This is a genomic window from Streptomyces sp. NPDC051576 (assembly GCF_040681835.1).
Lineage (GTDB): Bacteria > Actinomycetota > Actinomycetes > Streptomycetales > Streptomycetaceae > Streptomyces.
Map to the genome: position 1 here is coordinate 55739 of NZ_JBFAZO010000004.1, position 55983 is coordinate 111721.

Genomic DNA, 55983 nt, shown 5'->3' on the forward strand with positions numbered 1-55983 from the left:
GGGGGCTTCCTGGTGGGCGGGGCGTTCGGGGTACGGGGCGGGGCAGCGCTCGCGCGCCGGTCGCACCGACCGCCCCGCCCCGGATCCACCGTCCCGTCAGCCGTCCAGCGACTCGATCGTCGCGTTCGACGGCCCCCGCGTCACCCGAAGCTCCCGCGCCACGTCCTCCGCCGCGCCCAGCACCCGCACCGCGTTCCCCCAAGTCACCTTGGACAGATCGGACTTGGACCAGCCGCGGTCCAGCAGTTCGGCGATCAGGTTCGGGTAGCCGGAGACGTCGTTCAGGCCGTCGGGGGTGAAGGCCGTGCCGTCGTAGTCGCCGCCGATGCCGAGGTGGTCGACGCCCGCGGCCTCGCGCATGTGGTCGAGGTGGTCGGCGACCGTGGCGACGGTGGCGACCGGGCGCGGGTTGAGTTCCTCGAAGGCGCGGTGCACCTTCATCGCCTCGGTGGTGGTGTCGAGGTGGTGCAGACCGTGCGCGCGCATGTTCTCGTCGGCCGCGGCCGTCCAGTCCACGGCCGCCTGGAGCACGAACTTCGGCACGAACGTCACCATCGCCATGCCGCCGTTGGCGGGGAGGCGTTCCAGCACGTCGTCGGGGATGTTGCGGGGGTGGTCGCACACTGCCCGGGACGAGGAGTGCGAGAAGATCACCGGGGCCGTCGACGTGTCGAGCGCGTCGCGCATCGTCGTCGCCGCCACGTGCGAGAGGTCGACGAGCATGCCCTCGCGGTTCATCTCCCGCACGACCTCACGGCCGAACGCCGACAGTCCGCCGACCCCCGGTTCGTCCGTCGCCGAGTCCGCCCACGCCACGTTGTCGTTGTGGGTGAGCGTCATGTAGCGGACGCCGAGGGCGTACAACTGCCGCAGCGTGCCGAGGGAGCCCGCGATCGAGTGCCCGCCCTCCGCGCCCATGAGGGAGGCGATACGGCCCTCCGCGCGCGCCGACTCCATGTCCGCCGCCGTCCGCGCGGGCGCCAGGTCCTGCGGGTAGCGGGCCAGCAACTGCCGTACGCAGTCGATCTGTTCGAGCGTCGTCGGCACCGGGTCGGGCAGGTCCGAGCGGACGTACACCGACCAGTACTGCGCGCCGACGCCGCCCTCGCGCAGGCGCGGGATGTCGGTGTGCAGATGGGCGTTCTGGTGGACGGCGATGTCGCGGGCGTCGAGGTCGTAGCGGACCTGCTCGCGCAGCGCCCACGGCAGGTCGTTGTGACCGTCGACGACCGGGAACTCGCGGAGCAGGTCCCGGGCTTGCTCCAGAGAGGTCATCGGGGTCACTTCCCGAAGCCGAAGCCGGTGGCGCCTTCGGTCTTGGCGCGCAGCCGCCTGCCCTTCTCCGTGGCCTGGTCGTTCAGCTCGCGCTGGAACTCCCGCATACGGGCCCGGAGTTCCTCGTCGTGCGTGGCCAGGACGCGGGCCGCGAGCAGCCCCGCGTTGCGCGCGCCGGCGACCGAGACGGTGGCGACGGGGACACCGGCCGGCATCTGCACGATGGAGAGGAGGGAGTCCATGCCGTCCAGGTACTTCAGGGGCACGGGAACGCCGATGACGGGGAGGGGCGTGACCGAGGCGAGCATGCCGGGGAGGTGAGCGGCGCCCCCGGCCCCCGCGATGATCACCTTGAGCCCGCGGCCGTCGGCCTGCTCGCCGTAGGTGATCATCTCGCGCGGCATCCGGTGCGCGGAGACGACATCGACCTCGTACCGGATCTCGAACTCGTCGAGCGCCTGCGCGGCGGCCTCCATGACGGGCCAGTCGGAGTCCGACCCCATGACGATTCCTACGACCGGTCCGGCGACGGGTCCTGTGGCGGAGCTCATTCGGTGATCGTGCCTCTCAGATAGCCGGCCGCGTGGCGAGCCCGGTCCAGGACGTCGGCCAGGTCGGTGCCGTAGGTGTTGACGTGGCCCACCTTGCGGCCGGGTTTCACGTCCTTGCCATACATGTGGATCTTCAGTTGGGGGTCGCGGGCCATGCAGTGCAGGTACGCGGAGTACATGTCCGGGTAGTCGCCGCCCAGGACGTTGCACATGACGGTCCAGGGGGCGCGGGCCCGGGGGTCGCCCAGCGGGAGGTCGAGGACCGCGCGGAGGTGGTTGGCGAACTGGCTGGTGATCGCGCCGTCCTGGGTCCAGTGGCCGGAGTTGTGGGGGCGCATGGCGAGTTCGTTGACGAGGATGCGGCCGTCGCGGGTCTGGAACAGCTCGACAGCGAGGTGGCCGACGACGCCGAGTTCCTTGGCGATACGCAGTGCCATCTCCTCGGCCTGGAGGGCGAGGGCCTCGTCCAGGTCGGGGGCGGGGGCGATCACCGTGTCGCAGACGCCGTTCACCTGCTGGGACTCGACGACCGGGTAGGCGACGGCCTGGCCGTGCGGGGAGCGGACGACGTTCGCCGCCAGCTCCCGGACGAAGTCGACCTTCTCCTCCGCGAGCACCGGGACACCGGCCCGGAAGGGGTCTGCTGCCTCCTCCGCCGACTCGACTACCCACACGCCCTTGCCGTCGTAGCCGCCGCGGACCGTCTTGAGGACGACCGGGAAGCCGTCGCCCTCCGCCGCGAACGCGACCACGTCCGCCGGGTCGGTCACGATGCGGTGCCTCGGGCACGGCACGCCGATCCCGTCGAGCTTCGCGCGCATCACGCCCTTGTCCTGGGCGTGCACCAGCGCGTCCGGGCCGGGGCGCACGGGGATGCCGTCCGCCTCCAGGGCCCGTAGATGCTCGGTGGGTACGTGTTCGTGATCGAAGGTGATCACATCGCAGCCCCGCGCGAAGTCACGCAGCGTGTCGAGGTCGCGGTAGTCGCCGATGACGACATCGCCGACGACCTGCGCCGCGGAATCCTGAGGGGTGTCACTGAGGAGCTTGAATCTGATGCCGAGCGGGATGCCCGCCTCGTGTGTCATACGAGCGAGCTGCCCCCCGCCGACCATGCCGACTACCGGGAACGTCACTCCCCCAGGGTATCGGTCACGCCGAGGCGCCTGATTTCCGTACCTCTTACCGTTCTATTCCGGGTCTCTTCCCAACCTGTGAGCGGCTTCATGGGCGGCGGGGGAAAGCGGTGGTTAGCATGGCTGGGTCGACTTATCCGTGATGACGTCCTAGATGACAGGGGCCTGCACACCCATGGAACGTGGTTCCGAAGGGCCTTTCAAACGGCTCGCGGGCGAGATCGCCAAGTTCGGCGCGGTGGGCGTGGTCGGCACCGTGGTGAACTTCGCGGTCTCCAACCTGCTGTGGCATCTGACCAGCCTGCAGGCCGTGCGCGCCAACGTGATCGCCACCATCGTCGCCATCGCGTGCAACTACGTCGGCTTCCGGTACTTCGCCTACCGTGACCGCGACAAGAGCGCCCGCACCAAGGAACTCACCCTGTTCCTGGTGTTCAGCCTGGTCGGCCTGGTGATCGAGAACGGCGTCCTGTTCGCCGCGATCTACGGCCTCGGCTGGGACAGCTCGCTGCAGCGCAACGTCTTCAAGGTGCTCGGCATGGGCATCGCGACGCTGTTCCGCTTCTGGTCGTACCGCACCTGGGTCTTCAAGGCCCTGCCGGTCGAGGAGGCCGTAGAACTGGCCGTTGCCCCGGAGGCCGTCCTGGCCCCGCAGCCGAAGCCGCAGCCGCGCCCCAAGCAGCACGTGAGCTGACCGGCACCTTTTTCACCGGGCTCAGCGGACCGTGGGCTCGTCCTCGTCCACCGGCGGCCGCTTCGCAGGCGGCGTACGGGACAGGAACAGGCCGAACACCGGCGGCTGTGCCTGCAGCATCTCCAGCCGGCCGCCGTCGGCCTCCGCGAGGTCACGCGCGACCGCCAGGCCGATCCCCGTGGAGTTGCGCCCGCTGATGGTGCGCTCGAAGATCCGGGCGCCGAGGTCGGTGGGCACACCCGGCCCTTCGTCCGTGACCTCTACGACGGACTGGTTGCCGGTGACACGGGTGCGCAGGGCGACGGTGCCGCCGCCGTGCATCAGGGAGTTCTCGATCAGCGCGGCCAGCACCTGGGCGACCGCGCCCGGGGTGCCGACGGCCTGGAGATGCCGCTTGCCCGAGCTGACGATGGCGCGGCCGGCGCTGCGGTAGGCGGGCCGCCACTCGGCGAGCTGCTGCTGGATGACCTCGTCGAGGTCGAAGGAGACGGCGGAGCCGGTACGGGGGTCACGCGCGTTCGTCAGCAGCCGCTCCACGACGTCGGTGAGCCGCTCGACCTGCGTCAGCGCGATCGTCGCCTCCTCCTTCACCGTGTCCGGGTCATCCGTGAGGGTGATTTCCTCAAGGCGCATGGACAGCGCGGTCAGGGGTGTCCGCAGTTGGTGCGAGGCGTCGGCGGCGAGCCTGCGCTCGGCGGTGAGCATGCGGGCGATGCGCTCGGCGGAGGAGTCCAGGACGTCGGCGACCCGGTCCAGCTCCGGGACGCTGTACCGCTTGTGGCGGGGGCGCGGGTCGCCGGAGCCGAGCCGCTCGGCGGTCTCCGCGAGGTCGGTCAGCGGCGAGGCGAGCCGGTTGGCCTGCCGTACCGCGAGCAGTACGGCGGCCACCACGGCGAGCAGCGCCACGGCGCCGATGATCAGCAGGGTCCGCCCGACCTCGCGGGTGACGGTCGAGCGCGGCTCCTCCACGGTGACGATCTCGCCCTGCTCGCCCTTGGCGGTGGAGCGGATGACGTCGCCCGTCGACTTGGTGCCGACCTCGATCACCGGGTCGCCGGGGATGCGGATGATGGCGTAGCGGTCCTCGGTGACCTGGGTGTGCAGCACCTCCGCGTCGACGATCTCCGCGCCGCTGATGCGGCTGTCCACGATGCTGGCCAGCCGCAGCGCCTCGGAGTCCACGCGTTCCTGGGCGCTGTTGCTGATCGTGCGCGTCTCGACGATGACGAGGGACACACCGAACACGGCGATGACCACGAGCACCACGGCGAGCGTGGACTGGATGAGCCGACGACGCACGGGGTGTTAGCTCTTCTCGAAGCGGAAGCCCACACCGCGCACGGTAGCGATGTACCGAGGGTTGGCCGCGTCGTCGCCGAGCTTCTTGCGCAGCCAGGAGATGTGCATGTCGAGGGTCTTGGTCGACGACCACCAGGTGGTGTCCCAGACCTCGCGCATCAACTGGTCGCGGGTGACGACCCGTCCGGCGTCCCGCACCAGCACCCGCAGCAGGTCGAACTCCTTGGCGGTGAGCTGGAGTTCCTCGTCGCCCATCCACGCGCGGTGCGACTCGACGTCGATCCGGACGCCGTGTGTGGCGGGCGGCTGCGCGGGCTCGGCGGCGCCGCGCCGCAGCAGGGCCCGGACGCGGGCGAGCAGTTCGGCGAGCCGGAAGGGCTTGGTGACGTAGTCGTCGGCGCCCGCGTCGAGGCCGACGACGGTGTCCACCTCGTCGGCGCGCGCGGTCAGGATGAGGATCGGGACGGTGTGGCCCTCGGCACGCAGTCGGCGGGCCACTTCCAGGCCGTCCATGCCGGGCAGGCCCAGGTCCAGGACACACAGGTCGATGCCGCCCTGGATGCCGGCGTCGAGCGCTGTCGGTCCGTCCTCGCGCACCTCGACCTCGTAACCTTCCCGTCGCAAAGCGCGGGCCAGCGGCTCCGAGATGGACGCGTCGTCCTCGGCGAGCAGTACACGGGTCATGAGGTGATGGTAGTCCGCCTCGGACAGCGTCAGAGGTGTGATCGTCACCGATGATTTCTTACCCTGGGGCAAGCCGGGTGCACCGAGGTGGAGATCTTGGCGCGAACCTGTGACTTTGGGGTGCGATCCTGATATTCGCCTTAGAAAAGGCGACTACGGTTCCATCATTCCCTGTGATCCATATCTCAATCTCTTCCATATCCGGTGGTGTCCTGCCGTATGGTGACGTGAACGTCTGTAGCAACACCGGGGACCTTTAGTGGGCATTTGACACTGAGGGTCTCTTTTGTGTGCGGGCTGGCCGCTGCCAGCCCCTGAAGGAATGGCCCGGCGTGAACCCCGGCGGTCGCCGTCCACCGCCCCGTGACCCGGGGCGGACTCCCCGAAGGCGTGGGGAAGGACGTACCGATCCCGCCGGTGCCGGCCGCCCCCACCGGGCGCGCATCCGCTCACGCAGCGCGTCCCGACCAGCAAGGAACAACCATGGCGTCCAGCCTGACGAAGGACTCGGTGACTCCGGGCACCCCCGGTTCCGAGAAGACCTTCTTCGGCCACCCCCGCGGACTGGCCACACTCTTCATGACCGAGATGTGGGAGCGTTTCTCCTACTACGGCATGAGGGCTCTGCTCCCGCTGTACCTGGTCGCCCCGGGCGGCCTCCACCTGAGTGCGGCCACCGCGACCGCGATCTACTCGGTGTACCTGTCGCTCGTGTACCTGCTCGCGCTGCCCGGCGGCTGGTTCGCGGACCGTGTCCTCGGCCCCCGTAAGACGGTCGCGGTCGCGGGCGTGATCATCATGCTCGGCCACCTGACGCTGGCGCTGCCCACCGCGGGCACGTTCTTCGCGGGCCTGGGCCTGGTGGCGATCGGCTCGGGTCTCCTCAAGGCCAACATCTCGACGATGGTCGGGCACCTCTACGAGGGCCCGGACGACCCGCGCCGCGACGGTGGCTTCACCCTCTTCTACATCGGCATCAACGTCGGCGCGTTCGCCGCGCCGCTGGTCATCGGCACGGTCGGCGAGAACGTCGACTGGCACCTCGGCTTCGCGCTCGCCGCGGTCGGCATGGCCATCGGTCTCGCCCAGTACCTGCTCGGCACGCGTCACCTCAGCTCCCGCTCGGACGTCGTCCCCACGCCGCTGTCCGCCGAGGAGAAGGCGGCCACGCTGCGCAAGTCCGCGCTGTGGGCGGCCGTCGCCGTCGTGTTCTACGCGATCGTCGGCTTCTCCGGCCACTACACCCTCAACTGGCTGCTGGTCCCGATCACCGTCGCCGGTCTGCTGATCCCGGTGCTGGTCATCGCCCGCATCAAGCGCGACAAGACCCTCGACCGCGCCGAACAGTCGAAGATGAGCGCGTACATATGGTTCTTCGTCGCAGCGGCCGTGTTCTGGATGATCTACGACCAGGGTGGCTCGACGGTGTCCCTGTTCGCCGACTCCTCGGCGAAGAACAGCGTCTTCGGCTGGGACTTCCCGGTCTCCTGGTACCAGTCGGTCAACCCGGTCCTCATCATGGCCCTCGCCCCGGTCTTCGCCTGGGCCTGGCTGGCCATGGCCCGCCGCGGCAAGGAGCCGAGCACCGCGACGAAGTTCGCGATGGGCCTGATCCTGATCGGCGCGTCCTTCTTCCTCTTCCTGGCTCCGCTCGCCATCGCCGACGGCGGTCACAAGGCGGCGGCGATGTGGCTGGTGGCGATCTACTTCGTCCAGACGGTGGGCGAGTTGACCCTCTCCCCGGTCGGGCTGTCCGTCACCACGAAGATGGCCCCGGCCAAGTACGCCTCCCAGATGATGGGCGTCTGGTTCCTCGCGGTGACCGCGGGCGACGCCACGACGGGCCTCCTCTCCATCGCCGGAGTCGACCTCAACAAGACGGGCATCGTCGCGTTGCAGGCGGTGCTCGCGGTGCTGGCGGGGGCGGCGGTCTGGATGTACCGGAAGCGGGTGCGGGAGCTCATGGGGGACGTGCACTGAGCCCTGGCCGGCCTGGCTGAAGCGTCGAAGGGCCGCCGTACCCATGAGGGTGCGGCGGCCTTTCGGGTTTTCCCGCACCCTTCGGTATTCAGCGGCATGAGCACGCGCGCCTACGTCGAACGTGTCGTCGCCGCGACCCCGACCGAGGAGGAGCGCGCGCAGGATGGCGTGCTCTCGCTCTGTGCCGGGGCCACCGGCTCTTGTCCGGCCTTGCCGTCGTCGAGGTCGCCGAGCCCGACCGGCGTGCACACATTCCGGCGCTGTGCCTGGTGGCCGCGAGCCTCCGATTCCCGGGTGCGACAGCGCATGTCGGCGCGTCACCGGGTCTGGAGTCCCTGCCACTCGACTTCGCGGCCGGCGCCACGGTCGAGCAGACGGTGGCAGCCGGACTGGAGTGGGCCCAGTGTCCACGACGGTACGGGGGTGTGGGCTGTGGACATCGGCAAGCCGCGCCGACCCGGCCCAACCCGGTCTACCTCAGGCGCCTCCGTCCCGGCATGAACGTGAACACCGCCACGCCCAGCAGGATCGCCGTGCCGGAGACCAGGCCCAGGGCCTTCAGGCCGCCGTGGCTGTCGGAGCCTGTTTCCGCAAGGCCGCCGGACGTGGACGACGACGTGTCGCCGCCGGATGTGGACGACGAGCCGCCGGACGCGCCGCTCGCCTGTTCCGTGGTGTCCAGGGTCAGGGAGACCAGGGACTTGGTCGGGGTGCACGTCGTCGTCGTGCCGAGGGCCTTGACCGTCAGGACGCCCGGAGCCAGCGTCGATGTGCCGCTCGCGCCCGGCTTGTACGTGCCCGTCAGGTCCGGGATCTCTATCGGGTCACCGGACTTGATCGCGGACGAGTTCGTCGGGCCCTCCACGTGGACCGTGCCCTTGTCGGCGCCGCCGAGGACCACCTCCATCGACGGGCTGACGGAGTTCGCCGGGATGTCGGCGGGGCTGTCCATCACCGAGCCGTTGAACTGCACGGTGAGGTCGTAACTCCCGCCGTCCTTCTTGGCGTTGATCTGCACGGGCGAGGTCGCGCTCTTGTCACCGATCGGCGTCTTGCACGCGTAGGGGACCGAGACCTCCTTGCCGGTGAAGTCCGTCTGGCCGGTTCCGGTGCCGTCGCTCGCGGACGCGGACGCGGATGCGGACGGCGAGTCGCTCGGGGTGCTGGACTCCGACGCCGATGCGGACGCCGAGTCCGACGTGGTGGGTGACGCGCTGGGCGACGTACTCGACGAACCGCCGTCCCCCGCCGTCACCTCGATCGTCGCCGACGGCTGCACTGTCTGCGTCGGAGTGCACACGGTGTCGGTCGAGAACGCGTTGACCTTGTAGCCGTCCGGAGTCAGCGTCACCGACCCCGGCGTCGTCAGCTTCAGCGTGCCCTTCATGTCGGACAGCGTCATCGCGCCGCCCTTGGGGATCGCCGGGTTCTCGCGCGGGCCGACCATCGCGATGTCGGCGGTCTGCGCACCGCCCGCCTTCAACGTCCCTGACGGCTGAACCGAGTTGGCGGGCAGATCGATGATGTCCGGGTTCTTGGACGCGGCCTGGGTGAACTTCCAGACCACGTCGACCGTGTCGCCGACCTTCGCCGTGGCGGGCGCGGTGATCTCGACCTTCGTGGTGCCGTCGACCGGGTCGATGCCCGCGGGTGGCACGCAGTGGGTGGCGTAGGACACCTCGGCGGCCTGCGCGGTCCCGGCGGTCAGGCCGAGCGCGAGGCCGGCGCCGCCGAGGACCAGCGCGAACGTCGCCGCGCCCGCTCTCCGTACACCGCCTCCACCGGCCGGTATGACTCTCCTTCGCTTGCTCACGTAAGTCCCTTTCTGGTGGGAGCCGTTGGGCTCGACGGACTCGTGGGAGTCGTCGAACTCGCCTGGCTCGTCGGGCTGTCGTCGTGCGGTGCGGAGAGCCGACCGGCCGTGCCCGGATCGGAGTCCGGGGTGAACCACGGCAGGGTCGAAGTCGCGGGGGCCGCTTCCCGGTCGGCCGTCGAGCCGAACTTCGGCATGCGCAGGGTGAGTTGTTCGGGCATGCGGATGCTCCGGTGCCGGGCCGGGCCCGTGCTGCGGCCCGCCCTGCGCGGCCGTATCCGGTCCACCACGGCCATCCCGACGCGGAACACCGCCGCCGGTACGACCACGCAGACCAGGATCCAGAACAGGGTCACGCCCCAGGGGCGGCCGACGCCCCACGGCTGTTCGGCGAGCACCCGGCCGCCGTACTTCATCGAGACGGTGTAGTCGCCGTGCGCCCCGGCGGACAGTTCGACCGGGAGTTTGATCTCCGCCTTTCCGCCGGGCGCGATCGTGCCGCTGAACTGCTGGTCGTCCCACTGCGGTGCGAACACCCCGTGAGAGGTGCCGACTTGGAACACGGGGTTCTTGACGGGGGACGAACCGGCGTTGCCGACGGTGAAGACGAGCGTGCGGGACGGTGGCGCCCCGAACCAGGTCAGCAGCCCGCTCGAACCGTCCAGCCGGGTGTCGGACAGGACCGACAGGCGTCCGGCGGACGACTCCGCGGGCAGCGGTTCGACCGCGTGTCCGGCCACCTGGAACACCGCGTCCGCGTCCGCGCTCGCCCCCGTCACGGTCGCCACATGCACCACGCACGGGCACGGCACCGGCGGCTCGGCCACCGGCAGCTTCTTGCTGAAGACGCCCTTGGCGTCGGTCGTGACGGCCCGACCGTCCGCGTTGGCACAGGAGTTGGTCCCGCCGATCACCCCGCGCGCGGGCGTGGCCCGTCCGCAGATCAGCATCATCAGCAGGGCGCGCGGCCGCCAGCCGCTGCCGGACACCGTGGTCGAACCCCCGGTCCCGGCCTGGGACTTGGAGAGCTTCACCGTCGGCCCGCCCGCCGCCACGGCGGGCACCGCCCCCGCCAACGGCAACAGCAACAACGCGAGCACCGCCACCAGCGCCGAAATCCGCACCTTGCCGCTCCCGACACCGCTCACGACACCGCTCCCGTCAACTCGGCTTCCGTACACGGGTGTTCGGCCATCGCGCTGCCCTCGTCACCCGCTCGACGCCGACGACCTCGCAGTCGTACGAGAAGCAGTGCGCCCCCGGCCGCCAGCGCACCGCCCGCTCCCGCCACCGCACCCCACGGCACGAACCGTGCCGACGTGCTCGCCGTGTCGTGTGCGCCGCCCGTCGCCGTGACCGTCAGACGGACCTCGACCGCGTCGAAGGCGGGCCGGCCGGGCCAGGGCTCGGTGAGCTTCAGGCGCCGGCCGGGCGGGAGTCGGACGGGGAGGGTGCGCGCGGTGCGGTCGAGGAGGGTGCCGCCGAGGACGCCGGTGGCGTGGACGGCGAGGCTCGGCGTGAGGGGTGTGGTGCCGCGGTTGACCAGTTCGTAGGTGATGCGGTCGCCGTGGACGGCGATGTGCTCGACGGTCAACGCCTCCAACTTCGGTCCGCCGACGCGGAGTCGGAGCCGTACGGTCGCCTCCCGGCCCTCGGTGTCGCGGGCCACGAGTGTGCCGGTGCGGTCGCCGGGGGGCGCGGTCGCCGGGACGGTCGCCGTGAACGGGACGTCGGCGCGGGTGCGGGCCGGGACCCGAACTCCCGTGTCGGCGAAGGTGATCGGGATGCCGGTACCGCGCAGCCGTACGGTGACCGGGTGTCCGGTGGGGTTGGTCACGGACACCGTGTCCTGGAGGGTCGTGCCGGGCTCGCCCTCGGCGTAGAACGTCGGGCGTCCGCCGCCCGCGGGCGTGAGGGACCATCCCTCGGCGGCCGTCGCGGTCGGCGTGGCCGCCAGGAGGGCGAGGAGGGACAGACACAGGACGCGGGCGGTCGACGGCATGGGCGGCTCCACGGCGGTGCTACGGGGCTGTCAACGGCGGGCGCGGGCCGTCTGGTTGCGGCGGGTCAGCCACAGGGTGCCCGCGGCGCCCGCGAGCAGCACCGTGCCGCCGAGGGTGCCGAGGGCGATGACCGAGTCGTCGGGGCCGGTCTTCGGGAGCGTGCCGCTGGAGTCCGTACCCGTGCCGGTGCCGGTGTCACCACTGGAACCGGTGGAGCCGCCGGACGATCCGCTCGCCGCCGTGACGTCCAACGTGAGGGACGGGCCCGGGCTGTTGGTCGGCGTGCACGTCGTCGTCGTACCGAGGGCCTTGATGGTGAGGATGGCCGCCGTGAAGGTGACCTTGCCGCTGGCCTTGGGGGTGTAGGTGCCCGTCAAGTCGTTGATCTTGATGGGGGTGTTGGCGGGGATCGCGGCCTGGTTCGCGGGGCCCGACACCGAGACCGTGCCGCTGTCGGCGCCGCCCACCTTGATGGTGGCGCTCGGGCTCATCGCGCCCTTGCCGAGTTCGACGGGGCTGGAAGAAACGCCCTTCTGCCAGGACATGGTGAGCTTGTAGCCGCTGCCGCTCTTGACGCCCTTGATGTCGATCGGCGAGACGGCGGTCTTGACGCCGATCGGCGTCTGGCACTTGTAGTTGACGTCGACCACGTCGGCCCGGGCTGCGGGGGCGGCCATGAATACCGCCGAGCCGGCCAGGGCCGCGACGGACGCGAGCGCTGCGGTTCGTTTCTGGTACGACACGGTCCCCTCATTCCCGACCGCCATTCCTGACGGCACATCAGATCGGCCGTCAAGGTACGCCCGGGGTCGTGAGGAGGGAAGACAAGGCGCACGCCGGAGTTGTGACGATCCGGCGTGCGCGAGGAGAGGGTCGGGTGGACGGGGTGACCGGAGGTAACCCGAGGTGGGCGTCAGCCGAGCAGGTCGGGGACACCCCAGCGGCGCAGCGCCTCGGGCACCATGACCGTGCCGTCCGGGCGTTGGTGCTGTTCGAGGATCGCGGGCAGGAGGCGGCTGGTGGCGAGGCCCGAGGCGTTGAGCGTGTGGACGTAGGCCGCCTTGCCGCCGCCCTCCGGGCGGTAGCGGATGCCGCCGCGCCGGGCCTGGTACTCGCGGGCGTTCGACACCGAGCTGACCTCCGTGTACGCGCCGAGGCTGGGCAGCCAGACCTCCACGTCGTACGTCTTGGCCTGGGCGGGGCTGATGTCACCGGCGGCCAGCTTGGTGACCCGGTAGTGCAGCCCCAGCCCCGCGACCAACTCCTCGGCACGGGCGAGGAGTTCGAACTGGGCGGCGTCCGAGTCCTCGGGCCGGGCGAACTGGAACAGCTCGACCTTGTTGAACTGGTGGCCGCGCAGGGTGCCACGGTCGGCGGTGCGGTGGCTGCCGCTCTCCTTGCGGTAACAGGGCGTGTACGCCACGTACTTGAGCGGCAGCTCGCGCTCGTCGAGGGTCTCGCCCCTGTGCAGGTTGACCAGCGCGGTCTCGGCGGTGGGCAGCAGGAACCGCTCCGGGCGCCCGTCCTCACCCGCCTCCACCACGAACACCTCGTCGGCGAACTTCGGGAACTGGCCCGCCGTGTACCCGGCTTCATAGGTGAGCAGATGCGGCGGCAGCACGAACTCGTAGCCCGCCCGGCGGTGGCTGTCCAGGAAGTGGTTGAGCAGGGCCCATTCCAGCGCGGCCCCGTCGCCCCGGTAGATCCAGTGCCCGTTGCCGGCGAGGGCGGTGCCGCGCCGGTGGTCCACGAGCCCGAGATCCTGGGCGAGTTGGACATGATCCCGGCCCGTGAAGCCGGGCTGCGGGGTACCGACGACCCGTACGACCTCGTTGTGCTCCTTGCCGCCCGCGACCACGTCGTCGTCGGGGAGGTTGGGGAGGGCGTCGAGGAACCGCTGGTGTTCGCCGGCCAGTTGGGCGAGTTCGGCCTCGGCCTCCGTGACCTGGTCGGCGAGGGCGGTGGCGGTGGCCCGGAGGTCGTCGTCGGCAGCGGTACCCGCCCGCCGCCGTAGGGCGATCTCGGCCGAGATCCGCCTGCGCTCGCCGCGCAGCCGCTCCACGACGGTACGGGCCTCGCGGAATCGGGTGTCCAGCGCCAGGAACGCCGGCAGGTCGGCGTCCACGGCGCGCTTGCGCAGCGCCTCGCGGACCCGCTCGGGCTGCTGTCGGATGAGGGTGACGTCGAGCATGGCGTGTGCTCCGTCCGGTCGGCCGGGGCACCTGATCGCCCCGGGGGTGATCCCTCGGGGCGTGGGCGAGAGGGTGCTCGCGGTGCCACCACGCCTTCACCGCCCCACGTCAGCGGAACGGTCTCGTTCGAGCCCGATGACGGGGGCCGGCCGGCGGGGCATGGGACCCGTCCGTACGACAGGCCGTTCCTCCCCGCACTCGGGAGTGGATTCCCCCGGAGCGCGAGGCCGCCTTCACAGCAACGACGACTCTCTCGGCTCGCGGGACCCGGGGTACTTGTCTCCGTCAGCGCGTTGGGGATGAGCGTAGGGGTGGGTGGGGGCGCGGGGAAACGAATTTCGAGGGCGGGGTTGGTGGGGTTTGCCTGCGGGGGCCGGTCCGGTTTGGCTGCGGGGCCGGTTCGCTTTCCCGGACGGGGCCGGTCCGGCGGTGGCGCAGGTCGCAGGGAATCGGCGGTGGCTGACCGGCCCCGGCGAGGGGGCCTGGCACGTGCGGCCACAAGGCGGACGAGGGTTGATCAGCGGCTGCTGCGGCGGGGGAGGGAAGGCGCCCCGGGGTCCCCTACGCCCGTGAGGCAATCGAGCTGCTCCGAAACTCCGCCACACGTGGCGGAGCGTCCCCCACACCCGTGGGCAGTCGGGAGCGCGGTCAGGCCCTGGGTCTGCGGCCCGGCCCGCCGGACAGGCCCAAGCGGGTACGCCCAGTTCCGCGCGAAACGGCGCCGAGGTCCCCCACGCCCGTAGGCGTTCGGGAGCGCGGTCAGGCCCGGGTCTACGGCCCGCCCCGCCGGACAGGCCCAAGCGGGCACGCCCCGCTCCGCACGAAAAAACGCGGGGGTGCCACACCCGTAGACACTCGAAAGCACGGTCAGACCCGGGTCCGCAGCCCCGCCCCGCCAGACAGACTCAAGCGAGCGCGCCCAGCTCCGCACGGGAGAGCACCGGCGCCCCCACACCCGTAGGCACTCGGGAGCGCAGTCAGCCCCCGCGTCTGCGGCCCGCCCCCTCCGAATACGCCTAGGCCGGCGCGCCCAGCTCCGCCCATACCGTCTTGCCCGTGACGCCCGGTGTGCGTACCACGCCCCAGTCCAGGCACAGGCGCTGCACGATGAACATGCCGTGGCCGCCGGGGCGGCCCGCGCGGTGTGGGGTTCTGGGGGCCGGCTGGCCCGTGCCGCGGTCGGCGACCTCGACGCGGATCACCTTCTTGTCGCAGCTGATCCACATCTCGTCCGGCCCTTCGGCGTGCAGACAGGCGTTGGTGACCAGTTCGGAGACGACGAGGAGCACGTCCTCGGCGGCGGCGCGCCGGTCGGCGCCGTCGGCGGGCAGCCAGCCCCAGGCGTAGAGGGCCTGGCGGGCGAAGTCGCGGGCGAGCGGGACGACCCCGCTCTCGCCCGCGAACCCGAGCCTGCGGGCATCCCGGCCCGTGGAGGGTTCGGCGTCGTCCCCGGCGGGCGGCGCGGAATCGCCACCGGGCTCCGGGCGGTCGCCCGGCGGGTAGGGCCGGGTGGTGCTCATCAGCGCTTCACCTCACCGATTCACCGGTTCACGATTCAAGAGTCGGTACGTGTTCAAGGGTCAGTTCAGTACAGGTTCAAGAGGCGGTACGGGGGTCATACGTGTTCAACAGTCATTACGCGGATCACGAGCATTTTCGTCGCTCTGGTTCCCGACAGGTTCAGATGTTCTCCTGCCCGAGCGAACCGGCAAAACACCCCTTACTCGGCACGGAAGCCGAGGCGCGGTGAAACCGCCGGTCACGCAGGGGCGAGCGGGGCTCAGTCGGACTCGTCGGCGAGGGCGGCCCCGAGGGTGTCATGGACGGTGAAGACCGCATCCGCCCCGGTGATCTCGAACACGCGCGCCACCGCGGGTGTCATCCCCGCGAGATGCACCCCGCCGCCCGCGGCATCCGCCTTCAGTCGCGCGCCGAGCAGTACGTTCAGGCCCGTGGAGTCGCAGAACTCCAGCCGTGAGCAGTCCACGACGAGCCGTGCGTATCCATGGGCGAGCAGATCCTCCAGCGGTTCGCGCAACAGATCGGCGGTGTGGTGATCCAACTCACCCGCCGGTGTCACAACGGCGCTGGGGCCCTCTTTCCGCACCTCGACCAGAAGCCGGCCAGACTGTGCGCTGCCGACCGTCCCGCGGTCCATGCCGTCTCTCTCTCCCGAGGTCGTGGCTGTTGACGTTCGCCCTGGAACACTACGCCTTCCTCACACTCTCCAACACCCGAACAAGCGCCCATAAAGGGACATATGCCCGCACAGCGCACTTGCGGCGGGCTCCGGAAACCGGGTAGGGCTAGTAGAGACAAATATTTGGACATTCGATACGACCGATTAGACCGGCTATCGATACGACCGATACGACAGCCCGACCGACCGACACGACCGGCTTTGGAGGCGCCGCACTCCGCAGTGCACGCACCGGCTTCGGCAGCCATATGCCGAGAACGATGGAGGACGCCATGTCACCCCGGCTCGACGCATCGCCTACCCCGACAGCGACGTCGACACCCCCACCGGCACAACTGGATCCCAATGCCATCGAGGGGCTCCCCGAGATCCCCCCGTACGACGAGGTCGGAGCCGTCGACGCACGCGCTCTGTCCAAGACGCTCTTCGCGCGGCTGGAGTCGCTCGAAGAAGGGACGCACGAATATTCGTACGTCCGCAACACGCTCGTCGAACTCAACCTCGCGCTGGTCAAGTTCGCCGCCTCCCGCTTCCGCTCGCGCAGCGAGCCGATGGAGGACATCATCCAGGTCGGCACCATCGGCCTGATCAAGGCGATCGACCGCTTCGAACTCAGCCGCGGTGTCGAGTTCCCCACCTTCGCGATGCCAACCATCGTCGGTGAGATCAAGCGCTTCTTCCGCGACACCTCGTGGTCCGTGCGCGTCCCGCGCCGACTGCAGGAACTCCGGCTCGACCTGGCCAAGGCCGGCGACGAACTGGCCCAGCAACTCGACCGCGCCCCCACCGTGGCCGAACTGGCGGAACGCCTGAAGCTCTCCCGCGACGAGGTCGTGGAAGGCATGGCGGCGTCGAACGCCTACACGGCCAGCTCACTCGACGCACAGCCCGAGGAGGACGACTCCGAGGGCGCGCTCGCGGACCGTATCGGCTACGAGGACCACGGACTCGAAGGCATCGAGTACGTCGAGTCGTTGAAGCCGCTGATCGCCGAACTCCCGTCCCGGGACCGGCAGATCCTCTCCCTGCGCTTCGTCGCCAACATGACGCAGTCGGAGATCGGCGACGAACTGGGCATCTCGCAGATGCATGTGTCGCGACTGCTGTCGCGGACACTGGTACGCCTGCGAAAGGGACTCACGGTCGAGGAGTGACCCCTCCCTCTTCCCCCCGGTCCCCTGCCTGTGCTGAGCGCGGCGCGCGTGTGTGCGCCGCGCTCAGGCGTTCCCGGACTCCCACCCGCCGCGCCCTCGCGGATTCCGGTTCCGTCAGCCCCGCCGCCGACTGGCGCTCGGTGTCTCGCCGAACCGCTTCCGGTACGCCTTGACGAAGTGGCTGCCGTCGGCGAAGTGCCAGCGGGCGGCCAGTTCGGACATGGTCAGACGGGTGGCGAGCAGCTCCGTCCGGGCCCGTTCGAGGCGTCGTGCGCGGACGTACGCCATGACCGACGACGTGGCCTCCTGGTCGAACACACGGTAGAGCGTGCGGACCGACACATGGAGCGCGTCCGCGATGTCCCGGGGGTTCAGGTCGGCGTCGTGGAGCAGCCGGCCCTCGATGTACTCCTTCGCCGCCGCGAGCAGCGTCGAGGTGACGCACGCGTCGTCGATGACCTGGTCGTTCAGCAGCCCCTGGAACAGCTCGACGGTCGCGTTGCGTGCCGTCACGGCGGCCGCGGGGCCGAGCCGGTCCGCCGTCTCCCCGAAGAGACGGAGATGGGCGAGCAGCAACCGGGCGGCGGGGGACGTCTGTTGGGCGGTGACGGAGAGGGTGTTCGCCGGGAAGCGGAGCGCACTCGCGGGCAGGTGCACGGCGAGCGCCCGCGTACCCCGGGCGACCTCGAAGTCCCAGGGTCCCTCGTTCCTACGGACGCACAGGGTCCCGGCGGTAGTCCTGGACCGTCGGTTCCGCGAGGCGAACCGCCACTCGCCGCTGAACGTGATGTGCGTGACGATCCCGTCCCCGTGGTGCCCGACCGGGCCGCCGGTGCTTCCGGAGATGGCGTGGCTGTACTGGTCCTCGACGTGGAGATCGAGCATCTTCTGGGCCCGGATGCGGACCCGGTACGCCCCTTCGCTGTGCCGCGGCAGCAACAGCGGAGGGGCCGGCACCGACTCGCCGCCCTGGTGCCGCCAGGCGCTGAGCAGCACATGGTTGCGGTTCTCGTCGGCGTAGGGCACTCCGATGTCGACCACGGGAGGCGCGTCACCGCCCACCCGCCAGGCGGCTATGCCGTCGTTGCTGTCCACCGGGACAGCGTAGGAGCGGGGACCGCGACGACGGGAAGGGGCGCGCCCGTGAACCTTGGGCATCGGGACGTCCGGCCGTCGGGGTGGCAGAGAAGTACAAGACGGGCGGCGGAGAGGGACAAGCCCCGGACGACCGGGGCGGGCGAGAGTGGCCGTAACGGCCCCTCGCTGTGGGTCCGTCATCGCGCATTCGTCTCCGCGCGTTCTCACCGCGCGTTCCTCCTCCACCAACCGGAGCAAGTTCATGACCGAGTCCGTGGTCTCCCTCTTCGAGAAGCTCGTCCAGGCCGAGCCGCCCGCCGACGCACCCGTGCTGTTCGACACGGCATGCGTGCTCGGCGGCAGCGTCGCGGGGCTGCTGGCCGCACGGGTGCTGTCCGACCGTGCGCGCCGGGTCGTCGTCATCGAGTCCGACGACCTCTCGGCGGAGACCGGGCCGCGCCCCGGTGTGCCCCAGAACCGGCAGGTGCACACGCTGCTCCCGGGCGGTCAGCAGTGGGTGGAGCGGTGGCTTCCGGGGATCACGGAGGAAGCGCAGGCCCGCGGCGCCTCCTTCGCCGGGTCGGACAAGGCGGTCACCGCCGTCAACGGCATACCGCTGGCACCGGACGGCGTGGACCACCACCTGCTCGCGATCGGCCGCCCCCTGCTGGAGGCCCTGATCCGCGACCGGGTCACGGCCCTCCCCAACGTGTCCGTCCTGCGCGGGCAGGCGACCGGACTGGACTACCGCGACGACGCCGTCCGCGCCGTCCGCTACGTCGGCGCGGACCAGGCCGACAGGAGCGCGAACTCGCTGGCGGCGGACTTCGTCGTGGACGCGATGGGCCGCTCAAGCAGGCTGTCCACCTGGCTCAAGGAGAGCGGCTACGACCACCCCCGGCTGGAGCGGCTGCCGGCCCCGATCAACTACGCCACGGCGTTGTTCGAGCGACCGGAGAAGTTCGCCGACCTGGAGACGGCCTGCGCGCTGGGGCTGTTCACGCCGGACCACCCCTCGGGCGGGGTGTCCGTCGCGGCGGCGAACGCGATCGAGGACGGGCAGTGGCTCGTCATGCTGATGGGGTACGGCGACAGCCGCCCCGGCCGGACGATCGACGAGTTCCGCGAGGCCTGCGCGAAACTGCCCCCGATCTTCACCGCCGTCACGGCCGGTGCCGCGATCGGCGACGTGATGACCTACCACCAGGCCGAGAGCCGACGGCGCCACTTCACCGACCTGGGCCGCTTCCCCGCCCGCCTGGTCAGCGTGGGCGACGCCGTGGCGTCCTTCAACCCCATCCACGGCCAGGGCATGAGCTCCGCCAGTCTGCACGCCTCCTGCCTGGCCTCGTACCTCGCCGACACCCCCGAACTCGCCGCGCCCGCAAGGGAGTTCTTCCGCCTCCAGCAGGTGGTCGTGGACGCCGCCTGGGGAGTCTCCGCCGGGAGCGACGCCGCCCGCCTCGACGCGCAGAACGGTACCGAGGTGCCGGACGACGTACGGCAGCAGCGCTGGGCCATGGCCCAGATCGCGGCCGCCACCCTCGCGGACGGCGAGGTCACCCGCGCGTTCCGCTACGTCTCGTACATGCTGCGCCACCCCGCGACGCTGGCCGACCCGACCCTGCTGGCGAAGGCGGTAGCCGCCAACGAGGGAGCGGAGGCCAAGTGACCGACACCGCGATCGACCGCTACATCCGCCTGGCCGACCTGGCGGTGCACGACGAGTCGGCGCTCACCGAGCTCCTGACACTGTTCGCCCCCGACGCGACCGTGAGGCTGGGCTCGGACCCGGTCCGCGGCCACGCGTCGGTCACCGCCTTCTACCGCGCGCACTTCGCTGCTTTCGCCGACACCAAGCACTACTGGAACACCACGGTGCTCGACGACGGCACCCTGCGGGCCGAGTGGGTGTGCGCGGCACGTACGGCGGACGACCAGCTCATGACGGTTGCGGGGGTGGAGCACGCTCGACTCGACGAGGACGGCCTGATCACCGACCTGCGCAACGAGTTCACACAGCGCCCCTGAGGGGGTTTCACCGACGCCTCCAAGGGGGGATGTGAAGCAGCGACGACGGGCGGGGAGACCTTCGACTCCCGCTATTGACAAGGGAGTTGGGCATGGCGGCACAGAACATCGACGAGGTCGTGGACGGGCTTGCCGACATCGTGCGGGAGGCGGCCCGGACCGGTGACCGGATCGGGTACTTCGCGGCGCTGTACCGGCAGGTGACCGTCGAGATCCGTACGGCCATCCACGAGGGCCGGTTCGAGGACGGCCCCCGCATGGACCGTTTCGACACCCTCTTCGGCAACCGCTACTTCGAGGCGTACGACGCCTGGCGCCGCGACCGGAGCGGGCCGCGCTGCTGGCGCGAGACCTTCGGCCTGCTGGACGACTCCGACACCGTCATCGTCCAGCACCTGATACTCGGCGTGAACGCCCACATCAACCTCGACCTGGCCGTCGCCACCGCACGAACCAGCCCCGGCGAGGACATCCAGGCCCTACGGCACGACTTCCTGCTCATCAACGACATCCTGGCGCGGGTGGTGCTGGCGGTACAGGACTCGGTCGACGCCGTATCACCGCTGCTGTCTCTCCTGGACCGGGTCGGCGGCCGCACCGACGAACAGATCCTCGACTTCAGCATCGTCCAGTCCCGCGCGGAGGCCTGGCACAACGCCGTGGTCCTGTCCGCCCAGACCGAACAGCAACAGACGGCCACGATCGAACGCCTCGACGTCCGCGCCGCCGTCCTCGCCCGGCTGATAGCCCGGCCGGGCGCGCTGGTGCGGCCTGCTCTGGAGCTGATCCGGCATACGGAGAGTGGTGATGTCGCGGCGGTCATCGCTCACTTGGACGGCGCGATGGAGGGTGCCGAGTGACATGGCTCAGGGGCCCTCGATGAACAACTCCGATGCGCTGGCGACCTCGTAGGAACGGTCGAGCCAGGTGCCGAGTTCGTCGATGTCGGTGGAGGAAACGATGCGGGCACGGGCGTCGTCGGGTACGTCGATCTGACGCCACTGGAGGGTGCGCAGAATGATCGCGGCTCGCTCCTGAATCAGCGCTTCCTCGCGCCCTTCTTCCCGGCCTTCTTCCCGCACCTGCTCAGCCAGCGGGTGCCGCCAGAAGTACTGCATCTGCGTCATCAGATCCCTCCACATCTGCTGCGCCCGGGGGTCAGCCAGGCATGAATCGACGAACTGCACGAAGACCGCGGCACTGTCCGGGTCGATCGTCCGCAGAGCGGCTGCCAGCGATTCCAGTATGACGGCGGCCCGCGGCCCCCGCCCATGCGTCATCGCCGAAAGCACCGCAAGCGGCACGTCCCGCTCGGCCTCCCGCTCGTCCGCGATCACCGGCACGTTCTCCGGCCCCAGCACGAACGGCGACACCGTCAACGAAGGACACCCCCGCACCCCCAGATGAATAGGCTCCGCCGCCCAACGAGCCGTCGCCAGGCTCTGGGTAATGACGATCAGCACCGGCTCACAGCGGTACTTCTCATGCAGATAACTGAGGTAATACGGCCAACTGCCCCGCTTCCTCTCGTCGGGCTTGCCCTGCGACTCCACGACCAGGAGATACACCCCCTCGTCGGTCTCCGCCCGCAGCAACGTGTCCACCCGCCGCTCGACCGGCTCGATCTCCGTGAGATCCACATTCATGGCCGCGAACTCACGCGGCTCGGGAAACGGGACACGTAACACATCCTGCCCGTACTTGCCCCGATGGCCGTTCCTCGGCAAGGGCTGCCAACCCCAGCCGTCGGCACAGGCTGGCACCAGGGCGAGGCCTCTCCCCGCCTCGGCGTCCAACAGGTTCGCCAACTGGCCCGGCGGCTCAGGAGGCCACGGTGAGGACGAGGCGCAGGGTGCGGCGGCAGACGGTGACGGCGCGGGGGTCGTGCGGGATGGAGAGGGAGTACTCCCAGGGTTCGGGCATGCGGCAGCTCCAAACCGGCCAAGGAAGTGGCCGCACTCCTCGGGGCGAGTTCGGCCCACATGAGCCAGATCGAAGCGGGCAGTTCGGCGATCAGCGAGGAGCGGCTCCGCAGGCTGGCGGCCCACTGCGCCTGCACGGACGAGGAGTTGATCGAGGCCCTCGTGGCGATGGCGACCGAACGCACACGCGGATGGTGGGACGAGTACCGGGGAATCCTGCCCCAGGTGAACCTGGACGTGGCCGAGGCGGAGCACCACGCGACGTTCCTGCACGAGATCGTCATCACCTACGTTCCCGGGCTGCTCCAGACCCCCGACTATGCCCGAGCGGTGTTCCACTACATGCGTCCAGACCTGCCGGAGAGTGAGCTGGCTCCCCGAGTGGAGCACCGGATGCAGCGGCGTGCGGTTGTCGGCGAGGAAAGTCACACCCCGTACGAGACGATCGTCCACGAGTTCGCGCTGCACATCCGCGTCGCCGACCGCCAGACATCCCGCCTCCAACTCCGGCGGATTCTCGACCAGATCGAACAGGGTCACACCGTCGTGCGAGTCATCCCGACCGACCAGGACGGCTTCGGTGGCGCCGACGCGTCGATGATGTACCTGGGAGGCCCACTGCCCCAGCTGGACACCGGACTCCTTGATGCTCCCACCGGAACCGTATTCATCGATGCGCAGGCGGAGTTGAATCGGCTCCGAACGCTCTTCCGTAAGGTGAAGACGGCGTCGCTGGACCCCACAGCGTCACGAGACCTCATTCACCGCCTGGCCAAGGAGTTGTGAAGCGCGCCATGACCGTGCCCTGCGCTGGCAGAAGTCCACGTTCTCAGGTGGCGGCGAGGGCAACACCTGCGTCGAACTCGCCGCCACCCCCACCACCGTCCACCTCCGCGAAAGCGACACCCTCGACGCCCAACTCACCACCACCGCAACCCCGTTGGCCCACTTCATACGCAACCTGAAGTCGACCCCGCTCAGGCCAGAGTGATCGGGTTGGTCAGCGCCCCCATGCGCCCGCCGGGGTGGCGGACCTCAACCCGGATGAATGCCGACTCCGCCGCGCTTGTACGCCACTCCACCGCGCCCTCTCCCGCAGCAGGCAGCGAAGCGACGTAGCCCTCCCCCTGCACGGTATGGAAACTGACCTCCCCTGACGGCACACCGCGTACGGCAACCCGGGCAACGACCGGTTCATTACCGCTCTCCAACCGCCCACCGATACCAACCCGATGAGCACCGGCGGAGACAGTGAACGACAGCTCGACGGCGGCCGATTCAGCGATCCAACTCCGCCCGGCGCGGATACCGGCGAGCACCGCGTCCGCACCCAGCTCCTCGGCTCGCACGACGGTGTGCGGAATACCGATCTGGCCCGGCAGATGGGTATCACTGTTCCCCATCGCCGGCCGCCACCCTCCCTGGTGGACGTCCGCGACGAGGCTGCGACCCCACTCCGCCAGTGCCGCCTCGTTGTCGGCCTGCCAGGGCAGGTCCGAGTTCCAGGGCCCGTTCCAGACCTCCACCGCGTCGAACCCCTGGTACGGGTACATGAACGTGCCCGAGTCGTACGGAGCGTATGGATGGGCCGCCACGCACAGGCCACCGACCCGATGGACTTCGTCGAGATGTCGGTCGACCATCCCGTGCCGCCAGTCGACCAGTTGCCCCGGCCTGATGCCCAGCGCGAGCCAGTGCCCGGATGTGGTGACGACCTCCTGGCCCATGACGACCAACAGATCGTCGGCTGCCTGCCGACGCCAAGTGTCATGCGTATCGGCGTTGTTGTGCTCCGTGGCCGCGAGGAAGTCCAGCCCCGCAGCCCGTGCATCGACAGCAAGCTGCTCCGGCGTCAGCTCTCCGCCGTTCGAGCAGACCGAATGCACGTGACAGTCACCTCGGTACCAACCGCCTTCAAGACCGGCCACGTCGGTCAGCCTGTCCAGGTTCTCCATCGCCACACCCCCTGACCAACGGCACTCGCCTCCTGGCCGGTATGCACTGGCGAGGCATCTACAACCGGCGGCGGATGTGGGCCGCGCGGCAAGGGCGATTACGATCTGGCGATCTCTTGCCGGAGCCGGTGAGTGAAGCGACGCAGGAGGTCCAACGTCTCCCGGAACTCGGCCCGGCGGTCCTCCCTGCCGTCGGTGGGGCGCGTGCTCCAGACCCGACGCGCGAGAGCATCGGCGAGATCGACGGTGTCGCTGGCGCAGAGCAGGTAGAGGGCTGAGCGTGCTTCCTGCATCCGGTTCGCCAACTCGTTGGCTCCGGGACCATCGTCACTCAGCTGTGTTTCCTTCAGGTGGTCCAGCAGCTGAACTACGGCCGTGTTGAAGCCGATACCGGCTTTGAGCTTCTGTTCGCGGAGCCACATCCGGTCCTGCCGGCGCGCGGTGAACCACGAACCGAATACCGCCCCTATGAGACCGATAGCGGCCCCGATGGCCACGGACAACATGTTCTCCACGGTCACCTCCCCCGTCGTACAGCGACGCCAGGCTACAGAGACCGCCGGAAGCGCCGCACTCGATCTTCTCGGACGGTGGCGACGGCAACACCCGCGTCGAACTCGCCGCCACCGCACCCTCGTTGACCAACCTTGTACACGCGTGGAACCCGCCCGGATCACACGGCGTCAAGCGCCCCGGTGATCTTGCGGACCATCTCCCCCATGACGGGGCTCGGCTCGCCCTTCTTGGGGCGGACGGCCGCCTCGACGGCGACCAGGACAGTGCTGCGGAAGTTGTCGGCCTCGGTCGGGTCCTGGTTCTTGAGGAGGGTCATGGCCTCGGTCAGGGCCGGCAGGACGTGGTCGGCGATCTCGGCCACGGACTTGCCGTTCAGGTTCGGGATCTTGGAGTTCTCGGCGAGGACATAGCCCGCCGGGCCGGTCGCCGAGGTGAGGGCGAGGCTGCCCTGGGTGGCGATCCGGTGGGGGGAGCCGGCGACCGCGCCGGCGGCGGACAGGAGTGTGACGGCGCCGTACGCGGCGGTGCGCAGGGTGTTCTTGTCCTGGTCGGTGAGGGTGATGGCCATGGTGGTGTGCTCCTTGGAGTCGGGCGCGGCCCCCGGTCGGGGCTCGCTTCGCCTTCCTTCTGGAACAGAGCCTGCGCCCACCCGGTTTCAGTACGGCCTCAGCGCGCTTTCAGCGCACGCTCTGCCGCGGTGGGCCGGAGTGGCAGCCGTCGCCGACGCCGTGACCGGTGGGCCGCGACGTCAGGATGCCGGTCCGGGCTTCCAGTCGGGGTGGCCCGGCATCGGGGGCGTGGTCGAGCCGTACAGCCAGCCGTCGAAGTAGGCCGTCAGATTCCTGCCGGAGACCCTGTTGGCCACGTCGATGTAGTCCTGGGTGCTTGCCGACCGGCCTTGGTACGTGGCGAAGAACGTCCGCTCGATCCGCTGGAAGGTGTCCTGCCCGACGATGTTCCGCAGGCCGTACAGCATGAGCGCGCCCGGTTGATCCGTGCTGAACAGCACACCGGTGGATTCCTTGAGCCGTCCGGCCGGACCGTCCTCGGCACGTGACCGTGCATCGGCGACGTAGTCCTCGTGCATGGCGGCGTCGAGTTTCTCGTACCCCTGGTCCGCCGCGTATCGGGCCTGGTAGAAGCGGGCGTGCCCCTCACTCAGCCACATGTCGTCCCAGGTGTGCACCGACACGGCATCGCCGAAGAACTGGTGCGTCAACTCGTGCACCATGATGGGTATTTCGGCCGAAGCCGGCTGTGCCAGCCCCTGCGCACCGAAGGTGGACAGGGTGCCGGTCTCCAGGGCCACACCGTCGTAGTCACTGTTCACAGCGAGCACGCCGTAGCGTTCGAACGGGTAGCGGAGGCCGAGGGTCTTCTCCAACCAGGCGATCTGGTCGGGGGTCTTGCTCACCACCGGCTTGAGTTTCGCGTACTGGTCGGCGGGGACGTAGCTCTTCACCGGCAGTCCGTGCGGTCCGCGCTGGGTGACCGTCCTGAAGTGACCGACCGCCACCTGTGTGATGTCCGTGGGGAGCGGCTGCCGGGTGCGGTACGTGTACGTGGTGCGGCCGTGCCCGGCCGGCCGGGCCGCGACGAGGTCGCCGTTGGCCACGGCCTTCACGTCCTTGGGCGTCGTCACCGAGAAGGTGAACCGGGCCTTGTCGGACGGTACGTCGTTGGACGGGAAGAACAAGTGAGCACGGTCCGGCTGGCCGAGCAAGGCGAATCCGTCGCTGGTTTCGACCCAGTACTTCATCGGCCAGGGGACGCCGGGCGGCAGGGAGATCTCAGGTGGCACCGGGTTCTTCGAGCGGTCCGCCGTGTAGTCGACGCGAACGACGAAACCGCGGCCCCTGTTCACCCCGTTCGGCGGGGTGATGACCAGCTTCTCGGTCCTGGGGTTCGTCTTGAACGTGGCGGGGCGGCCGTCGACGGTCACCTTGTGGATGGTCTGTCCCACGGAGTCCAGGCTGAACCGGGAGAGGGACTGGGTCGCCGTGGCCCGCATCACGACCTGGGACCGCATGAGGGACGTGCCCGGCCGGTAGTCGAAGGACACGTGGTAGGAGCGGGCGTCGTAGCCACCGTTGCCGAGGGTGGGGAACAGCCGCTCACCCGCGCTCTGGGCGCCCGGCCGGCCGGTGTCCGCGTAGGCGTTCGTCGTGGCGGCGAGTGCCGGGAACAGGGCCAGTGCCGCCACCGTCGCTGTCAGGGGACTGTGCTGGAGCTTCCATGTGCGCGCGAGCATCGCGAGGTACATCTCCACGGGTCGACGGACGATCGGGCGCCAAGAACGCCCAGGTCCCAAGCTATGGTCGAGTTCGTGGCGCGTCGTCGAACCGCGGCAGGACCCTGTGTCCCAGGGGTCACTCCATGGTCGTACCCCTCAGGTCGCACGTCCCCGCGGACGGCTCACGCCGACCGTCCGCGTTCCTCGCCGCCATACCTCCGACACCAGCGGCACCCCGGGCCGGTAGGCCAGGTGCACATGGCTCGGCGCGTCCAGCAGGATCAGGTCGGCGCGCGCGCCCGCCGCGACCCGTCCCACGTCGTCGCGTCGTAGCGCCGCCGCACCGCCCGCCGTGGCCGACCACACCGCCTCGTCCGGCGTCATCCCCATGTCCCGCACCGCCAGCGCGATGCAGAAGGGGACGGAGGACGTGAAGGACGAGCCCGGGTTGCAGTCCGTCGACAGGGCGACCGTGACGCCCGCGTCCAACAGGCGGCGCGCGTCCGGCCATTGGGCGCGCGTCGAGAACTCCGCGCCGGGGAGCAGCGTCGCGACCGTACGGCCGCTCGCCAGGGCGTCCACGTCCGCGTCCGTGAGGTGGGTGCAGTGGTCGGCGCTCGCCGCGTCCAGTTCTACGGCGAGTTGGACGCCGGGGCCGTAGGAGAGCTGGTTGGCGTGGACGCGGGGGTGGAGGCCCTTCGCCTGGCCGGCGGTCAGGATCGCGCGGGCCTGGTCGCCGTCGAAGGCGCCCTTCTCGCAGAAGACGTCGATCCAACGGGCGTGCGGGGCGCAGGCGTCGAGCATCTCGCCGGTGACCAGGGCTACGTATGCGGCGGGGTCGTCGGCGTAGTCCGGGGAGACGATGTGCGCGCCGAGGTACGTCACCTCGTCGGTGTGCGCGGCGGCGATGCGGAGGGCGCGGGACTCGTCGGCGACCGTCAGGCCGTAGCCGGATTTCGTCTCGAAGGTGGTGGTGCCCTGGCGGAGGGCCTCGGACAGGTAACGGGTGAGGTTCGCCTCCAGTTCCCCGTCGCTCGCCGCGCGCGTCGCCGCCACCGTCGTACGGATGCCACCCGCCGTGTAGCTACGGCCGGACATGCGGGCGTTGAACTCCTGTGTGCGGTCGCCCGCGAAGACGAGGTGCGAGTGGGAGTCCACGAAGCCCGGCAGGACCGCTCGGCCGGCTGCGTCGACCCGATTGTCAGTGGCGGGTGCTTTGCTTGAATCACCGGTCCAGACGACGCGGTCGCCTTCGATGACGACGGCCGCGTCCTGGATCAGACCGAGGGGGGATCCGTCGCCCAGGGAGGGGTCGTTGGTGACGAGTGTGGCGATGTTGGTGATGACAGTGCTGGCTGTGTTGCTCATGGCGTCCTCGTGGGTGGTCGTCAGGCGCGCAGGGCTTCGACGGCCCGCGCGAGCGCTCCGGGCACGTCCGGTACGAGCGCGTGCACGCCGTCGCGTACGACGTGCCGCCCGCCCACGACGGTGTGCCGTACGTCCGCAGCCGTGGCCGCGAATACGGCCGTCTCGGCGCCGAGCCTGGGCAGCGGCCCCGCTGTCCTGACCGAGTCGAGCGCGATCGTCGTGAAGTCGGCGAGGGCGCCCGGTTCGAGGGTGCCCGCGTCGTCCCAGCCCAGGGCCGTGTGACCGTCGGCGGAGGCCGCGCGGAGCAGGGACGCCGCCGTCCAGTGGCCCCGGGTGCGGGTGCGCAGGCGCTCGTTCAGCTCCATCGCGCGGGCCTCTTCGAGGACGTCGATGACCGCGTGGCTGTCGGAGCCGAGGGAGAGGGGGGAGCCGGCTCGTTGGAGGGCGACCGCCGGGCCGATGCCGTCGGCCAGGTCGCGTTCCGTCGTCGGGCACATGCAGGTGCCCGTCCCGGTCGAGCCCAGCAGCGCGATGTCCTCGTCCGTGAGGTGCGTGTTGTGGACGCCCGTGGTGCGCGGGCCCAACACCCCGTGGTCGGCGAGGAGTTGGGTGGGGGTACGGCCGTGGGCCTGGCGGCAGGCGTCGTTCTCGGCGGTCTGCTCGGACAGGTGCACATGGAGCGGGGCCCGCCGCTCCTCGGCCCAGCGGGCCACGGTCGCCAACTCCCGTGCGGGCACGGCCCGTACGGAGTGGATGGCGGCGCCGATCCTTGCGTGATCCCGTTCCTTGAGAAGTGAAGAGCGTTCCGCCCAGGCGTCCGCGTTTCCGTCGGAGAAGCGGAGCTGGTGGTGGTTGGGGGGCTGTCCGAAGCCGGAGGAGAAGTAGGCGGTGTCGAGGAGGGTGATGCGGATACCGGCTTCGGAGGCGGCGGCGATGAGGGCCTCGCCCATGGCGTTGGGGTCGGCGTAGGGGGTGCCGTCGTGCGCGTGGTGCACGTAGTGGAACTCGCCGACCGCCGTGATCCCGGCCAGCGCCATCTCCGCGTACACCGCGCGGGCCAGTGCGTGGTAGGTGTCCGGGGTGAGCTGGTCGGCGAAGGAGTACATCAGCTCCCGCCAGGTCCAGAAGGTGCCGGAGCCGACCTGGACGGTGCCGCGCAGGGCGCGGTGGAAGGCGTGGCTGTGGGCGTTGGCGAGCCCGGGGAGGGTGAGTCCGCGCAGGATCTCGGCGCCGGGGGGCGGGGTGTCGACCTCGGTGCGGACGGCGGTGATCCGTCCGTCGGTCCCTGCGGCGGAGCCGCTGATCGACACAGTCAGGGCGACGCCCGGCTCGACATGGGTGTCGAGCCAGGCGTGTTCCAGCCAGTACGTCCGTGTGAGGGGGTGCGTCACTTGCAGGCCAGCCCTTCCAGTACGTCGGCGAGTGCGCTCACCCCGGCCACGCAGTCGTCCTCGGCCGCGAACTCGGCCGGGGAGTGCGAGACGCCCGTGGGGTTGCGCACGAACAGCATGGCGGTCGGGATGCTCCCGGAGAGGATTCCGGCGTCGTGTCCGGCGCCGGTGCCCAGGACGGGGACGGTCAGTTCCGTTCCGGTGCCCAGGACGCGGGCGAGTTCGTCGCGCAGGGCGTGGTCGAACTCGACGACCGGGGTGAAGGACTCACGGACGATGTCGAGGTCGACGCCGTGTGCCTCCGCGTACTCGCGGGCCGCCTTCTCGACGCCGGTGACCACCGTGTCCAGGGTGTCCTGGTCGGCGGCGCGGGAGTCGAGCCAGCCGCGCACCAGGGAGGGGATGGCGTTGACGCCGTTCGGTTCCACGGCGATCTTCCCGAACGTGGCCACGGCACCGGCGAGTTGGGCCTCGCGGCGGGCGGCGAGAACGGTCTCGGCGTACGACAGCATCGGGTCGCGGCGGTCCACCAGCCGGGTGGTGCCGGCGTGGTTGGCCTCGCCCCGGAAGTCGAAGCGCCAACGCCCGTGCGGCCAGATGGCGCTGGCGATGCCGACCCGGTCGCCGGAGAGGTCGAGGGCGCGGCCCTGTTCGACGTGGAGTTCGACGAACGCGCCGATGCGGGCGAGTCGTTCGGGGTCGGGGCCGATGGCGTCGGCGTCGTGGCCGGCGGCCGCCATGGCCTGCGGCAGGGTGATCCCGTCGCCGTCGGTCAGCCGGTGTGCCTGCTCGACGGTGAGCTGTCCGGCGGTCAGTCGCGAGCCGACGCAGGCGAGTCCGAAGCGGGCGCCCTCCTCGTCACCGAAGTTGACGAGGGCGAGCGGCTTGGTGAACCGCGCTCCCCTGCGGCGCAGCTCGTCGAGCGCGGCGAAGGACGACACGACGCCGAGGGGGCCGTCGAAGGCGCCGCCGTCCGGCACCGAGTCGAGATGTGATCCGGTGACTACGGCGTCCCCGGCCTCGGGATCACCCAGCCAGGCCCACTGGTTGCCGTTGCGGTCGAGTTCGTAGGCCAGACCCCGGGCCCGGGCCTGCTCCTCGAACCAGGCCCGGCAGTCGGCGTCGGCGGCCGTCCAGGCGAAGCGGCGGTAGCCGCCGGAGTCGGGATGCCGGCCGATGGGGAGCAGGTCGCGCCACATCTCGTGGAAGGAGGTGGGGGTGGGGGCCGCGCCGGTGGGCCGCCCGGGCCGGCCCCGGCCGTCACCCACCGCCGCGCCCGGCCGCCCCGCGCCCGCCGCGGGCTGCGCCTGGGGGCCACCGGCCACGGGCGGCGTGGTGTCGTTGCCCGCCGCAGGCGCTGGACCACGGTCACCCGCGACGGACCGTGCGGCATCGTCGCCCGCCACAGACCGCGAGCCACCGTCGCCCGCCGCAGGCCATGGGCCACCGTCGCTCACGGCCGGACCCGCACCCGGCGACGAAGGACCCGCCCCCGCCGGGGACTTGCCGCCCCGCTCGTCTCCCGGAAGGGTCACGCCTCGTCACCCTCGCGCATCGGCACCCGCACACCGCGCTCGGCGGCGACGGACTCCGCGATGTCGTAACCGGCGTCGACGTGCCGGATGACGCCCATGCCGGGGTCGTTGGTGAGCACGCGGCGGATCTTCTCGCCGGCGAGCTTCGTGCCGTCGGCCACGGAGACCTGGCCTGCGTGGATGGAGCGGCCCATGCCGACGCCGCCGCCGTGGTGGATGGAGACCCAGGAGGCGCCGGAGGCGACGTTCACCATGGCGTTCAGGAGCGGCCAGTCGGCGATCGCGTCGGAGCCGTCGAGCATGGCCTCGGTCTCGCGGTACGGGGAGGCGACGGAGCCGGAGTCGAGGTGGTCGCGGCCGATGACCAGGGGGGCGGCCAGTTCGCCGGACGCCACCATGTCGTTGAAGCGCTCGCCCGCCTTGTCGCGCTCGCCGTAGCCGAGCCAGCAGATACGGGCGGGCAGGCCCTGGAACTGGACGCGCTCGCCGGCCATCTTGATCCAGCGGTGCAGGGACTCGTTCTCCGGGAAGAGGTCGAGGATCGCCTTGTCGGTCTTGTGGATGTCGGAGGCCTCGCCGGAGAGAGCGGCCCAGCGGAAGGGGCCCTTGCCCTCGGAGAAGAGGGGGCGGATGTAGGCGGGGACGAAGCCGGGGAAGGCGAACGCCCGCTCGTATCCGGCGAGTTGGGCCTCGCCGCGGATCGAGTTGCCGTAGTCGAAGACCTCGGCGCCGGCATCCATGAAGCCGACCATGGCCTCCACGTGCTTGGCCATGGACTCGCGGGCGCGGACGGTGAAGCCCGCCGGGTCCTTGGCTGCCGCGTCGGCCATGTCGTCGAACTCGACGCCGACGGGGAGGTACGACAGCGGGTCGTGGGCCGAGGTCTGGTCGGTCACGATGTCGATGGGGGCGCCCTCGGCGAGCATCCGCGGGAGCAGGTCGGCCGCGTTGCCCAGCAGGCCGATGGAGAGCGGGCGGCGGGCGTCACGGGCCTCGACGGCGAGCTGGAGGGCGTGCGCGAGGGAGTCGGCGCGGACGTCGAGGTAGCGGTGCTCGATGCGGCGCTCGATGGCGCGCGGGTCGACGTCGATGCAGATCGCGACGCCGTCGTTCATGGTGACGGCGAGTGGCTGGGCGCCGCCCATGCCGCCGAGGCCGGCGGTGAGGGTGATGGTCCCGGCGAGGGTGCCGCCGAACTTCTTGGCGGCGACGGCGGCGAAGGTCTCGTAGGTGCCCTGGAGGATGCCCTGGGTGCCGATGTAGATCCACGAACCGGCGGTCATCTGGCCGTACATGGTGAGGCCGAGGGCCTCAAGGCGGCGGAACTCCTCCCAGTTGGCCCAGTCACCGACCAGGTTGGAGTTGGCGATGAGCACGCGGGGCGCCCACTCGTGGGTCTGCATCACGCCGACGGGGCGGCCGGACTGGACGAGCATCGTCTCGTCCTGCTTGAGGGTGCGCAGGGTGCGGACCATGGCGTCGAAGGAGCGCCAGTCGCGGGCGGCCTTGCCGGTGCCGCCGTAGACGACGAGCTTGTCGGGGTGTTCGGCGACCTCGGGGTCCAGGTTGTTCTGCAGCATCCGCAGGGCGGCTTCCTGCTGCCATCCCAGGGCGCTCAGTTCCGTACCGCGCGGTGCTCGTACGGGGCGGGGTCCTGACATGGTCTGCCTCCTAGCGGACTGCGGTCTCTACTGCGTTCTTTACGTGGTTATTCACATCCTGGCGCTCTGAATAGAACTAGTCAATACATCGTGGCGCCGATGTGGGCAGGCTCCGGGTGTTTGGCTGGATGTACGGACACGGCTACGACACGACGGGGGATCCAGTGAGCGACGGAATCCAGGGTCACACGGACGGCACCGACAGCGGCGCCGAGCGGATCGCGCGCCGGGACCAGGCGGTGCGGGCCGCGGTGGAGCAGGGGCTGCTGGGGCCGGACGCGCCGATCGTGGCGTTGCTGGACGTCACCGGCATCCGGGAGTCGGCGGCGGCGCTGCGGGCGGCGTTCGACGCGGCGGTGGCGCCCGGGACTCCGGTGCTGCACGCGTTCGCGGTGAAGGCGAGCCCGCTGGTGCCGGTGCTGCGGCTGCTGCACGAGGAGGGCATCGGCGCCGAGGTGGCGAGCCCCGGCGAGCTGGCGCTGGCGCGGGCGGCGGGGGTACGGCCGGAGCGGACCGTGCTCGACGCGCCCGCGAAGACACCGGCCGAGCTGCGGGAGGCACTGGCGCTGGGTATCGCGGTGAACGCCGACAGCCCTCAGGAGCTGGACCGGATCGACGGGCTGATGCGGTCGGCGAGCAGTCGTTCGCCGCTCGGGATCCGGGTCAATCCGCAGATCGGCGGGGGCTCCATCGCGGCCCTCTCCACGGCCACGGCGACCTCGAAGTTCGGGGTGGCGCTGCGCGACGAGGGGGCGCGGGAGTGGGTGGTGCGGGCGTACACGGAGCGGCCGTGGCTGTCCCGGTTGCACGCGCACGTCGGGTCGCAGGGCATCCCGCTGGCGCTGCTCGCGCGGGGCGTCGCGGAGACGTACGAGCTGGCGGAGGAGATCAACGCGCGGATCGGGCGGCGGCAGATCGACACGCTCGACATCGGCGGCGGGCTGGGCGTGAACTTCGGCTCGGACGCGACGACTCCGACGTACGCGCAGTACGCGCGGCTGCTGAAGGAGGCGGTGCCGGGGCTGTTCGACGGGCGGTACGGGCTGGTGACCGAGTTCGGGCGGTCGATGCTGGCCAAGCAGGGCACGGTGGTGGCCCGGGTCGAGTACGCCAAGAGCGCCGGCGGGCGGCCGATCGCGATCACGCACGCGGGTGTGCAGGTGGCGACGCGGACGGTGTACGCGCCGCAGTCCTGGCCGCTGCGGATCGCCGCGTACGACGCGAAGGGGCGGCCCAAGTCGGGGCCCGAGGTGGTGCAGGACGTCGCCGGTCCGGCCTGTTTCGCGGGCGATCTGCTGGCCGAGGGGCAGGCGCTGCCGTTGCTGGAGCAGGGTGACCACGCGGCGGCGCTGGACACCGGGGCGTACTACTTCGGGGCCCACTACGCCTACAACTCCCTTGCCAGGCCCGGTGTTTACGGCTTCGTGCCGGACGGTTCCGGGGGCGTGGCGTTCGCGACCGTGCGGAGGCCGCAGACGGTGGCGGAGATCGTGGCCGAATCCGGAGGGGCGCACGCCGCCGCGCTCACCACCCTGCGCGCCCCCGGGCGCCGTTGACGCACCCCTGTGAACATGCGGTTGAACTGGTGGGGAAACAGGGTCAGTTGACCCACCTTAGTCACTCCGGGCATGTTCCACCGGAAAATGCCAGAACCCTCACCCCTCGGCCACACGGTGCGTAGCTTCGTCGTCACTCAGCCGAACCGCAGGCGGGAGGGGAGCCACGGTGCCCGGAATCGACGAGTGCTTACTGGAGGCCATGCGACTGCCCGGTGCCCGGGGCGCCGCGCTGGTCGACTGGACGAGCGGGCTGGCCCTGGGCGTCGTAGGAGAGTCGCCCGGGGGTGACCAGGAGGCCAGTGCGGCCGAGGCCGCGGAGCTGGCGCGGCTCGCGGCCGAGCACCGGGCGTTCGCGTCCGACGGGGAGGAGGGCGCGGAGGCGGACGATCCTCCGTTGGAGGATCTGATCGTCAGCAACCGGGACAGCTATCACGTGCTGCGGTTCGTGCGGACGTCGTTCGAGAGCAGTGTGTTCCTGCATCTGTGGCTGGCCCGCACGGAGGGGAATCTCGCACTGGCCCGGATCCGGCTCGGCGAGATGGCCGGACGGCTGGTGCTGGGATGACCGCGGTCAAGGCCACGCCGACGACCCCGCCGCCGCGGCTGCCCGTACGGGACAAGGTCGCCGCCGGTGACCGGGGCTGGGGCGGGGTCTCGCCGATGCTGACGCGGCTCGCCGCCGAGGAGGCCACCGGAGTCCTTGTGCGCGAGCGCGGCAGCCTCCACCTGGTCGGGGGCCGGGTGGTGCACGCCGAGAGCCCGTCCGCTCCCGGTCTCGACCTGCTCCTCACCGCGCGCGGCACCCTGCGCACCGAGGCCTGGCAGGCCGCCGCCGAGGCGACCGACGAACGGCACGCCACCACCCGACTGCTGCTGGACGGCGGCCTGTTGAGCCCGGGCGCGCTGGAGTTGTGCCATCTGGGGGCGCTGTACGACGCGGCGTACTTCGTGCTCGCGCCGAGCAGTACCCCGGGGCGTTTCCGGTACGGGGTCACGCATCCGATCGGCGGGGTGCGGCCGGTGCCGGTGGCCGCGTTGGAACGGGAGACGCTGCGCCGGCGCGATCTGCTGCACCGCGTCTGGCCGGACGCGGCGACGGACGGCGCGCCGCTGGTGCGGGCCGAGGCCGTCGCGCCCCCGGCGATCACCGCTCGGCAGGCGGCGGTGCTGGACCGGGTGGACGGCGTCCGGACGGCGCCGGACATCGCGCGGCTGCTGGGCCGGCGGGCGTACCCCACGCTGTTGGACGTGCGACGGCTGGTGTCGGCGGGCCTCGTGTCGCCCCGGCCGCCCGCGCCCGCCGCCGCGCCGCTGCCCGACGTCACCGATCCCACCGCCGTCGACCCCGACATCACATTGCTGAAGAGGCTCAGGGATGCGCTGGAGGCCCTTTGAGTGGCAGCGAGCACGCGCCGAGAGGAGAGAGCCGATGGCCTCCGAGGCCGAAGTCCTCGACGAGCTGCGCCGGTTGAGAGCCCGCGTGCCCCAACTGACCGGGGCGCTGGCGGCGGGCGTCGACGGTCTCGTCCTGGCGCAGGACACCCCGGGCGTCGAGCCGGAGCGCGTGGCGGCGCTCACCGTGACGGCGCTCGGCGTGGCCGTACGGATGGCGGACGCGACCGGGCAGGGCGAGTTCCGCGAGCTGCTCGTGCGCGGGGTCTACGGCTATGTCGCGACCTACGCGGCGGGCTCGGGCGCCGTGCTGACCGTGCTCGCCCAGGACCGCGTCAACCTCGGCCGGCTGCTGCTGGAGGGCCGCCGGGCCGGGGCCCGGATCGGGGAACTGGTCGACGCCGAGGCGGCGGCCGCTGCCGAGGAGCAGGCCGCAGCGGCGCCCGCCGGGGCGCCACCGAAAACCATCACCGCACGAACGAGAACGGCGCGCGCACCACGCACCACCGCAACGACCAACGCGCGCACCACCACGGAAAGTTGAACGGACCCAAGGGAGCACTGTCATGGCCAACACCGAAACCTCGCTCAAAGAGGCGCTGACCTCCATCGAGGGCGCGACCGGAGTCGCGCTGGTCGACTACACCAGCGGTATGGCGCTCGGCACGATGGGCGGCAGCAAGACCTTCGACCTCGGCGTCGCCGCCGCCGGGAACACCGACGTGGTGCGCGCCAAGATGCGCACCATGGAGCACCTCGGGCTGAAGGGCGAGATCGAGGACATCCTGATCACCCTGTCGAACCAGTACCACCTGATCCGGCTGCTCAAGGGACGCGGCGGCAACGGCCTCTTCATCTACCTGGTGCTGGACGCCAACCGGAGCAACCTGGCGATGGCCCGCCACCAGTTGAAGAAGATCGAGGCGGACCTGGAGGTCTAGAAACCCGGCTACGCGAACACGTCGCCGCGGCGGCGCGCCCCACCCGGGGTGGCGTCGCCCGCGGCGATGCCGGTGGAGCGGAAGCCCTTGACCGGCTTGCCCACGGGCGCGCCGTCACGCTTGTCCAGCCAGTCCACCCGGATCCACAGCAGTACGTCGTCGGCCCGCTCCCGGCGGCCCAGCCAGGCGGCCTTCAGGCGCAGCCCGGCACCGGTGCCGGCGAGCAGCATGCCGCCCGCCGCGGGCACCGCGAACGCGCTGCCCAGCGCGAGCACGAAGGCGAGCACGATCCACCAGCGGTGGGCGCGGCGCCAGTTCCGTACGCTCACCGCGCGGTCCTGGAGCACATCGTGCTTGCCGGCCCGGGCGGCACCGCGCGCGAGGGCCGTGTAGCGCTTGCGGCGCGCGTACGACACCACGGCCGCCGCGACGATGAACAGCGCGGCCCCGGCCATCACCCCGATCCGGCGCCCGGTGATCCCCTCCGGCAACACCCCGACACCCGCCGCCAGCACCCCGAACCACCACAGCGGCGCGGCTCCGGCACGTACGACGACCGCCACTCGGGCCAGCCCCTGGACTCTCCGATCTCCGCGTGCCACGTCCCGCCTCCTGGTCGTCCCGGCACAGTTCCGTAGTGCGGGGAGACTAGTGAGCGAACGTGAGACGAATCTGAGAACACCCCAGATGGGACGGGGCCCCTGCTCCACGGGGGCCTTTACTCCACGAACAACCCCCGCGCCGCAGCCCGAGCGTCGAACTCCTCCAACCGCGCCTGTGCGTCCGGAAGGTCGTCGCACATCGCCTCCAACAGCACCCGGCCGAGCAGCATCGGGGCGCAGGCCGTGTCGAAGGCGAGGCCGGTGCCGACGGCGGCCGGGATCAGGAGGTCGGAGACCTTGGCGACCGGCGCGAAGGCCGAGTCGGCGACGGTGACGACGGTCAGGCCCGCCTCCCTCGCGTACGTCAGGGTGTCCACGACCTCGCGGGGGTGCCGGGGCAGCGCGAAGCACAGCAGGGCGGTGGCGCCGGCGCGGACGGCCGCGTCGATGCGGTCGTGGATCATCGTGCCGCCCTCGTTGAGCAGCCGTACGTCCGGATGGACCTTGGCGGCGAAGTACGCGAAGCCGTACGCCTGGGAGGCCGCCGCGCGCAGGCCGAGGACGGGCAGCGGGCGCGAGGCGGCGAGGAGGCGGCCCGCCTTGGCGACCGGGCGGGGGTCGGCCAGTATCTCGGAGAGGTGCTTCAGGTTCTCGATCTCGGCCGCCACGGCCTGCTGGTACTCGTTGTACGACGCCGAATCCGGCGCCGACTCGGCGGGCGCGACCTCGCGGAGGTGTTTGCGCAGCGCCGGGTAGCCGTCGAAGCCGAGGGCGACCGCGAAGCGGGTCACGGAGGGCTGGCTGACGCCGGCGAGTTCGGCCAGTTCCACACTGGACAGGAACGGCACGTCGGCGGCGCGCCGCACCATGCTGTGCGCGATCCGCCGCTGGGTCGGCGTGAGCCGGTGCCCCTCGAAGAGCGCCTGCAGCCGCCCGGCCGGGCTGTCCGTCACATCCGTACTCCCGTCCACAGTCCCGTCCACGCTCATGACGTGCTTCCCCTCCAGATGTCCGTGAACCGGTCGAGCAGTCCGGCCGCCGCCGTCACATCGTCCGTGAGCGGCCGGTCCGCCGGGTCCTCGTCGAGCACCGACTCGGCGAGTTCCAGCGCGCGGCCGACCGGCAGGTCCGGTTCGGGCCGCAGGTCGCGCTGGCGCAACGCCCGTACGGCGGCGACGAGTTCGCAGCCCACGACGAGACGGTACGCGCGGCAGGCGCGCAGTGTCTGACGGGCGGCGAGCGAGGCGAAGCTGGCCTGCTCCTCGACGCCCCGGGAGAGTACAGCGTGCCCGAGCGAGGCGGGAGCCGAGAACGCGCGCAGGTCACCGAGCGCGGCCGCGGCGGCGTACTCCAGGATCATGATGCCGGAGGAGGCTGGTTCCTGGTCCGCCAGGAACGGCTTGAGGCGGGTGAACGCGGGCTCGTTGAGCGAGGACAGCCGGGACGTCGACAGCCGCGCGACCTGGGTGATCGCGAGCCTGAAGTGGTCCAGGGCGAGGGCGAGTTGGGCCTGGTAGAAGCCGCCGTGGTGGTAGGCGGCCATGTCCTCGGGTGAGATGAAGGGGTTCTCGGCGGCGGCGTTGATCTCGATCGCGAGAACGTCCTCCAGCGCGTCCGCCGCGTCGTGCGCAGGGCCGTGGATCTGCGGCAGGCAGCGGAAGCCGTACGGGTCCTGGATACGGCCGAGGGGAGGCGTGGGCCGGTCGGCGGCGCCGATCAACTCCCGCATCCGCCGGGCGACTTCGGTCGACCCGCGGTGCGGGCGGGCGGCGTGCACGGGCGCGGCGAACGGCTCGTGCGAACCGTCGACGGCGAGCAGCGAGAGCGCGCCGACGACCTGGGTCGCGCCGATGAGCCCGCGCAACTCGTGCAGCGCGAGGGCCGATTGACCAAGAGTGAGCGCGTTGCTGCTGATCATCGCCAACGCGTCGTTGTTGTCGAGGGGTTGGGGTTCGGGGACGCCCACAGGACTGTGCTCCCCCGAGGCGCTCCGCCAGGGATGCTCCCCCACCAACGCCAGCCCCACCTGCGCCAGCGCCGCGATGTCCCCCGTCCCCACCGACCCGAACTCGTTGACGACCGGGTACACCCCGTTCTCCAACGCCTCGCACAGCGCTCCGACGACTGTGGGCCGCAGTCCCGCACCGCCCGCGAGCAGTTGGTTGGCCCGGACGGCGAGCATGGCCCGCACCTCGCGGGCCGGGAGTTCGTCGCCGATCGCGCCGGCATGGCTGCGCAGCAGCCGCAGACCGTGTTCGGCGGCGGCCTCGGTGGGCACGTCCTCGTTCCGGTTGGCGCCGACGCCGGTCGAACGGCCGTAGACGCGGCCGGTCGCGGCGATCCGGCGGGCCGCGTCCCAGGAGTCGGTCGCGCGCTTCATCGCGTCGGTGCCGGGGACCGGCCGGGCGTCCCCGTCGGCGAGCCGGACGACATCGACGATCCCGAGCCCGACCCCGTCGAGGACGACGAGATCGGAGCCACCGGACACCATCGCATCGGTGGAGTCCACGATCCGAGACGACATAAGGCGCCAAACTCCCCTCAATCAGGACACTCGATCTTGCCTGCCGGGCATCCGTTACCTCGGATTAACGCGGAGACATTGACAAACTATTCAGACACCGAGAACTCTGCATGACGTTATACAGCCGGGCAAGGGACAACTCATGATCCAGTTCGACGCGGTCCACAAGCGCTTCCCCAACGGCACGACAGCGGTTCACGATCTCTCCCTGGAGATGCCGGAAGGCGGGGTCACCGTACTGGTCGGTTCCTCCGGTTGCGGCAAGACGACCACCCTTCGGATGATCAACCGGATGATCGAACCGACCTCGGGCGTCATCAAGGTCGGCGGCAAGGACGTCACCCAGCAGGACGCGGCCGAACTGCGCCGCTCCATCGGGTACGTCATCCAGCAGTCGGGGCTCTTCCCGCACCGCACGGTCCTCGACAACATCGCCACCGTGCCGCTCCTGCTGGGCCACGGCCGGAAGAAGGCGCGGAGTCGGGCGGCCGAGCTCCTTGAGACCGTCGGCCTCGCCGCCGACGCCGGCAAGCGGTACCCGCACCAGCTCTCCGGCGGCCAGCAGCAGCGCGTCGGCGTGGCCCGCGCGCTCGCCGCCGACCCGCCGGTGCTGCTGATGGACGAGCCCTTCGGCGCCGTCGACCCGGTGGTCCGCAGCCAGCTCCAGGACGAACTCCTGCGCCTGCAGAAGGAGTTGAACAAGACCATCGTCTTCGTCACGCACGACGTCGACGAGGCCGTGCGGCTCGGTGACCGCATCGCGATCTTCCGCACCGGCGGCCATCTCGTCCAGTGCGCGGCCCCCGCCGAACTCCTCGCCCGCCCGGCCGACGACTTCGTGGCCGACTTCCTCGGCGCCGAGCGCGGCCTCAAGCTGCTCTCGCTGAAGACCCTCGCCGACGTCCCGCAGGCTCCGGCCCCCGAGGGCGGCACCTGGACCCTGGTCCTGGACGCGGCGCGCAAGCCCCTGCACTGGACGTCCAAGGACGCCGAGATCCCCGTACGACCGCTCCAGGACGGCGACTCGCTGCTCGCCGCCCTCGACGAGTCGATCGCGTCCCCCACCGGCCTGATAGCCCGCGTCGATGCCGCAGGCGTCCTCACCGGCGTCTCGTCCCGCGACGACATCCACACCCACGCGGGCCTGGCCCACGCCGAAGCCCGGGTGGCGGCATGACCGTCGACTGGTCGTGGATAGGCGACCACACCGACGACCTCACCAGCTTGACCCTCTCCCACCTCCAGGCCGCGATGACCGCCGTCCTCCTCGGACTCGTCATCTCGCTCCCGCTGGCCGTGGTCGCCCACCGAGTCCGCCCGCTGCGCGGCTTCCTGCTCGGCCTCTCGAACGTGCTGTTCACGATCCCGTCGATCGCGATCTTCGTACTCCTCCTCCCGATCAGCGGCCTGACCCGCACCACGACCGTGATCGGCCTGACGGTCTACACGCTGGTCGTGCTGCTGCGGAACACGGTCGAGGGCCTCGACTCGGTCCCGACGAAGACCAAGGAGGCGGCGAAAGCGATGGGCACGCGCCCCCTGCGCACGCTCCTCACCGTCGAACTCCCCCTGGCGCTCCCGGTGATCATGGCCGGTGTCCGTATCGCCACGGTCATGTCGATCTCGCTCGTCTCGGTCGCCACCTACATCGGCGACGGAGGCCTCGGCCAGCTCTTCACCGACGGATTCCAGCGCGACTTCCCGACGCCGGTGATCGTGGGCGTGGTCCTCACCCTGCTGCTCGCCGTGGTCGCGGACGCGGCCCTGGTCGCCCTCCAGTACGTACTCACCCCGTGGAAGAGGCGGCGAGCCTGATGTTCGAACTCTTCAAGAACCTCGCCAAGTGGCTGACCAGCGGCTCCCAGTGGGCCGGTTCGGACGGCATCGCGCACCGCCTCGCCGAGCACCTCCAGTACTCGCTGCTCGCGACCCTCATCGCGGCCGCGATCGGCCTCCCGCTGGGCCTGTTGATCGGGCACACCGGCAAGGGCGCGTTCCTCGCGATCAACCTCGCCTCCTTCGGCCGCGCGCTGCCGACCGTGGGCCTGGTCGTCCTCGTCTTCCTGGCCAGCGGCCTGTCCATGTGGCCGGTGTACATCGCGCTGGTCGCCCTGGCGGTCCCCTCCATCGTCACGAACACCTACGCCGGCATGACGGCCGTGGACCCGGATGTGAAGGACGCGGCGCGCGGCCAGGGCATGCGCGGCCACCAGGTGCTGTTCCAGGTCGAGTTGCCCCTCGCGCTCCCCCTGATCATGACCGGCCTGCGCCTCGCCCTCATCCAGGTCGTCGCCACCGCCACGATCGCCGCCTACGTCTCCTTCGGGGGCCTGGGCCGCTACGTCTTCGACGGCCTCGCCCAGCGCGACCTCGTGCAGGTGCTCGGCGGGGCGGTGCTCGTCGCCGTCGTGGCGATCGTCCTGGACCTGGGCCTCTCCACCCTCCAGCGCTTCCTCTTCCGCCACCGCACCGCCTAGGGAACTCCGAAATGAATCGTCGTACCGTCCTCGGCGGCCTCTTCGCGGTCGCCTCCGTCCCCGTCCTCTCGGCCTGCGCGAGCGGTGTCACCTCGCTCGACGGCGGGGGCTCGGCCGGCGGTGGCAGCGCCTCCAGCAAGAACGGCGTCACCATCGGCACCGCCAACTTCACCGAGAACCAGGTGCTGGGCTACCTCTACGCCGCCGTCCTGGAAACGGCCGGCGTGAAGGTCAAGGTCCGCCCCAACCTCGGCACCCGCGAGATCGTCTTCCCCGCCCTCAAGAGCGGCGACATCGACCTCCTGCCCGAGTACCAGGGCTCGCTGCTCACCTACCTCCAGCCCAAGTCCGAGGTCGCGGACGCGGGCGAGATGCAGAACGCCCTCACCCTCGCCCTTCCCTCCGGCCTCCAGGTCCTGCCCTACGGCGTGGCGGAGGACGCGGACTGCTTCGTCGTCACCCGCGCGACCGCGCAGAAGTACGGCCTGGTCTCGCTGGCCGACCTGGCAAAGGTGAACGGCAAGCTGGTCATCGGCGCCTCCGCCGAGGTGAAGACCCGTCAGGTGGGCGTCGTAGGGCTGAAGGACGTGTACGGCGTGGAGTTCAAGGAGTTCAAGTCCCTTGATTCCGACGGGCCGTTGGTGAAGGGCGCGCTGAAGAAGGGCGATGTGGACGTGGCGAACCTGTTCACCACCGACACCGACATCAAGGCCAACGACTGGGTCGTCCTGACCGACCCGAAGACCCTGATCCCCAGTCAGCACATCGTCCCGCTCATCGCCGACCGGGTGGCCGACCCGACGGTCCGCAAGGCGCTGGCCCGGCTCGGCAACGTCCTCACCACCGCCCAGCTCACCGAGCTGAACCGCCAGGTGGACAAGGACAAGAAGGACCCGGAGGACGTGGCGAACGCGTATGCGAAGCAGCACGGGCTGACCAAGGGGTGATCGTCGGCGAGGAACCCGACCTCCGACAGGGGGGCTATCCCCAGTGCAGCGGGCGCCGTGGCTCCCTAATCTGAGTCGCATGACGGGAATGGACTCGCACGACGCCGAACTCAAGAAGGAACTCAACGCCACCTTGCAGGCACGCAGGGAACTGGGCGACGAGTACGAGTCGGCGCTGGTCGACTCGTTCCTGGAGAAGGTCGACCAGCGTATCGACGGCGCGGTGGAGCGCCGGGTGCGCCGGCAGATGGCCGAGCAGCAGATGGTGGTCGCCCGCGGCTCGCGGGGGCCGAAGCCCACCGACTCCTGGGGCGAGCGCTTCGGCTTCGGCATCGTCTCGATGGTCCTGGCGATCCCGCTCTCCGCGATCGGCGGCGGCATCGCCAACCTCCCTGGCCTGCTGGTGGCCTGGTTCGGCATCGTCGGCGTGAACGCCGTCCAGGCCGCCCGCACCAACCCGGGGCTGTTCGGCGGCCGCCGGCACCACAAGTCGGGCCAGGACAGCGAGTGGGAGGGGTAGCCCGTTGGAGAAGGGGCTGTAGGCAAACGGGCTGTAGAAAAGTCTTGCGCGGGGACCGCCGCACCCCCCGTTGCCGGGAGGGCGGGACGACGGCGGTCCCCGCGAGGGACGCGTGCCGGGTCAGGGCCGGGCGTGCGCGTCCAAGGCGTCGGTGGAGGTCCGGGAGCCGCTCCGGAGGTCCGTGACGCCGTTTCTGTGTCGGCGAGGCGGGGAGCCGCTCCCGCCTGCCGACATCCCCTAATCTGCACGATCCGTGTTAAGCGGGTGCTGCGTGGACGTGACGCGCTCGTACCACTTCCGCGAAGTCCACCATCCGGACCGGCGACCGCAAAGTTGCCGTCGCCACGGCCCGTTCACCGGACGTTCGCTACTGCTTCCCGCCCTTGGCGAGGAAGGACAGCAGGTCCTGCCGGCTGATGACCCCGGTCGGTTTGCCCTCGACCAGGACGATCGCCGCGTCGGCCGCGCCCAGCACGGTCATCAGATCGCCCACCGGCTCACCGGAACCGACCTGCGGCAGCGGGGCCGACATGTGCTTCTCCAGCGGGTCGGAGAGGGAGGCGCGCTGGGTGAACAGGGCGTCCAGCAGCTCCCGTTCGACGACGGACCCGACGACCTCGGCCGCCATGACGTCCGGGTGACCGGCGCCCGGCTTCACGATCGGCATCTGCGAGACGCCGTACTCACGCAGCACGTCGATGGCCTCGCCGACCGTCTCGTCCGGGTGCATGTGGACGAGGGAGGGGATGGCGCCGTGCACCTTGTCGTTGAGGACGTCGGCGACGCGGGCGCTGGGGCCCTCGTCCTCCAGGAAGCCGTAGTCCGCCATCCACTCGTCGTTGAAGATCTTGCTCAGGTACCCGCGCCCGCTGTCGGGCAGCAGCACGACCACGACGTCGTCCGGCCCGAGCCGCTCCGCGACCCGCAGCGCGGCGACGACGGCCATCCCGCAGGAGCCGCCGACGAGCAGCCCCTCCTCCTTCGCCAGCCGGCGGGTCATCTGGAAGGAGTCCTTGTCGGACACGGCGACGATCTCGTCCGCGACGGTCCGGTCGTAGGCGGTCGGCCAGAAGTCCTCACCGACCCCCTCGACGAGATACGGCCGCCCGGAGCCGCCGGAGTAGACCGAGCCCTCGGGGTCGGCGCCCACGACCTGCACCCGGCCCTCGCTGGCGTCCTTCAGATAGCGCCCGGTGCCGGAGATGGTCCCGCCCGTCCCGACGCCCGCCACGAAGTGGGTGATCCGCCCCTCCGTCTGCTCCCACAGCTCGGGGCCGGTCGAGTGGTAGTGGGAGAGCGGGTTGTTGGGGTTGGAGTACTGGTCGGGCTTCCAGGCGCCCGGCGTCTCACGGACCAGCCGGTCGGAGACGTTGTAGTACGAGTCCGGGTGCTCGGGGTCCACGGCGGTGGGGCACACGACCACCTCGGCGCCGTAGGCCCGCAGCACGTTGATCTTGTCGGTGGACACCTTGTCGGGGCACACGAAGATGCAGTGGTACCCCTTCTGCTGGGCGACGATGGCCAGGCCGACGCCGGTGTTGCCGCTGGTCGGCTCGACGATGGTGCCGCCGGGCTTGAGCGCGCCGCTCTGCTCGGCCGCCTCGATCATGCGCAGGGCGATGCGGTCCTTCACACTCCCGCCGGGGTTGAAGTACTCCACCTTGGCCAGAACGGTCGCCTGGATGCCCTCGGTCACGCTGTTGAGCCTCACCAGCGGGGTGTTGCCGACGAGGCTGATCATCGAGTCGTGGAATTGCACCGTTGTCTCCGGTCGCTGCAAAAGAAGTGGTCTTGATGGGTCCCGTCAGCCTAAGGCCCGGAAATGACGTTCACCGCCCGTTGAGATTGGGCGACGTGCTGTTCGGGGCAAGGAGTGGGTGACGGCTCAGAGGAGGTGGCGGCGACGTATGACGAGGATGTCGAGGGCACGGGTGGCCCGACGGATCGCGGCCGGTGCGGCGTACGGCGGCGGCGGGGTGGGACTGGTGGGCGCGGCGGCCGTCGGGCTGGTGCTGGCCGAGGTCCGCTTCGTGAAACGGCATGTGGGCAACGGCCATGGTCCGGGCAGCAACCATGTGCCCAGCGCCGATGGCCGCTACGGCCATGTCTACGACACCCCGGGTGAACCCCCGCTCCGGCTGACCATGCTCGGCGACTCCACGGCGGCCGGGCAGGGCGTGCACCGGGCGGCCCAGACCCCGGGCGCCCTGCTGGCCTCGGGCCTCGCGGCGGTCGCGGAACGCCCGGTCGAGCTGCACAACGTGGCCCTCCCGGGCGCCCAGTCCGACGACCTGGACCGTCAGGTCGCGCTGGCCCTCGCGGACACCTCCCGGGTGCCCGACGTCTGCGTGATCATGATCGGCGCGAACGACGTCACCCACCGCATGCACCCGACCAGATCGGTCCGCCACCTCTCGGCGACGGTACGACGGCTGCGCACGGCCGGCGCCGAGGTGGTCGTCGGCACCTGTCCCGACCTCGGGACGGTGGAGCAGGTCCAGCAGCCGCTGCGCTGGCTGGCCCGCCGGGCCTCCCGGCAGCTGGCGGCGGCCCAGACGATCGGCACGGTCGAACAGGGCGGACGCACGGTGTCCCTGGGCGACCTGCTGGGCCCCGAGTTCGCGGCGAACCCGCGCGAGCTGTTCGGCCCGGACAACTTCCACCCCTCGGCGGAGGGCTACGCGACAGCGGCGATGGCGGTCCTGCCGACCGTCTGCGCCGCCCTGGGCCTCTGGCCGGCGGAAGAGGACCGCCCGGACGCCTCCCGCCGCGAGGGCTTCCTCCCGGTGGCACGAGCGGCCGCGGAGGCCGCTTCGGAGGCGGGCACGGAGGTCACGGCGGCGATGCCGACAGGGCCCAGGGGTCCCTGGGCGCTGCTGAAGCGCCGGAAGCGGCGCAGGGTGCCGGAGCCGGAGACGACCCCTTCGGCCCCCTCCAACTCGTCCAGTGTCTGAGGCCCAAGCAAGCGCTTAGACAATTGCGGTCAGGGTCACACAGCGATGCCCGTGACCTGTGCCATACGTACGGGTAACTTCCCAAGGAGCCGTGCCAGTCAGTCCCCGTACGAACGCCAATGGAGCCGTGATGCCCGAAGCCGTCATCGTCTCGACCGCCCGCTCCCCCATCGGCCGCGCCGTCAAGGGCTCCCTCAAGGACCTGCGCCCCGACGACCTCACCGCCACGATCATCCAGGCCGCCCTCGCGAAGATCCCCGAGCTGGACCCGAAGCTCATCGAGGACCTGATGCTCGGCTGCGGCCTCCCCGGCGGCGAGCAGGGTTACAACCTCGGCCGGATCGTCGCCGTACAGATGGGCATGGACCACCTGCCCGGCTGCACGATCACCCGTTACTGTTCCTCGTCCCTCCAGACCAGCCGCATGGCCCTGCACGCCATCAAGGCCGGCGAGGGCGACATCTTCATCTCGGCCGGTGTCGAGATGGTCTCCCGTTACGCCAAGGGCAGCTCGGACGGCCTCCCGGACACCACGAACCCGATCTTCGCCGAGGCACAGGAGCGCACCGCCGCCACGGCCGCGTCCGAGGGCTCCACCTGGCACGACCCGCGCGAGGACGGCCTGCTCCCCGACCCGTACATCGCGATGGGCCAGACCGCGGAGAACCTCGCCCGGATCAAGGGCGTCACCCGCCAGGACATGGACGAGTTCGGCGTCCGCTCGCAGAACCTCGCCGAGGAGGCCCTGAAGAACGGCTTCTGGCAGCGCGAGATCACCCCGGTCACGCTGCCGGACGGCACGGTCGTGTCGAAGGACGACGGCCCGCGCGCCGGCGTCACCCTGGAGGGCGTCTCCGGCCTCAAGCCGGTCTTCCGCCCCGACGGCCTGGTCACGGCCGGCAACTGCTGCCCGCTGAACGACGGCGCCGCCGCGGTCGTCATCATGAGCGACACCAAGGCCCGCGAGCTGGGCCTCACGCCGCTGGCCCGGATCGTGTCGACCGGTGTCTCCGGCCTCTCCCCCGAGATCATGGGCCTCGGCCCGGTCGAGGCGTCGAAGCAGGCGCTGGGCCGCGCCGGTCTGACCGTCGACGACATCGACCTGTTCGAGATCAACGAGGCGTTCGCCGCCCAGGTGATCCCGTCCTACCGCGACCTGAACATCCCGCTGGACAAGCTGAACGTGAACGGCGGCGCGATCGCCGTGGGCCACCCCTTCGGCATGACCGGCGCCCGCATCACCGGCACGCTGATCAACTCCCTCCAGTTCCACGACAAGCAGTTCGGTCTGGAGACGATGTGCGTGGGCGGCGGCCAGGGCATGGCGATGGTCATCGAGCGCCTCAGCTAGTCAACTCCCCGTAGTCGTAGGGGAACTTTGCGTCACCATCAGGCCCGGAACCCAGTAACCACCTGGGTTCCGGGCCGATTTGTGATCCAATCTCCCCCAGGATGTGACCTATCTCCCTTCGAAAAGGGATTTCCCCAGGTCAGGACCGTTTCACCACCAAACATCGGGCCCAAAGTCCTGCCCGTTTCGTGACGTTACGCACTGACAGTTGGTTAGTCCGCCCTTCAAGCTGATGTAGGAAGTCGGGGGTCGACTTTGAACCGGGAGTACGTCAGTGAGCGCCATGCCGATCGCTTTGCTGCTCACCACGGCCGCCACAGGCGCCGTGGGCGTCGCCGTCCTGCGCACCCTCTTGGTGCTCCGTCGCCAGGTAGCAGCCCTGCACACCGAACTCGCCGAGAGCCGGGCCGCCGCGCTGCGGCCGCTCGTGCCCGCCGCCCGCACCCACACCGACGCGGATGAGATACGCGCCGCCGTGGCCGAGGCACTGGCCGAGGAGCGAGAGCGGGAGCTGGCCGAGGCGCGGGCCTTCTGGGCCGCCCAGGAAGCCAGCGACACCGAGGTGCCGACCCTGCTGGGTCTGCCGGACAGCGAGCTGTTCATGCCCCGCCAGAGCGACTTCGTGGGCCTCGAACCGCTGGAGCCGGTGACCGAGCCGTTCGCGGAGGCCGACGAGTTCGCCGGGGAGTCCCCCGAACTGGCCGCCGCCCGCCGCCGCCACCCCTCGCACCCGGACTTCGTACCGGTCCAGTCACCCGTGGCGAACGACCACGAACGCACGGTGGCAACCCTTGAGGAACTCGCCGAGGCCGCGGTCGAACTGGCCGACGTCCGCCCCGGCCCTCTCGGCACCCTCGACGTCTACGTCTTCGTCGACGGCACCACCCTCTGCATGACCCCGGGCCACCGCGAAACCGCCGAACGCCTCGCAGCCGCCCTCCGCGCCGGCGAGACCCCGTTCCTCCTGGGCGGCTCCGGCGTCTCGGGCGCGTACACCCTGACGTTCGCGTGCGGCGAGGAGAACGTCTACATCCTGGCGGACAGGGTCATAGCGTCGCTGTAAGGGGTTCGACTTCGGGGGTCCGACTCAGACCCCCGCCCGCTTCTGCGCCTCCGCGACCAACTCCAGCCCCTCCGAGACCTCCGCCTCGCTCACCAGCACCAGCGCGAAGTCATGGACAGCCACGGTGATTTGGTCGGCCACGGCGAACATCCCCGCATCGGGCATCTCCCGAGGCTCCACCCCGGGCTCCTCCGCCAACTGCGCCCGCCGGGTCATCTCCCTGGCCAGCGCCAGCGCTTCCGCGGCGGCCCCCCGTTGCAACCGGCTCTGCGGCGCGGCTCGAAGCCGGTCGGCAAAGTGATCCACCGCTTGAGTCAACCGCGTCGTATCCACCACGCCGCGAGACTACGCGCCGCACCGGGACTGTTGCCAACGGGCGAACGCTCAGGCACGGTGACTTGAAGGACCGGCTTACACCCCATGCGTCCGGAGGCGCCGATGTCCCAAGTGTTCTCCCAGGAGACCCACCGCAACCTGCTCGCCCGCATCCCCCACTGCACCGGTCGTGAAGTGTCCGACTGGCTGCGCACCGTCGACGAAGGCCCCGCCCTCTTCCGTTTCGAGGAGAAGGTCAGCTGGCTCCGCGCCGAGCACGACCTCGCGTACGGCCACGCCAAGGCGATCATTCACGAGTACGACCTGAGGAGGGCCGCGCGCAAACTGCTCTAGGCGCGCACCGCGGACACGACCACAAGACGACGAAGGGCCCCGGGACGAACCCGGGGCCCTTTCACGTGCGTCGGCCAAGCAGCTAGTCGTTGCTGTTGAGGATCGCGATGATCCGCAGGAACTCCATGTAGATCCACACCAGCGTCAGCGTGAGCCCGAAGGCCGCCAGCCACGCCTCTTCCTTCGGGGCGCCGTACGCGATGCCGTCCTCGACCTGCTTGAAGTCGAGGGCGAGGAAGCACGCGCCGAGGATGATGCCGACGACACCGAAGAAGATGCCGAGCGGACCGCTGCGGAAGCCGAGGCCGTCACCGCCGCCGAACACCGCGAACAGCAGGTTGACCGCCATCAGCAGCACGAAGCCGAGCGCGGCCGCCATCACGAAGCCGTAGAAACGGCGGTTGACGCGGATCCAGCCCGCGCGGTACGCGATGAGCACACCGGCGAAGACCGCCATCGTGCCGATCACGGCCTGCATGGCCGCGCCGCTCGCGATGCGGTTGTCGACGACGCTGGAGACGACGCCGAGGAAGACGCCCTCCAGGGCGGCGTACGACAGGATCAGCGCGGGGACGGGCTTGCGCTTGAAGGACTGGACGAACGCCAGCACCATCGCGACCAGCGCGGCGCCGATCCCGATGCCGTACGAACGGCTGATGTTGGCGTCGTCGACCGGGAGCAGCGCCCAGGCGAGCGCGGCCGTGACGATCAGCGTGCCGAGGGTGGTGCCGGTGCGCAGGACGACGTCGTCCATGGTCATCCGGCCGGTGGTGGCCGGGGCCTGGGGCGGTGCGCCCTGCTGGAGGTCCTGCTGGGCGTAAGGGTTCTGCGCGTACGGGTTGCCCCCCGCGTAGGGGTTGCCCTGCGTGCCCACGGCGGGGCCCCCGGCCTGCGGCGCGGTGTTGAAGCCCGCGTAGCCGTTGTCGCGGCTGAACCCCCGTCGCGAGAAGACCGGGTTTCTGCTCCTCATTTCACTCCTCCATGGCCGCCTCGCGCGGCCTTGGCCTCAAGAGTAATAGGTAGGCAAAGGATTGACCCTACCCCTTGGGGAGGATCTTCCCCTCGTCCTGTCACGGTACGCGGTGGACCGTATGCCCCGAGCACACTGGTACCAAGCCGTGACGCCCCTCTTAGAGGCCTCTTATCCCTGCTCATCCAGGGGAAACCCGGTGTACGCCTCCGCGAGGTCCGTCTCGGCCGCCCGGGAGGACGTGATCCGCTCCAGCCGGGCCAGTTGGAGCCGCCCGTCGAAGGGCGTCGCGTCGGGCGCGCGGTGCAGGAGGCTCGTCATGTCGTAGGAGAACCGCTCGGCCTGCCAGACCCGCCGGAGGCAGGTGGCGGAGTACGCGTCGAGCCGGTCCTCGCTCCCCGTCTCCTTCTTGTACGTCAGTGCCCTCGCGAAGGTGACGACGTCGCCGACGGCGAGGTTGAGGCCCTTGGCACCGGTCGGCGGGACGATGTGCGCGGCGTCGCCGGCGAGGAAGAGCCGGCCGTGCCGCATGGGCTCGTGGACGTAGGAGCGCATGGGGGTGACGGACTTCTGGGTGATGGGGCCGCGGTCGAGGGTCCAGTCGTCGTCGGTCTCGAACCGGCGCTCCAGTTCGTCCCAGATCGCCTCGTCGCTCCAGCTCTCGGCGTCCGCGTCCGTCGGCACCTGGAGGTAGAGCCGGGAGACGGCCGGGGAGCGCATCGAGAGGAGGGCGAAGCCGCGGTCGTGGCGGGCGTAGACGAGTTCGTCGTGGGAGGGGGCGACGTCGGCGAGGATGCCGAGCCAGGCGTAGGGGTACGACCGCTCGAAGACGCGGGTCAGTTCGGCGGGGATCGCGGTGCGGGCGATGCCCCAGAAGCCGTCGCAGCCGACGACGTAGTCGCAGTCGAGTACGTCCTCGCGGCCCTGGTGCCGGAAGCGGACGCGCGGGCTGTCGGTGTCGGCGTCCTCCACCGCCAGCGCCTCGGCCTCGAACAGCAGCGGGCCGCCGTCCTTGAGTTGAAGCGCGATGAGGTCCTTGCAGACCTCGGTCTGGGCGTAGACCGTCACGCTACGACCGCCGGTGAGGGCCGGGAAGTCCACGCGGTGCCGCTTGCGGTCGTAGCGCAGCTCGATGCCGTCGTGCCGCAGCCCCTCCCGGTCCAGCCGGCCGCCGGCCCCGGCCGCGCGCAGCACGTCGACCGTGCCCTGCTCCAGGATTCCGGCCCGCTGGCGGTGCTCGACGTAGGCGCGGTCCCTGCTCTCCAGGACGACCGAGTCGATACCGGCGTTGTGCAGCAGCCGGGCGAGGAGGAGTCCGGCGGGGCCGGCTCCGATGATGCCGACGGTGGTGCGCATCGGTCGTTCCCTTCGAATGGAGCGAATGCCGTTTGTTCGTGTGGTGAAATTTCCTTCACTGTCTCGTCAAGCCTTAAGTTTCCGGCCCCATGGGCCCTCTGTCAACGGTCGGGGCGTTCGCGAAAAAGGGTCGGAGGTGCCCGGAACCGGACTTGAACCGGTACGCCCGCGAAGGGGCAGCGAGGTTTAAGCTCGCCGTGTCTGCATTCCACCATCCGGGCAGGCCGTGGGCTCCGCATCGAGATTCGAGCCTATCGGGGCGCGCCTTCCCAACAGCGGGCGGGCGGACCGATGTTGTCTTATTTTATTGATGTCTGAGGGTCCATCAGACCATGGAAAGAGCCATCAGCACTTGCCAATAGCCTTGCGTGCGGTCTGGGGGCTCGTATGCGGAATGACGGAATTTCACCGCCCGAACGAGGGTGCTCCACCGGTTCTTGACGTGTGCGCTCTTGATCGGTCTCAGGGACTGTCCTCATCCCCAGGTATGACAGCGCCGCGCACAGTCCGACTGGAGGCTGCCCCCGGAACCGGAACAGCGGGTGACTCCACGGCGGAATGCGGCCGGAAGGATGGGACGCGTCCCCAGCAACACCGTCGTCCCGACAGGAGCGCCCTCCGTGACCACCACCCCCATCGCCGACCGGACCACCTCCGTGGCCGCGCGCGCCACGGATCTTTCCAAGATCTACGGACAGGGCGAGACCCAGGTGGTCGCCCTCGACCGGGTCTCGATCGCCTTCCGGCAGGCCGAGTTCACCGCGATCATGGGCCCTTCGGGGTCCGGCAAGTCCACTCTGATGCACTGTGTGGCCGGCCTGGACACGTTCTCGTCCGGTTCCGTGCGCATCGGTGACACCGAACTGGGCTCCCTGAAGGACAAGCAGCTCACCAGGTTGCGCCGGGACAAGATCGGTTTCATCTTCCAGGCGTTCAACCTGCTGCCGACGCTGACGGCCCTGGAGAACATCACGCTCCCGATGGACATCGCGGGCCGCAAGCCGGACAAGCAGTGGCTGGACTCGGTGATCACCATGATCGGTCTCGCCGACCGGCTCAAGCACCGGCCCTCACAGCTCTCCGGCGGACAGCAGCAACGCGTCGCCGTGGCAAGGGCGTTGGCCTCCCGCCCCGACATCATCTTCGGCGACGAGCCGACCGGAAACCTCGACTCGCGCTCCGGCGCGGAGGTGCTGGGCTTTCTGCGCAACTCCGTACGGGAGCTGGGCCAGACGGTGGTCATGGTGACCCACGACCCGGTGGCGGCGGCGTACGCGGACCGGGTGGTGTTCCTCGCGGACGGCCGGATCGTCGACGAGGTGTACGAGCCGTCGGCCGACTCGGTGCTCGACAGGATGAAGCAGTTCGACGCCAAGGGCCGTACCAGCTAGGTCTCCTGACGCACCCTCACTTCTTGTACGCCTGGACCGACTGGACTGAGTAGACCCATGTTCCGTACCGCCTTGCGCAACGTACTCGCGCACAAGGCCCGGCTCCTCATGACCGTGCTCGCCGTGATGCTCGGCGTCGCGTTCGTGTCGGGGACCCTGGTCTTCACCAACACCATCTCGAACGCCTTCCAGAACAGCTCGGCCAAGGGCTTCGACCAGGTCGACGTCGCCGTGCGGGCCAAGAGCCAGGACGACAAGGGCGACACGGTCGGCAAGACGCCCGAGCTGACCCAGGCCATGCTGGACACCAGCGCGAAGGTGCCGGGCGCCGCGTCCGCGACCGGGGTCGTCAACGGCTTCACCGCCATCGCCGACAAGAAGGGCAAGCTCATCGGCGGCGGCTTCCAGTCGGAGGGCGGCAACTACTGGGGGGACAAGGACGCCCGCTATCCCCTCAAGTCCGGTGCGGCACCGCATGGTTCGGGCGAGGTCGCGATCGACTCCGAGACCGCGAAGCGCGCCGGGTACAAGGTCGGCGACACCGTGCGCATCTCGGTCGACGGCCCGGTGCTGACGCCGAGGATCACCGGCGTCTTCACCACCGACGACGGCAATGTCGCCGCCGGCGGCAGCCTCGCCCTCTTCGACACGGCGACCGCGCAGAAGCTGTTCGGCAAGGCGGGGACGTACGACGAGATCGATGTGAAGGCGGCTGCCGGGACGACTCAGGCGGCGCTCAAGGCGCGGTTGGACCAGGCGCTGCCGCAGGGGCGGACCGAGACCACCACCGCTCAGCAACTCGCCGACGACCAGGCCGAGTTGATCTCCTCGTCGATGAGCGGGCTGAAGTCGGGTCTGCTGGTCTTCGCCGGCATCGCGCTCTTCGTCGGCACCTTCATCATCGCCAACACCTTCACCATGCTGGTCGCCCAGCGCACCAAGGAACTGGCGCTGCTGCGCGCGGTCGGCGCCTCCCGTCGGCAGGTCACGCGGTCGGTGCTGATCGAGGCGTTCGTGGTCGGCGCGGTCGCCGCGGTGGCCGGGCTGGTCGCCGGTATCGGTATCGGCGCCGGGCTGCGCGCCCTGATGGGCACGATTGGCGCGACCGTCCCGGACGGCCCGCTGATCATCACCTCGGGCACGGTCCTCAGCGCGCTCGCGGTCGGCATCCTCATCACCATGCTCGCCGCCTGGCTGCCCGGCCGCCGGGCGGCGAAGATCCCGCCGGTCGCCGCGATGAGCAGCCTGCACGCACAGGCCACCACCAAGTCGCTGGTGCTTCGCAACACGATCGGCGCGCTGTTCTCCGGCGCGGGTGTCGCGGTCGTCATCGCGGCCACCACGATGAGCGGTTCGGACGGCCAGGCCCCCATGGGTTTCGGCGCGGTCCTCCTCATCATCGGGGTGTTCATCCTGACCCCGTTGCTGTCCCGCCCGCTGATCGCGGCGGCGGCTCCGGTCCTGCGGATCTTCGGGGTCTCCGGCAAGCTGGCCCGCCAGAACTCGGTGCGCAACCCGCGCCGTACGGCCGCGACCGCCTCCGCGCTGATGATCGGCCTCACCCTCATCACCGGTATGACGGTGATGGCGGGCAGCCTCCAGCAGGGGATCGACAAGATGGCCTCGTCGGCGATCAGCGCCGACTACATCGTCTCGATGGCCAACGGCAACGAACTCTCCGCGAACGTCGACAAGACGCTCACCACCACCTCCGGCGTCACCGCCACCAGCCCGCTGCGCAACTCCCCTTCGCGCATCGACGGCAAGACCGAGTACCTGACCGGCGTCACCGGCTCCACCATCGGCAAGCTCACCGACCTCAAGGTCGACAGCGGCACCTTCAAGGTCGCCGGCACCCAGGTGGTCGTGGACGATGACACGGCCAAGTCCCATGGCTGGAAGGCCGGTTCGACCTTCACCACGCACTACGAGGACGGCAAGGCCCAGCAGCTCACGGTCGCCGCGGTCTACGAGGGCAACGCGCTGATCCACGGCATCATGCTCGACAACTCGACGCTCTCCCCGCACCAGACCGACCCGGCCGACATGCAGATCCTGGTCAAGACCGCGGACGGCGCGTCGAGTTCGACCAAGGACAGGCTGGAGAAGGCCCTCGGCTCCAACCCGGCCGTCAAGGTCCAGGACAAGAAGGACCTCTCCGACAGCATCGCGCAGGTCTTCACCCTGATCCTCAACATGGTCTACGGCCTGCTCGCCATGGCGGTGATCGTCGCGGTCCTCGGGGTCATCAACACCCTGGCCATGTCGGTCTTCGAGCGCTCGCAGGAGATCGGGATGCTGCGCGCGATCGGCCTGGACCGCAAGGGCATCAAGCGGATGGTCCGCCTGGAGTCCCTGGTGATCTCGCTCTTCGGCGGGGTGCTCGGCATCGGTCTCGGGGTGTTCTTCGGCTGGGCGGCCGGTGAGTTGCTCGGTGCGAAGATGGCGACCTACGAACTGGTCCTGCCGTGGGCCCGGATGGCGGTCTTCCTGCTGCTGGCAGGCACGGTCGGCGTCCTGGCGGCGCTGTGGCCGGCTCGGCGGGCGGCGAAGCTGAACATGCTGTCGGCGATCAAGTCCGAGTAACGGGAGACGAG

The 55983-nt window shown here is 70.4% G+C and carries 53 protein-coding genes and 1 tRNA gene; 24 read left to right on the plus strand and 30 right to left on the minus strand.

The window, feature by feature from the left end:
• Window positions 1-96: 96 nt before the first annotated feature.
• Genes AB0M63_RS13910 through AB0M63_RS13920 form a run of 3 tightly spaced genes read right to left on the minus strand, consistent with a single transcriptional unit; the run spans window position 97 to window position 2962 of the window.
• Window positions 97-1275 carry a dipeptidase gene (locus tag AB0M63_RS13910; RefSeq protein ID WP_366019532.1) on the minus strand — a complete coding sequence of 393 codons (1179 nt, stop codon included), beginning with the start codon at window positions 1273-1275 and terminating at the stop codon, window positions 97-99.
• 5 nt (window positions 1276-1280) lie between these two features.
• On the minus strand, window positions 1281-1826 hold the full coding sequence (purE, locus tag AB0M63_RS13915) for a 5-(carboxyamino)imidazole ribonucleotide mutase (RefSeq protein WP_366019533.1): 546 nt from the start codon (window positions 1824-1826) through the stop codon (window positions 1281-1283).
• A complete protein-coding gene (locus tag AB0M63_RS13920; protein WP_355908546.1) occupies window positions 1823-2962 on the minus strand; it encodes a 5-(carboxyamino)imidazole ribonucleotide synthase in 1140 nt (379 codons plus the stop codon). Before AB0M63_RS13920 ends, purE begins: the two co-directional genes overlap by 4 nt.
• A 175-nt stretch (window positions 2963-3137) precedes the next feature.
• On the opposite strand from AB0M63_RS13920, the gene AB0M63_RS13925 reads away from it, so the two are divergent.
• Window positions 3138-3656, plus strand: a complete 519-nt coding sequence (locus tag AB0M63_RS13925; protein ID WP_355908543.1) for a GtrA family protein — start codon at window positions 3138-3140, stop codon at window positions 3654-3656.
• 21 nt (window positions 3657-3677) lie between these two features.
• On the opposite strand, the gene AB0M63_RS13930 is transcribed toward AB0M63_RS13925, so the two are convergent.
• Window positions 3678-4955, minus strand: a complete 1278-nt coding sequence (locus AB0M63_RS13930) for an ATP-binding protein (protein WP_355908540.1) — start codon at window positions 4953-4955, stop codon at window positions 3678-3680.
• 6 nt (window positions 4956-4961) lie between these two features.
• Window positions 4962-5639, minus strand: a complete 678-nt coding sequence (locus tag AB0M63_RS13935; RefSeq protein ID WP_174447603.1) for a response regulator transcription factor — start codon at window positions 5637-5639, stop codon at window positions 4962-4964.
• Between the two features lie 483 nt (window positions 5640-6122).
• Between AB0M63_RS13935 and AB0M63_RS13940 the strand changes: the two genes are divergently transcribed.
• Complete coding sequence (locus AB0M63_RS13940; RefSeq protein WP_366019535.1) at window positions 6123-7619, plus strand: oligopeptide:H+ symporter; 1497 nt, start codon at window positions 6123-6125, stop codon at window positions 7617-7619.
• Window positions 7620-8091: 472 nt separating this feature from the next.
• On the opposite strand, the gene AB0M63_RS13945 is transcribed toward AB0M63_RS13940, so the two are convergent.
• The 7 genes from AB0M63_RS13945 to AB0M63_RS13975 all read right to left on the minus strand — a co-directional run bounded on the left by AB0M63_RS13945 (window position 8092) and on the right by AB0M63_RS13975 (window position 15785).
• The gene (locus AB0M63_RS13945) at window positions 8092-9432 is read right to left on the minus strand and encodes a hypothetical protein (RefSeq protein WP_366019536.1); all 1341 of its coding nucleotides are present in this window, start codon (window positions 9430-9432) and stop codon (window positions 8092-8094) included.
• A complete protein-coding gene (locus AB0M63_RS13950; protein ID WP_366019537.1) occupies window positions 9429-10580 on the minus strand; it encodes a hypothetical protein in 1152 nt (383 codons plus the stop codon). The genes AB0M63_RS13945 and AB0M63_RS13950 overlap by 4 nt, the downstream gene beginning before the upstream one ends.
• Entirely contained in the window at window positions 10577-11434 is an 858-nt protein-coding gene (locus AB0M63_RS13955; protein ID WP_366019538.1) for a hypothetical protein, read from the minus strand. The genes AB0M63_RS13950 and AB0M63_RS13955 overlap by 4 nt, the downstream gene beginning before the upstream one ends.
• Before the next feature lie 30 nt (window positions 11435-11464).
• Window positions 11465-12178 (minus strand): LPXTG cell wall anchor domain-containing protein, encoded by a 714-nt coding sequence (locus tag AB0M63_RS13960; RefSeq protein WP_366019539.1) that lies wholly within the window; start codon window positions 12176-12178, stop codon window positions 11465-11467.
• A gap of 170 nt (window positions 12179-12348) precedes the next feature.
• On the minus strand, window positions 12349-13626 hold the full coding sequence (serS, locus tag AB0M63_RS13965; protein WP_366019540.1) for a serine--tRNA ligase: 1278 nt from the start codon (window positions 13624-13626) through the stop codon (window positions 12349-12351).
• A 1017-nt stretch (window positions 13627-14643) separates the two neighbouring features.
• The gene (locus AB0M63_RS13970) at window positions 14644-15147 is read right to left on the minus strand and encodes an ATP-binding protein (RefSeq protein WP_355908518.1); all 504 of its coding nucleotides are present in this window, start codon (window positions 15145-15147) and stop codon (window positions 14644-14646) included.
• 260 nt (window positions 15148-15407) lie between these two features.
• Window positions 15408-15785: an STAS domain-containing protein gene (locus tag AB0M63_RS13975; protein ID WP_355908515.1), complete on the minus strand. Its 378-nt coding sequence runs from the start codon at window positions 15783-15785 to the stop codon at window positions 15408-15410.
• Window positions 15786-16099: 314 nt separating this feature from the next.
• On the opposite strand from AB0M63_RS13975, the gene AB0M63_RS13980 reads away from it, so the two are divergent.
• Window positions 16100-16981 carry an RNA polymerase sigma factor SigF gene (locus tag AB0M63_RS13980; protein ID WP_355908512.1) on the plus strand — a complete coding sequence of 294 codons (882 nt, stop codon included), beginning with the start codon at window positions 16100-16102 and terminating at the stop codon, window positions 16979-16981.
• Between the two features lie 114 nt (window positions 16982-17095).
• Here AB0M63_RS13980 and AB0M63_RS13985 read toward each other — a convergent pair whose 3' ends face one another.
• Window positions 17096-18076: a helix-turn-helix transcriptional regulator gene (locus AB0M63_RS13985; RefSeq protein WP_366019541.1), complete on the minus strand. Its 981-nt coding sequence runs from the start codon at window positions 18074-18076 to the stop codon at window positions 17096-17098.
• A gap of 244 nt (window positions 18077-18320) precedes the next feature.
• Between AB0M63_RS13985 and AB0M63_RS13990 the strand changes: the two genes are divergently transcribed.
• From AB0M63_RS13990 to AB0M63_RS14000, 3 genes are all read left to right on the plus strand, one after another.
• Window positions 18321-19730, plus strand: a complete 1410-nt coding sequence (locus tag AB0M63_RS13990) for an FAD-dependent monooxygenase (protein WP_366019542.1) — start codon at window positions 18321-18323, stop codon at window positions 19728-19730.
• Window positions 19727-20089, plus strand: a complete 363-nt coding sequence (locus AB0M63_RS13995) for a nuclear transport factor 2 family protein (RefSeq protein ID WP_366019543.1) — start codon at window positions 19727-19729, stop codon at window positions 20087-20089. The genes AB0M63_RS13990 and AB0M63_RS13995 overlap by 4 nt, the downstream gene beginning before the upstream one ends.
• 92 nt (window positions 20090-20181) lie before the next feature.
• The gene (locus AB0M63_RS14000; protein WP_366019544.1) at window positions 20182-20949 is read left to right on the plus strand and encodes a DUF5995 family protein; all 768 of its coding nucleotides are present in this window, start codon (window positions 20182-20184) and stop codon (window positions 20947-20949) included.
• A 6-nt stretch (window positions 20950-20955) separates the two neighbouring features.
• Here the strand turns inward: AB0M63_RS14000 and AB0M63_RS14005 are convergent, their stop codons facing one another.
• A complete protein-coding gene (locus AB0M63_RS14005; protein ID WP_366019921.1) occupies window positions 20956-21816 on the minus strand; it encodes a hypothetical protein in 861 nt (286 codons plus the stop codon).
• A 255-nt stretch (window positions 21817-22071) separates the two neighbouring features.
• Between AB0M63_RS14005 and AB0M63_RS14010 the strand changes: the two genes are divergently transcribed.
• Window positions 22072-22797 (plus strand): DUF5753 domain-containing protein, encoded by a 726-nt coding sequence (locus AB0M63_RS14010; protein WP_366019545.1) that lies wholly within the window; start codon window positions 22072-22074, stop codon window positions 22795-22797.
• 19 nt (window positions 22798-22816) lie between these two features.
• Entirely contained in the window at window positions 22817-23002 is a 186-nt protein-coding gene (locus tag AB0M63_RS14015; RefSeq protein WP_366019922.1) for a DUF397 domain-containing protein, read from the plus strand.
• Here the strand turns inward: AB0M63_RS14015 and AB0M63_RS14020 are convergent.
• The 8 genes from AB0M63_RS14020 to hutU all read right to left on the minus strand — a co-directional run bounded on the left by AB0M63_RS14020 (window position 22989) and on the right by hutU (window position 32670).
• Window positions 22989-23966 (minus strand): CehA/McbA family metallohydrolase, encoded by a 978-nt coding sequence (locus AB0M63_RS14020; protein ID WP_366019546.1) that lies wholly within the window; start codon window positions 23964-23966, stop codon window positions 22989-22991. The two genes, AB0M63_RS14015 and AB0M63_RS14020, sit on opposite strands and share 14 nt — an antisense overlap.
• Window positions 23967-24064: 98 nt before the next feature.
• Entirely contained in the window at window positions 24065-24481 is a 417-nt protein-coding gene (locus AB0M63_RS14025) for a hypothetical protein (protein WP_366019923.1), read from the minus strand.
• Between the two features lie 158 nt (window positions 24482-24639).
• The gene (locus tag AB0M63_RS14030; RefSeq protein WP_366019547.1) at window positions 24640-25050 is read right to left on the minus strand and encodes a hypothetical protein; all 411 of its coding nucleotides are present in this window, start codon (window positions 25048-25050) and stop codon (window positions 24640-24642) included.
• A gap of 180 nt (window positions 25051-25230) precedes the next feature.
• A complete protein-coding gene (locus tag AB0M63_RS14035; RefSeq protein WP_366019924.1) occupies window positions 25231-26745 on the minus strand; it encodes a M1 family metallopeptidase in 1515 nt (504 codons plus the stop codon).
• Window positions 26746-26871: 126 nt separating this feature from the next.
• A complete protein-coding gene (hutI, locus tag AB0M63_RS14040; protein ID WP_366019548.1) occupies window positions 26872-28083 on the minus strand; it encodes an imidazolonepropionase in 1212 nt (403 codons plus the stop codon).
• A 20-nt stretch (window positions 28084-28103) separates the two neighbouring features.
• Window positions 28104-29474, minus strand: coding sequence for a formimidoylglutamate deiminase (locus AB0M63_RS14045; protein ID WP_366019549.1), 1371 nt, complete (start codon window positions 29472-29474; stop codon window positions 28104-28106).
• On the minus strand, window positions 29471-30673 hold the full coding sequence (locus AB0M63_RS14050; RefSeq protein WP_366019925.1) for an allantoate amidohydrolase: 1203 nt from the start codon (window positions 30671-30673) through the stop codon (window positions 29471-29473). Before AB0M63_RS14050 ends, AB0M63_RS14045 begins: the two co-directional genes overlap by 4 nt.
• Window positions 30674-31005: 332 nt before the next feature.
• On the minus strand, window positions 31006-32670 hold the full coding sequence (hutU, locus tag AB0M63_RS14055) for a urocanate hydratase (RefSeq protein WP_366019550.1): 1665 nt from the start codon (window positions 32668-32670) through the stop codon (window positions 31006-31008).
• Window positions 32671-32834: 164 nt separating this feature from the next.
• Between hutU and AB0M63_RS14060 the strand changes: the two genes are divergently transcribed.
• The 5 genes from AB0M63_RS14060 to AB0M63_RS14080 all read left to right on the plus strand — a co-directional run bounded on the left by AB0M63_RS14060 (window position 32835) and on the right by AB0M63_RS14080 (window position 36562).
• Window positions 32835-34226 (plus strand): diaminopimelate decarboxylase, encoded by a 1392-nt coding sequence (locus AB0M63_RS14060; RefSeq protein ID WP_366019551.1) that lies wholly within the window; start codon window positions 32835-32837, stop codon window positions 34224-34226.
• Between the two features lie 169 nt (window positions 34227-34395).
• Window positions 34396-34794, plus strand: coding sequence for a hypothetical protein (locus AB0M63_RS14065; protein WP_355908483.1), 399 nt, complete (start codon window positions 34396-34398; stop codon window positions 34792-34794).
• Complete coding sequence (locus AB0M63_RS14070; RefSeq protein ID WP_366019552.1) at window positions 34791-35624, plus strand: transcriptional regulator; 834 nt, start codon at window positions 34791-34793, stop codon at window positions 35622-35624. The genes AB0M63_RS14065 and AB0M63_RS14070 overlap by 4 nt, the downstream gene beginning before the upstream one ends.
• 34 nt (window positions 35625-35658) lie before the next feature.
• Entirely contained in the window at window positions 35659-36165 is a 507-nt protein-coding gene (locus AB0M63_RS14075; RefSeq protein WP_355908477.1) for a roadblock/LC7 domain-containing protein, read from the plus strand.
• Window positions 36166-36187: 22 nt separating this feature from the next.
• The gene (locus AB0M63_RS14080) at window positions 36188-36562 is read left to right on the plus strand and encodes a hypothetical protein (RefSeq protein WP_355908474.1); all 375 of its coding nucleotides are present in this window, start codon (window positions 36188-36190) and stop codon (window positions 36560-36562) included.
• A gap of 8 nt (window positions 36563-36570) precedes the next feature.
• Here AB0M63_RS14080 and AB0M63_RS14085 read toward each other — a convergent pair whose 3' ends face one another.
• From AB0M63_RS14085 to AB0M63_RS14095, 3 genes are all read right to left on the minus strand, one after another.
• Window positions 36571-37164 carry a hypothetical protein gene (locus AB0M63_RS14085; RefSeq protein WP_355908471.1) on the minus strand — a complete coding sequence of 198 codons (594 nt, stop codon included), beginning with the start codon at window positions 37162-37164 and terminating at the stop codon, window positions 36571-36573.
• A 116-nt stretch (window positions 37165-37280) separates the two neighbouring features.
• A complete protein-coding gene (locus AB0M63_RS14090; RefSeq protein ID WP_355908468.1) occupies window positions 37281-38153 on the minus strand; it encodes a MurR/RpiR family transcriptional regulator in 873 nt (290 codons plus the stop codon).
• Window positions 38150-39688: an aromatic amino acid ammonia-lyase gene (locus AB0M63_RS14095; protein WP_366019553.1), complete on the minus strand. Its 1539-nt coding sequence runs from the start codon at window positions 39686-39688 to the stop codon at window positions 38150-38152. Before AB0M63_RS14095 ends, AB0M63_RS14090 begins: the two co-directional genes overlap by 4 nt.
• Before the next feature lie 142 nt (window positions 39689-39830).
• On the opposite strand from AB0M63_RS14095, the gene AB0M63_RS14100 reads away from it, so the two are divergent.
• The 5 genes from AB0M63_RS14100 (at window position 39831) to AB0M63_RS14120 (ending at window position 43632) form a co-directional block, all read left to right on the plus strand.
• On the plus strand, window positions 39831-40865 hold the full coding sequence (locus tag AB0M63_RS14100) for an ATP-binding cassette domain-containing protein (protein ID WP_366019554.1): 1035 nt from the start codon (window positions 39831-39833) through the stop codon (window positions 40863-40865).
• A complete protein-coding gene (locus AB0M63_RS14105; RefSeq protein ID WP_355908459.1) occupies window positions 40862-41503 on the plus strand; it encodes an ABC transporter permease in 642 nt (213 codons plus the stop codon). Before AB0M63_RS14100 ends, AB0M63_RS14105 begins: the two co-directional genes overlap by 4 nt.
• The gene (locus AB0M63_RS14110; RefSeq protein WP_355908456.1) at window positions 41503-42165 is read left to right on the plus strand and encodes an ABC transporter permease; all 663 of its coding nucleotides are present in this window, start codon (window positions 41503-41505) and stop codon (window positions 42163-42165) included. The genes AB0M63_RS14105 and AB0M63_RS14110 overlap by 1 nt, the downstream gene beginning before the upstream one ends.
• An 11-nt stretch (window positions 42166-42176) precedes the next feature.
• Complete coding sequence (locus AB0M63_RS14115; protein ID WP_355908453.1) at window positions 42177-43112, plus strand: ABC transporter substrate-binding protein; 936 nt, start codon at window positions 42177-42179, stop codon at window positions 43110-43112.
• Between the two features lie 88 nt (window positions 43113-43200).
• On the plus strand, window positions 43201-43632 hold the full coding sequence (locus AB0M63_RS14120; protein WP_366019926.1) for a hypothetical protein: 432 nt from the start codon (window positions 43201-43203) through the stop codon (window positions 43630-43632).
• 367 nt (window positions 43633-43999) lie between these two features.
• Here the strand turns inward: AB0M63_RS14120 and AB0M63_RS14125 are convergent, their stop codons facing one another.
• A complete protein-coding gene (locus tag AB0M63_RS14125) occupies window positions 44000-45391 on the minus strand; it encodes a cystathionine beta-synthase (protein ID WP_355908450.1) in 1392 nt (463 codons plus the stop codon).
• 148 nt (window positions 45392-45539) lie between these two features.
• Here AB0M63_RS14125 and AB0M63_RS14130 point away from each other — a divergent pair, with 148 nt between their 5' ends.
• From AB0M63_RS14130 to AB0M63_RS14140, 3 genes are all read left to right on the plus strand, one after another.
• Window positions 45540-46586 (plus strand): SGNH/GDSL hydrolase family protein, encoded by a 1047-nt coding sequence (locus AB0M63_RS14130; RefSeq protein ID WP_366019555.1) that lies wholly within the window; start codon window positions 45540-45542, stop codon window positions 46584-46586.
• 130 nt (window positions 46587-46716) lie between these two features.
• Window positions 46717-47937 carry an acetyl-CoA C-acetyltransferase gene (locus tag AB0M63_RS14135; RefSeq protein ID WP_366019556.1) on the plus strand — a complete coding sequence of 407 codons (1221 nt, stop codon included), beginning with the start codon at window positions 46717-46719 and terminating at the stop codon, window positions 47935-47937.
• A 283-nt stretch (window positions 47938-48220) separates the two neighbouring features.
• The gene (locus tag AB0M63_RS14140; protein ID WP_366019927.1) at window positions 48221-49000 is read left to right on the plus strand and encodes a hypothetical protein; all 780 of its coding nucleotides are present in this window, start codon (window positions 48221-48223) and stop codon (window positions 48998-49000) included.
• A 24-nt stretch (window positions 49001-49024) separates the two neighbouring features.
• Here AB0M63_RS14140 and AB0M63_RS14145 read toward each other — a convergent pair whose 3' ends face one another.
• On the minus strand, window positions 49025-49336 hold the full coding sequence (locus AB0M63_RS14145; protein ID WP_355908438.1) for a hypothetical protein: 312 nt from the start codon (window positions 49334-49336) through the stop codon (window positions 49025-49027).
• Between the two features lie 102 nt (window positions 49337-49438).
• On the opposite strand from AB0M63_RS14145, the gene AB0M63_RS14150 reads away from it, so the two are divergent.
• A complete protein-coding gene (locus AB0M63_RS14150; protein ID WP_026178224.1) occupies window positions 49439-49669 on the plus strand; it encodes a DUF4287 domain-containing protein in 231 nt (76 codons plus the stop codon).
• Window positions 49670-49751: 82 nt separating this feature from the next.
• Here the strand turns inward: AB0M63_RS14150 and AB0M63_RS14155 are convergent, their stop codons facing one another.
• The 3 genes from AB0M63_RS14155 to AB0M63_RS14165 form a co-directional block, all read right to left on the minus strand.
• Window positions 49752-50639, minus strand: coding sequence for a Bax inhibitor-1/YccA family protein (locus tag AB0M63_RS14155; RefSeq protein WP_355908434.1), 888 nt, complete (start codon window positions 50637-50639; stop codon window positions 49752-49754).
• Between the two features lie 171 nt (window positions 50640-50810).
• Window positions 50811-51995, minus strand: a complete 1185-nt coding sequence (locus AB0M63_RS14160) for a 4-hydroxybenzoate 3-monooxygenase (protein WP_355908431.1) — start codon at window positions 51993-51995, stop codon at window positions 50811-50813.
• Window positions 51996-52132: 137 nt separating this feature from the next.
• A tRNA-Leu gene (locus tag AB0M63_RS14165) sits at window positions 52133-52216 on the minus strand.
• A gap of 399 nt (window positions 52217-52615) precedes the next feature.
• On the opposite strand from AB0M63_RS14165, the gene AB0M63_RS14170 reads away from it, so the two are divergent.
• Window positions 52616-53386, plus strand: coding sequence for an ABC transporter ATP-binding protein (locus AB0M63_RS14170; protein WP_355908428.1), 771 nt, complete (start codon window positions 52616-52618; stop codon window positions 53384-53386).
• Between the two features lie 57 nt (window positions 53387-53443).
• Window positions 53444-55972, plus strand: coding sequence for an ABC transporter permease (locus AB0M63_RS14175; protein ID WP_355908425.1), 2529 nt, complete (start codon window positions 53444-53446; stop codon window positions 55970-55972).
• Window positions 55973-55983: the final 11 nt, after the last annotated feature.

Coding starts and splice junctions, on each gene's coding strand:
- AB0M63_RS13910 (WP_366019532.1), bottom strand. CDS start 1,275: ATGACCTCTCTGGAGCAAGCCCGGGACCTGCTCCGCGAGTTCCCGGTC.
- purE (WP_366019533.1), bottom strand. CDS start 1,826: ATGAGCTCCGCCACAGGACCCGTCGCCGGACCGGTCGTAGGAATCGTC.
- AB0M63_RS13925 (WP_355908543.1), top strand. CDS start 3,138: ATGGAACGTGGTTCCGAAGGGCCTTTCAAACGGCTCGCGGGCGAGATC.
- AB0M63_RS13935 (WP_174447603.1), bottom strand. CDS start 5,639: ATGACCCGTGTACTGCTCGCCGAGGACGACGCGTCCATCTCGGAGCCG.
- AB0M63_RS13940 (WP_366019535.1), top strand. CDS start 6,123: ATGGCGTCCAGCCTGACGAAGGACTCGGTGACTCCGGGCACCCCCGGT.
- AB0M63_RS13955 (WP_366019538.1), bottom strand. CDS start 11,434: ATGCCGTCGACCGCCCGCGTCCTGTGTCTGTCCCTCCTCGCCCTCCTG.
- serS (WP_366019540.1), bottom strand. CDS start 13,626: ATGCTCGACGTCACCCTCATCCGACAGCAGCCCGAGCGGGTCCGCGAG.
- AB0M63_RS13970 (WP_355908518.1), bottom strand. CDS start 15,147: ATGAGCACCACCCGGCCCTACCCGCCGGGCGACCGCCCGGAGCCCGGT.
- AB0M63_RS13975 (WP_355908515.1), bottom strand. CDS start 15,785: ATGGACCGCGGGACGGTCGGCAGCGCACAGTCTGGCCGGCTTCTGGTC.
- AB0M63_RS13980 (WP_355908512.1), top strand. CDS start 16,100: ATGTCACCCCGGCTCGACGCATCGCCTACCCCGACAGCGACGTCGACA.
- AB0M63_RS13990 (WP_366019542.1), top strand. CDS start 18,321: ATGACCGAGTCCGTGGTCTCCCTCTTCGAGAAGCTCGTCCAGGCCGAG.
- AB0M63_RS14000 (WP_366019544.1), top strand. CDS start 20,182: ATGGCGGCACAGAACATCGACGAGGTCGTGGACGGGCTTGCCGACATC.
- AB0M63_RS14010 (WP_366019545.1), top strand. CDS start 22,072: ATGAGCCAGATCGAAGCGGGCAGTTCGGCGATCAGCGAGGAGCGGCTC.
- AB0M63_RS14020 (WP_366019546.1), bottom strand. CDS start 23,966: ATGGAGAACCTGGACAGGCTGACCGACGTGGCCGGTCTTGAAGGCGGT.
- AB0M63_RS14030 (WP_366019547.1), bottom strand. CDS start 25,050: ATGGCCATCACCCTCACCGACCAGGACAAGAACACCCTGCGCACCGCC.
- AB0M63_RS14035 (WP_366019924.1), bottom strand. CDS start 26,745: ATGTACCTCGCGATGCTCGCGCGCACATGGAAGCTCCAGCACAGTCCC.
- hutI (WP_366019548.1), bottom strand. CDS start 28,083: ATGAGCAACACAGCCAGCACTGTCATCACCAACATCGCCACACTCGTC.
- AB0M63_RS14050 (WP_366019925.1), bottom strand. CDS start 30,673: ATGTGGCGCGACCTGCTCCCCATCGGCCGGCATCCCGACTCCGGCGGC.
- hutU (WP_366019550.1), bottom strand. CDS start 32,670: ATGTCAGGACCCCGCCCCGTACGAGCACCGCGCGGTACGGAACTGAGC.
- AB0M63_RS14070 (WP_366019552.1), top strand. CDS start 34,791: ATGACCGCGGTCAAGGCCACGCCGACGACCCCGCCGCCGCGGCTGCCC.
- AB0M63_RS14075 (WP_355908477.1), top strand. CDS start 35,659: ATGGCCTCCGAGGCCGAAGTCCTCGACGAGCTGCGCCGGTTGAGAGCC.
- AB0M63_RS14080 (WP_355908474.1), top strand. CDS start 36,188: ATGGCCAACACCGAAACCTCGCTCAAAGAGGCGCTGACCTCCATCGAG.
- AB0M63_RS14090 (WP_355908468.1), bottom strand. CDS start 38,153: ATGAGCGTGGACGGGACTGTGGACGGGAGTACGGATGTGACGGACAGC.
- AB0M63_RS14095 (WP_366019553.1), bottom strand. CDS start 39,688: ATGTCGTCTCGGATCGTGGACTCCACCGATGCGATGGTGTCCGGTGGC.
- AB0M63_RS14100 (WP_366019554.1), top strand. CDS start 39,831: ATGATCCAGTTCGACGCGGTCCACAAGCGCTTCCCCAACGGCACGACA.
- AB0M63_RS14105 (WP_355908459.1), top strand. CDS start 40,862: ATGACCGTCGACTGGTCGTGGATAGGCGACCACACCGACGACCTCACC.
- AB0M63_RS14110 (WP_355908456.1), top strand. CDS start 41,503: ATGTTCGAACTCTTCAAGAACCTCGCCAAGTGGCTGACCAGCGGCTCC.
- AB0M63_RS14115 (WP_355908453.1), top strand. CDS start 42,177: ATGAATCGTCGTACCGTCCTCGGCGGCCTCTTCGCGGTCGCCTCCGTC.
- AB0M63_RS14120 (WP_366019926.1), top strand. CDS start 43,201: ATGGACTCGCACGACGCCGAACTCAAGAAGGAACTCAACGCCACCTTG.
- AB0M63_RS14130 (WP_366019555.1), top strand. CDS start 45,540: ATGACGAGGATGTCGAGGGCACGGGTGGCCCGACGGATCGCGGCCGGT.
- AB0M63_RS14135 (WP_366019556.1), top strand. CDS start 46,717: ATGCCCGAAGCCGTCATCGTCTCGACCGCCCGCTCCCCCATCGGCCGC.
- AB0M63_RS14140 (WP_366019927.1), top strand. CDS start 48,221: ATGCCGATCGCTTTGCTGCTCACCACGGCCGCCACAGGCGCCGTGGGC.
- AB0M63_RS14150 (WP_026178224.1), top strand. CDS start 49,439: ATGTCCCAAGTGTTCTCCCAGGAGACCCACCGCAACCTGCTCGCCCGC.
- AB0M63_RS14155 (WP_355908434.1), bottom strand. CDS start 50,639: ATGAGGAGCAGAAACCCGGTCTTCTCGCGACGGGGGTTCAGCCGCGAC.
- AB0M63_RS14160 (WP_355908431.1), bottom strand. CDS start 51,995: ATGCGCACCACCGTCGGCATCATCGGAGCCGGCCCCGCCGGACTCCTC.
- AB0M63_RS14175 (WP_355908425.1), top strand. CDS start 53,444: ATGTTCCGTACCGCCTTGCGCAACGTACTCGCGCACAAGGCCCGGCTC.